This is a genomic window from Streptomyces sp. NPDC041191, assembly GCF_055591945.1.
This window is the reverse complement of sequence record NZ_JBVIZC010000004.1, coordinates 170,053-226,995: the sequence shown is the minus strand read 5'-3', so window position 1 is coordinate 226,995 and position 56,943 is coordinate 170,053. Positions and strand designations below refer to the sequence as shown.

Genomic DNA, 56,943 nt, shown 5'->3' with positions numbered 1-56,943 from the left:
GGCACCCCCGGTCTCTTCCAGCTCTACACGCCCACCGACCGGGCCCTCGCGGAGAGCCTGGTGCACCGCGCCGAGGCGGCCGGCTTCCGGGGCATCGTCGTCACGCTCGACACCTGGGTCACCGGCTGGCGCCCGCGCGACCTCGCCACCGGGAACTTCCCCCAGCTCCGCGGGCACTGCCTGGCCAACTACACCTCCGACCCGGTCTTCCGCGCCCGCCTCGCCAAGCCCCCCGAGGAGGACCCGCGCGCCGCCGTCATGGAGTGGGCGGGCGTCTTCGGCAAACCGCTCGTCTGGGACGACCTCGCGTGGCTGCGCTCCCTCACCGACCTGCCGCTCCTCCTCAAGGGACTCTGCCACCCCGAGGACGTCCGCCGGGCCAGGGACGGCGGGATCGACGGCGTCTACTGCTCCAACCACGGCGGACGCCAGGCCGACGGCGGGCTGCCCGCCCTCGACGCCCTGCCCGGGGTGGTCGCCGCCGCCGACGGCCTGCCGGTCCTCTTCGACTCCGGCGTCCGCACCGGGGCCGACGTCGTCAAGGCCCTCGCCCTCGGCGCCACGGCGGTCGGCGTCGGCCGCCCGTACGCGTACGGACTCGCCCTCGGCGGTACGGACGGCGTCGTCCACGTCCTGCGCTCGCTCCTCGCCGAGGCCGACCTGATCATGGCCGTCGACGGCTATCCCACCCTCGCCGACCTGCGTGCGGACGGGGCCCTGCGCCCCGTCCGTCCCGTTCCCCCGGAGGCCGGTACGGACGGCCGGGGCGGTCAGGACGGGCGGCGCGCGCGTGCCGCGAGGGAGACGACCTTCTGACGGCGCTCCTGGCGCTCGCGCGTGTGCCGGTCCAGTTCCTCCATGAGCCGGCGACCGCGATGGTCCGGATCGAGTTCGTTCAGGACGCGGTCGATCTCGGTCAGCAGCGCCCCGTACAGCTGCCAGCGCTCCGGATCGCCGACCGCGTCCGCCTTCAGGAGCCCGGCGGCGTGGTCACGGGCGGCACGGGCCGCGTCGAGCTCCTCGGCGAGCCGGTGCTCCGCCGTCTCCGCGCCGGAACTGGAGTGCGAGGTGACGAGGACCGCGAAGCTGACGAGGGTGTCCCCGAGGTACCGCACCGTCTCCTGGAGGGAGAGGGCCGTCTCCCGGCGGAAGAGCACCGCTCCGTTCCGCTCGCGGGCCAGGTCCGTCAGGGTACGGGTGAGCACGCGCAGCACCACGGCGGAGATCTCCAGGGTGTCCAGCCCCGTCCGCAGCACGATCCGGTGCAGCACCCCCTCCTTCACGCGCGGGTTCAGGCGCAGGCTGTCCTCCGCCTGCCGCAGGGCCGCGTCCACGTCGGCGACGTCGTTGTCCAGACGCCGCGCCTCGTAGAGCCGGGCCGCCGCCAGGTCCACGGACGACGGCGCGTCCGGGTCGGCGAGCGGGTCGGGCTCGGCGGGCACGTCCGGGTCCGTCAGCTCCTCGCCGATGCCGAGGAGGAGCTGCCGCATCCGCCGGGCCAGGTCCACGATCGACTCCCCGGCGGTGTCCACCCAGACCGGCGGCACCAGCACCACGTTGAACAGCATGCCGACGACCGCGCCGATCAGGGTCTCCAGGACGCGGTCCCAGGCGGTGTCGGCGACCTGGGTGACCCCGAGGACCAGCATCGCGCTGATCGCCACCTCGACGAGGAACTCCTCCGCCCGGACGATCCGTCCCACCACCAGCGCCGCCAGGATGATCAGCGCGAGGCTCCACCAGGTCAGACCGACGAGCACGCTGAACGCGATGGCGATGAGGACGCCGACCACGACGGCGTTCACCCGCCGCAGGCTCATCACCAGTGTCGAGTACAGCGTCACCTGCACCACGAGCAGCGCCGTCAGCGGGGCGGTCAGCGGGGCCGGCTCGGAACTGAGGTGGAGGGCGACGACGTACGAGATCGTCGCCGCCACGGTGGAACGCAGGGTCTGGACCACGAAGGGGTCCCGCCGCTGGCGCTCCCACCACTGCCACGGGCGCGAGGCGCGCAGCGCGGCGAGCGGAACGGAGCGGTGGGGCATGACGTACTCCTCCTCCGGTGTGCGGGGGACGCGTCCCGGACCGGACGCGATCGTGCGCCGCCTACCCGCCCCGACGGCTTCGCACCGCGATGCTCCGTGGTGCCGGCCCGGGAAGGCGCGCCGACGCGCCGACGGGGCCCGAGAATCCTGGGAGCGGACCGGACGACTGAACGGGACCGTTCCGGGTAGCCGCCGGGAGCCCGTGGCGTCCGCCGGACGCCTCCGACCCGTACCCCGCGCGCCCGTACCCCGTACTCCGCGCCGTTCCGTGCCCCGTGAGGAGAACCGACCATGGACCGCGACCGCGCAGCGCTCTTCGACGTCGACGGCACCCTTGCCGACACCAACCACCTGCACGCCGTCGCCTGGTGGGAGGCGCTCCGCCAGAGCGGTCACCGGGTGACCACGCACGCCGTGCACCGGGCCATCGGCCTGCCGGGCGGGCGGCTCCTCGACCATCTGCTCGGGCAGGAGCGCGACCGGTCGGGCGACGAGGACCTCAGCACCGCGCACGACGTTCTCTACGGGACGTACTTCGAACGGCTCCAGGCCTTCGACGGCGCCGCCGACCTGCTGCGGAAGCTCGCGGGCGACGGCTGGAAGGTGGTCCTGGTGACCTCGGCCAAGAGCCGCGAGCTGGCGGCGCTGCGCCGGGCGATCGACGCGGACGACGCCATCACGGACACGGCCACCTCCGACGACGTGGACGAGGGCAAGCCCGCCCCCGATCCCGTCGAGCACGCCCTCTCCCTGGTGGACGTGCCGGCCGAGCGGGCCGTGTTCGTCGGGGACAGCGTCTGGGACATGAAGGCCGCGGGCCGCGCCGGAGTGGTGGCCGCCGGAGTGCTGTGCGGCGGCATCCCGGAGGCCGACCTCACCGGGGCGGGCGCCGCCGCCGTCTACGAGGGCCCGGCCGACCTCCTCGCCCGGCTCGGCACCAGCCCCTTCGCCTCCGTGGCGGCCGGCTGAGACCGGGCGCGGCGGGAAGGGCGTCAGCGGCCCACGAGTACGCGCTCCTCGGCCGCCGCCGTGCCGGCCGCGGGCGCCCGGCGCTCCAGCGCGGCGGACCAGAGGGCGAGGCCGAGGGCTCCGGTGGCGAGGGCGGCGCCGACCCAGTTCGGGGCGGTGTAGCCGAAGCCGGCGGCGATGACGAGGCCGCCGAGCCAGGCGGCGAGCGCGTTGCCGAGGTTGAAGGCGCCGATGTTGACGGCGGAGGCGAGGGTGGGCGCGCCGTGCGCCTGGTCGAGGACGCGCTTCTGCAGCGGCGGCACCGTGGCGAAGCCGAGCGCCCCGACGAGGAGGACGGTGATCGCGGTGAGGACCTTGTGGTGGGCGGTCACGGTGAACAGCGCGAGGACGACCGCGAGCCCCCCGAGGGTGGTGTGGAGGAGGGGCATGGGCGCGCGGTCCGCGTACCGGCCGCCGAGCAGGTTGCCGAGGAACATGCCGACGCCGAAGAGGACGAGCAGCCAGGTGACCGCGCCGTCGGAGTAGCCGGCGACCCCGGTCGTCATCGGCGCGATGTAGGTGATCGCGGCGAAGACCCCGCCGAAGCCGAGGACGGTCATCGCCATCGCGAGCAGCACCTGCGGGTTGCGGAACGCCTTCAGCTCCCCGCGCAGCCGGACGCCCTCGGGGCGGGGCAGGGCGGGTACGAGCTTGAGGATGCCGAGCAGGCCGGCCACGCCGAGCGCGGCGACGAGCGCGAAGGTGGCGCGCCAGCCGATCGTCTGTCCGACGAAGGTGCCGAGCGGGACGCCGACGACGTTGGCGACCGTCAGGCCCGTGAACATGGTGGCGATGGCGCCGGCCTTCTTGTCCGGGGCGACCAGGCCCGCGGCGACGACGGACCCGATGCCGAAGAACGAGCCGTGGGCGAGGGAGGCGATCACGCGGCCGGTCAGCATCACCCCGAAGTCCGGGGCGAGGGCGGAGAGCGTGTTGCCGACCACGAAGAGGCCCATCAGCAGCATGAGCATCCGCTTGCGGCTCACCTTGTTGCCGAGCGTGGTCAGCAGGGGCGCGCCGACCACGACACCGAGCGCGTAACCGGTGACGAGGAGGCCCGCGGTGGGGATGGAGACGCCGTAGTCGGCGGCGATCTCCGGCAGCAGGCCCATGATCACGAACTCGGTCGTGCCGATGCCGAAGGCCCCGACCGCGAGGGCGAGGAGCGCGAGCGACGTGGCCCGCCCGCTTCCGGAATTGCTTGAACGATCCCTTTGCATGCCTTCACAATAATTGCATGCGCGCTATATCTGCAAACGCGGGTAGGTGGTGCGGTCTGCGTGACGTCGGCCGCGGGACGCACGGAAGCCGCGACCGGGGAACGGCCGCGGCTTCCGGATCCGGGGTACTACCTCAGCGCGTACGCCCGCTGGATCTCCTGCGTCACCTCGTTGCCCGCGTCGTCCCAGGCGCGGACCCGCAGCGTGACGTACCCGCTGGTGCGGGCGGTCGGAGGGTGGACGACCTGGACGCGGTAGGCGCCGTCACCCCGGCGGGACGTCCTCGCCGCCTGCCAGTGCCCGCCGTCGTCGTACGAGACGGACACCTCCACGCCCTTCACGGAACGGCCCGTCAGGCCGTCCTGGTGGCGGGCGCTCACTCCGAAGGCGAAGGACCCGGGGCCGGGGGCGGCGCCCCGGAGGTCGGTCGCCACGTCGTAGTCGAGCTGGAGGAGGGGGAGCGGGATCTCCTTGCCCTCGGCCGGACGGGGGGCGGTGAAGGACCAGCGGGTGCTGGTGGCCCGCGAGAGGGTGCCCTCGGGGCCGGTGCGCTTCACGTCCAGGTCCAGCTGGTAGCGGCCGTCGTCCCCGCCGGCGGGGAAGAGGCCCCAGGCCCGGGAGCCCTCGGCGAGGACCCGGCCGTCGCGGCGCAGCACGGCGCGGGTCTCGTCGGGATAGGGGGTGGCGTCGTCCTTGCGGGGCAGGGCGAAGCCGTAGTGGTCGGACGCGCTGTCGGCGAACTCCGGTATGCCGATGTTCAGCTGGTCGCCCTTGCGGTGGGCGAGCCCTTCGACGCCCCGGGGGATCGCCGGGCGGACCACGGGGGCGTACCAGCTCTCCGTGGTGTGCTCACCGGCCCCGTAGGTGCGCAGGCTGCCGAGCATGCCGGCTCCCACGGCCTGGAACGCCCAGGTGTTGCGGGGGTTGACCCAGTGCAGCCACCGGGTGTCGGCGGGACCGCTCAGGTACTCCGTCCGTGCCTGCCCGGTGCGGACGTACCGGGACATCATGGGGACGCCGATGTCCTGCCACGGGCGGTAGGCCAGACGGTTCTCCGCGACGTGGCTCGCTCCGCCCGTGGCCGGGTAGCGCGAGACCACGGTGGCCGTGTTCTCCGGCCCCACCCGGTGGACCACGCGCTCGGGAACGCGCTGTTCCGAGACCTGCAGGACGTCGTAGAGGTAGGGGCTGTCGGGGGTGCCCCTCAGTTCCAGGACGGTGCCCTGCGCGCGCAGCCGCTGTGCGGCGGCGCGGGGGGCGAACAGCGCGATCGCCGGCAGTCGCGTGCTCACCGGCTGCCAGGTCGCGGGCTGGTACATGTCACCGGTGGCGCTGCTGATGACGACGGCCGCCGCTCCCGCACGGGCGGCCTCGGCCACCGCCTCGTCGTAGAACGGCTCCTCCAGCGTCACGAGCACCGCGGCTCCGCGGACGTCCGTCCCCCGCGCGCGCAGCGCCGCGTAGTCCTCGGGACGCCCCGGACCGGCGTCGACCACCCGCAGGCGCCGCACGCCCTGCACGGCGGGGGAGTTGTGGAGCAGGCGGACGGGAACATCGGTCGCGGCGGAGCCGGAGACCGCCCGGGTGCGGAGCATGGGTGCGGCCAGCTGCCAGCGGGAGGTGAACTCGAAGGCCGTTCCCTCGGGAGCCTTCTCGGTGGGCGTGACGTAGAGGGACTGCCCGCCGCTGAATTCCCTCACGAAGGAGTTGACGACCTCGTGGTCGCCGCTCTTCCAGTGGGTGAAGAACTGCAGCGGGCCCCGCTGCACGGCCGGCTCGGGGGTCCGGATCTCCACGGGGACCGCCTTGCGCGCGTCGAGCACCAGGTCCGTGTCTCCGCTCACCTGCACACGGGGGTCGATCACCATGCTGTAGGTGGCGTTCTCCTCCGTGTACTGCGAGATGAGGCCCTGCAGGGAGTACGTGCCTTCCGGCAGGTTCAGCGTCCGGCTCTGCCCGGCCGCCACCTCCTCGTAGACGTCGGAGCCGCCCGTCGAACTCTGCATGATCAGCGGCGAGATCGCGGCCGGCTTCCCGTCGCGACCGATGCCGCGCAGCGTGACCTTGTGCGTGACCGGGGTCTTCGACGCGGAGAGGACGGTGTGGGCGACGGCCTGCCCGTCGGCCGAGGTGGCGGTGAGGCGGCCGCCGTAGGCGCCTTCCGTGAGCACGGGCGTGTCGAGGGTCACGGTCACGTCGGCGGTGCCGTGGGCGGGCACGGTGACCTGCGCGGGGAAGTCCAGGACGCCGGCCGGGGCCGGGGAGCCGTAGAGCTTGTCGAAGGTGGCGCCCAGGGTGAGCGTGACGGGCGCGTCGCCGTCGTTGGTGTAGGTGACGCCCACCTTCCGCGGGCCCGCGTCCGGCTCCAGGGAGCCGAAGCCGGTGGTGCCGGTGGCGCGCACCCGCTGGCGCACCGAGCGGGCCACGTCCACCCGGCCGGTGCCCTGCTCGTAGACCGTCCGGTCGGGGGCGGTGCGCGTCGTGCTCATCAACGCGTCCTTGAGCTGCCGGCCGTTCCAGTCGGGGTGCTGCCCGGCCAGGATCGCCGCCGCGCCCGCCACGTGCGGGGTCGCCATCGACGTGCCCGACGCGGCGGTGTAGGACGCGTCCACCGGACGGCCCATGGAGGTGCCGGCGGCACGGGCGGCGACGATGCCGACGCCGGGAGCGGTGAGGTCGGGCTTGACGCCGTTGTCCCCGGCGCGCGGGCCGCGGCTGGAGAAGGGGGCCAGCGTGTCGTCGCGGTCGACGGCGCCCACGGTCAGGGCCTTCTCCGCGGCGCCCGGGGCGCCCACGGTGTAGTCGCCGCCCGCGTTGCCCGCCGCGACGACGAAGAGGGTGCCGGTCTCCTCGCTCAGGTCGTTGAGGGTGAGGCTGAGGGGGTCCGTGCCGTCGGTGGGCTGGCCGCCCAGGCTCATGCTGACGACGTCGGCGCCCGAGCGGGCGGCCCATTCCATGCCGCCCAGGATGGCGGAGTACGAGCCGGAGCCGTTGTCCTGGAGCACCTTGCCGATCAGCAGCCGTGCCCCCGGTGCCACGCCCTTGTGCGAGCCGCCCGAGGCGGCGCCGCTGCCCGCGACGGTGGAGGCGACGTGGGTGCCGTGGCCGTGGCCGTCGTTCGCGGTGGGGTCGGCGGTGAAGTTGCGCACTTCACCGAGCTTCCCGGCCAGGTCGGGGTGGGTGGCGTCGACGCCGGTGTCCAGGACGGCGACGGTCGCGCCCTTCCCGTCGTACCCGGCCCGCCACGCCTCGGGCGCGCCGATCTGCGCGGTGCTGCGGTCGAGGGAGGCGTGGACCTTCGCGTCCAGCCACAGCTTCTCGACGCCGCCCTCGAAGGCGGCGTTCTTGAGGGAAGACGCCTTGGGGGCGTTCCGCGCGCCGTTCCCGGCGAGCGCGTCGTCGTCGATGGCCTCCCAGAAGCGCCCGGCCTGCTTCTTGTCCGCCTTCAGCGCCGAGCCGCGCAGACTCTTGAAGACCAGGCCCTTGCGCGAACCGGTGGGTGCCGCCTTGGCCGCGGGGTCCGTACCGCCGGTGTAGCGGGCGATCAGCGGGATGGCGGAGCTGTGGGCGTCGTCGTAACCCTGCTCGATCAGGGAGGTGATGTTGAACAGCTGCCGGTCCAGCTTGCCGGAGGAGACGTACGGGAGCGCGGCGCGGGGCAGCACGTACAGCTGCTTGTCGATCTCCAGCTGGGTGAAGTCGGCTTCCGGAGTGCCCGGGGCCGGCTCGACGGAGACGTTCTTCCGGCCGTCGGGGAAGGTCTCCAGGCGTACCCGGTCACCGGTCACGAGCGTGACGGAGGAGACCTGGGGGCGGCCGATGAAATCCGTGCCGGGGGAAGCGGGCGCCGGGGCGGCGCTCGCGCTGAAGGGAACGGGGGCCAGGGTGGTGATGAGTACCCCTGCCGCCAGAACGGCGGCAGGGCGAAGCCGTATGTGCATCGGAACCTTTCCAGGGGGCAAGGAAACGGACACGCGGTGCGGCTCCAGACTCGGGACCCCATGATCGCCGCACCAGCCTTTTCGGTGTCGCGCTTATGACATGTCGCTTCTACGACAGGCGACTTGTCCCGCCTCGCCCCAGGTGCCCGACAAGCGGCCCCGCCCTTTCCGCCGCTCCGCCCGCCCACCGGGCCGACGGGCCCGGCATCGGCCGGCGGGCCGGGAGTCCCCGCCGAAAGCCCAGGACCGGCCCCACCGGTACCGGCCGTTCCGCCGGCCCCGGGGCCGGTGCGGAAGGCGGCGGTCCCCGCCGTCCGGGCCGGGACCGCCGGTGGCGGGGCTATCGGGTCCGTCCGCGTCCGGTGCCGGGTCCGTCGGGCCGGTGCGGCTGCGGCTGCTGCCGGAAGGCGGGGTCCTGGGCGGGGCCGCGCTTCGGCACGTCCGGGCCCCGGGTGGTGGTGCTGCGGGACCGGGCGGCCGCGGCGGAGGGGCGCGCCGGCGGCGCGAGGCGCCGGACGTCGGCGGGGCGCAGGATCGGGACCGCGCTCCGCTCGATCCGGGCCAGCCGCTGCGGCCACTCCGGTCCGAGGCCGCCGGTGGCCTCGCGCAGCCGGAGCTGGGTGTCGACGAAGCCCTTGCTCTCGGCCGCCGCGAGGGGGCGGGAGCGTTCGGCCTCGACGCCCTCGCGCAGGGCCGGGGGCGCGGTCCACCGCCCGGAGCCGTCGAGGGCGTTGGTGTAGCGGGGTTCGCCCTCGCCGCGGCGGTAGACGCTCGCCAGGTCGACCAGGGCGCCGCGGTCGACGCGGTCGGCCAGGTCGAGGATGCCCGCGAAGGACTCGTCGGCGTTGGCCTGGACGGTGAGACGTCCCTGTCCCCGGTCGGCGAGCTGCTCGACGTACCGGTTGACGATCCCCTGGTCGCTCAGGGCCTTCGGCACGCCCATGAACAGGCCCTCGATCCGGGCGCCGGACTGCCGGTAGGCCCGCATCTTGTCCTCCACGGCCCGCGCGTTCTGCGAGGTCTCCTGGATGATCGCGTGGAGTCCGTGGGCGCGGACGTACTCCTCGGCCTGCGCCATCCACGCCCGGCCGTCGGCCCGGGTGTAGGCGGCCATGAGGGTGTCGTCCCGGGCCATCAGCTCGTCGTAGGCGGGGTGGTAGGGCTTGTAGAGGTCGCTGTCGATGTCCGCGAACCCGCCGTGCCGGTCGAGGACGGCCGCGACCGTCTCGGTCACCCGGCTCTTGCCGGCGCCGGGCTGGCCGACCAGGAAGACCACGGTGGGCGTCCGCTGCGGCTCGCGTCCCGCCAGGAGGTCGGGGACGATCCGCTCGCGGAAGATCCGCCGGTTCTCGGCCTCGGATAACCGGTGGCGCCCGACTTCGGCCGGGTCGATCACGCGGTGCCTCCCCGGACCTGCCGGGCCAGCCGCGCGTAGCGCCGCCGGGCGTCGGCGATCTGCTCCCGGTCGCCGGAGCGCAGCGCCTCGCGCTCGCGGGCGAGCCGGGCCTGCGCCGCGCGCGCCTCCTCGACGACCGCCCGGTCCGGGTGCGGCTTGGCCTCCTCGGCGGCGATACGGGCGCTGTAGGCGCCGACCGCGCCGTTCACCGCCTCGATCGCGGCCTCGTACGCGGCCGTCTCCTCGTTGGACCAGGAGTGCGGCTCCAGGGCGTGGGTGACGGAGATCCCGCGGTCGGGCGTGGACATGGTGGCCCCCTTCTCGAAGGTCTTGATCACCAGGGTGGACGAGGCGTACGCCGGAACGGTTCTCTCCGGTCCTCCCGGCGCCGCGCCGCCCGCGCGGGCCCGGGTCCGTCGCGGCCGGGCAGCGGGTTCCGGAAGGCGCCGCACGCCCCGGGGGAGGAGCCCGGTCTCAGAGGCGGCCGTCCAGGAGTTCCCGGATCTCGGCGCCGGTGGCGGGCCCCGTGCCGTGCGCCACCGCCGTCCCCTCCTCCAGGAGGACGTAGGACGGGGCCGACGCGATCCCGTACCGCCCGGTCGCGGCCGGACAGCGCGTCATGTCGGTGCGGACGGTCGTCAGACGGCCCGCGTACGCGTCGGCGATGCCGCCCATGACGAGGTCCATCGCCCGGCAGGGCTCGATCGCCCTGGGCCACGTCCCGACGAAGTACGCGAGGACCGGGACCTCGCTCATCCCGAGGACGAAATCGAACTCCGCGTCCTCGCGGGGCTGGTGAACCCGCTTCGCCATGGAAGCTCCTGACCTCGTGTGCCGTCTTTCCGTCCCCATCATCCCCCGCGTGGAGGACGCCGCCGCCCGTGGTGGCCGGGCCCGGGGCGGGGCCTCCGCCCCGCGTGCGGACGCGGCCCGGCGGCCCCGCCCCGGGCCCGGCGGTCCTCAGGGGCGGAGTCCGACGTGGGCGAGCGCGGCCGCGCCGAGGTCGCTGATGGCCTGCCGGTCCCCCCGGCGCCACGCGTCGGCCCACCCGCCGGCCGGGACCGGCAGCCCGGCGAGTACGGACGGAGGACCGGTGAGGGCGCGCAGCGCGAGCAGGTCGTCGCCGCCGGGGACCGCGGCGAGGCGGCGCAGGGCGCTGCTGCGCCTGACCCAGAGCAGACGCGGCGGGAGCCACAGCAGCAGGACGAAGAGGACGGGAACGACGACGAGGACCGCCGTGACCACGTCGGCGACCTGACCGACGGCCTCCTGGAGCGACACCCCCGCGTCGGCGAAGCCCGAGCCGGCGTCGGCCGCGGACTGGAGCGGCTTCTTCAGGACGCCGCCGACGAGCGGCACGTCCGACACCGCTTCTCCCGCCTTCCCGAGCTCCCGGGCGAGGCTGTTGCCGGAGCTTTCCACCTTGCGTCCGGGTTCGGCCAGCCGCACGACCGTCTCGCGGACGGCGAGGGCCGCCCACACGGCGGCGGCGATCAGGGCCACGGCGATCAGGTCCGCGAGCGCCTGGCGGTTCCGGCGTGCGGGTGTCTGGGCGTAGAAGCGCAACGGGGGCTCCTGTTCGAGTCATGGCGTCGAGGAGGACCGGCCGCCCCGGCCGCGTCGCGGCCGGCCGGTCGTCGGATTCAACTCTTCCACCGGACCCCGGGAACAAACGTGCGGGACACCGGGCGCGCGGGAGCCGCCCCGCCGGCCGCCCGCGCCGCACCCGGGCCGCGCCATCCGCCGCCGGGGCCGCGCCGGCCGCTCGCGCGCCGGTCCGTCACAGATAACGCCCGAGCTCGTCCCGGTGCTCCTGGAGGGCGGGGGACAGGGCGACCCGGTGCTCCTGGAGCAGGTTGCGCGCCATGGCGGCGGCCGCCTTCTCGCCCTTGCCGAAAGCCCGGGCGATGTGCTCCGCGTGGACGGGTTTGAGGGTTTCGCCGAACGGCGCCTCGTACGGGTCGGTGATCACCTCGACCAGGCACGGGCCCTCGTGGGCCATGGCCTCGGCGAAGACCTGCCCGACCCGCGCCGGGTCGTCGACGCGGAAGGCGCGCAGACCGCACGCCTCCGCCACGGCCCGGAAGTCGACGGGATGCAGCGCGCACCCGTACTGGGGGTTGCCCAGCAGGGCGGTCTGCTCCCACACCTCCAGGGCCAGGGAGTTGTTGTGGAGCACGACGACCTTGACCGGCAGGTCGTACTGGGCGAGGGTGGCCAGCTCGCCCATGCCCATGGACAGCGAACCGTCGCCGGTGAAGGCGATCACCGGGCGGTCGGGGTGCGCGAGCTGCGCTCCGATGGCGTAGGGCAGGGCGGCGCCCATGGTGCACAGGGTGCCGGAGAAGGAGTAGTTCATGCCCTCGCGCAGCCGCAGCCGCCCTCCCCACGCGGTGACGGTGCCCGCGTCGCCGGTGACCACCGCGCGGTCGGGCAGGGCCTTGGACAGCTCCCAGGTGACCACCTGCGGCCGCATCGGGGTGCCCGAGGAGGCGGCCTGCTCGCCGATCAGGTCCCACCACGCCCGGTAGCTGTTCCGGGCCCGCTCCAGGAACGCGCGGTCGTCCTTGCGCTCCAGGTGCGGCAGCAGGGCCCGGAGCACCTCCCCGGCGTGGCCCACGAGACCGACCTCGACCGGGTAGCGCATGCCGATGCGGTCGGCGTTCAGGTCGATCTGCACCCCGCGCGCCCGACCGGGCCGGGGCCAGAAGTCGTAGTACGGGGTGGAGGAGCCCACGATCAGGAACCCGTCGCAGTCCTCGAACGCCTCGTGCGAGGCGCGGGTGCCGATCAGGCCCATGCCGCCGGTGGTGTAGGGGCTGTCGTCCGGGACGCAGTCCTTGCCCAGGCCGGCCTTGACGATCGGCGCTCCCAGGACGTCCGCGACCCGCTCCAGCACGTCTCCCGAACCCCGGGCGCCCGCGCCCGCGCAGATCGCCACCCGGCGGCAGGAGTTCAGGACCTCCGCGGCGGCCGCGATCCGTTCCGGCGGCGGCATCACCCCGAACGGCTGCCCCGCCGTCGAGGTGTGCCCGGGGACGTTCTTGTCCGAGACGGTGTCCTGGTCCGCGGTCCAGGACTGCACGTCGATGGGGATCGCCAGATGCGACGGGGTGCGGTTCATCAGCGCGCTGCGCACCGCCAGGTCGGTGGCGGTGATCGCGTGGGCCGGGCCCATCACCCGCTCCGAGAACATGCACGCATGCTCCAGGAGCCGGTCGGAGGGGATGTCCTGGAGGAAGTGCGCGCCCACGGTGTCGTGGTAGGCGAGGCCGGTGACGGCGATGACCGGGGCCCCGTCGACGCGGGCGTCGTACAGGCCGTTCAGCAGGTGGATCGCGCCCGGTCCCGCGGTCGCCACGCACAGGGCGGGCCGCCCGGTGAACTTCGCGTACCCCACGCACGCCAGCGCCGCGTTCTCCTCGTGCCGCACGTGCACGAACCTCATCTCCGGGTGGGTACGCAGCGCTTCGAAGAACCCGTTGACCTGGTCGCCGCAGATGCCGAAGCAGGTGTCGACGCCCCATGCCAGCAGACGCTCGACGATCAGGTCGGAGGTGGTCTTCTTCGCGTCCGTCCGTGCCACGGCGTGCCCTTCCCTCGTCGTCGGCGCCCGCCGCGGCGGGCACCCCTCCGCTTCCACGGCCAGCCAAGCCGACCGCGGTGGCGGCCGCACTCCCGCCGCGCCCGTTCGGGCCGGCCACCGGGAGCGGGGAGAGGGGGCGTGGAGCGCGGCCCGGGGCCGCCGTGCCGGTCCCGGGCCGCGCGGACCTCCGGCGGCCTCGCGGACCGGGCGGTTTCGCGGACCTCCGGCGGCCTCGCGGGCCCGGCAGATTCGCGGGCCCGGCAGATTCACGGGCCGGGTCGGCCGGGAGCGCGCCCGTCCCTCCCGCCGGTGGTTCCGGGACCCGGCGCGGCCTCGCCCGGACGGCCCAAGTCCCGTCGCCCCGCGCGCTTATCATGCACGCGGAGAAGCGGCACGCCTCCGGGCGGGCACCGGACCGTTCCTCCGAGGAGCGCGACTCGCCCGTACGCGCGTCACGGCGGACCCGCCCGGCACCGCCCGGAGGCGTGCCGGGCGGCTCCGCGCCGATCGCCCCGGGACCGGCATCCGGCACCCGGGGGCCGGCGGCCCCCGCCGCACCCCTCCTCCCGTCCCGCCTCCTCCCACGACCCCCTGGAGACACCCGAGATGGCATCGCCCCTGCGCGTCCTGATCCACGGCGGAGGCATCGGCGGCCTCACGCTCGCCACCGCCCTCGCCCGACGCGGCCACACCGTGGAGGTGGCCGAACTGCGCGACCGGTTCGACGCCCTCGGCGTGGGCATCATCCAGCCCACCAACGCCCTGCACGTCATGCGGGAGATCGGCGTGCTCGACGAGTGCCTCGCGGCGGGGTTCGCGTGGGAGGTCCTGACGATCGCCGACCCCTCGGGGAAGCCGCTGGCCCGCATACCGCAGCCGCGCATGGACGGGGCGCCCGCGGGCAACGGCATACCCCGGCCGGCCCTCGCCCGGATCCTCGGCGACGCCGCCGTCGCCGCGGGCGCGAAGATCCGCTTCGCCACGACCCTCACCGGACTCGACGACGACGGCACGGGCGTCACCGCGACGCTCTCCGACGGCTCCTCCGGCCGCTGGGACCTGGTCGTCGGCTTCGACGGCATCGGCTCCCCGCTGCGCACCCGCCTCCACGGCGACCGGTACGCCCCCGAGTACACCGGCTTCGCCAACTGGCGGGTCACCGTGCCCCGCCACCCCGACGTGCGGGGCGTGGTGATGGCCACGGCGGGCCGGGACGCCAAGGCCCTGCTCACCCCCATGACGGACGGTCTGATGTACCTGGGCGCCGTGTTCGCCGAGGCCGAGGACTTCCGGCCGGACCCGGAGCGCGCCCACGAGGAACTGGCGGAGCGGCTGGCCGGCTTCTCCGGACCCGTCGCCGAGGCACTCGCCGCCGTCACCGACCCCTCGGCCGTGGTGTACTCCCGGATCTCCCAGGTGACGGTCGCGGGACCGTGGCACGCGGGCCGGGTGGTGCTGGCCGGCGACGCGGCCCACGCCTCCACCCCGCACCTCGCGCAGGGCGCGGCGATGGCCGTCGAGGACGCCCTCGTCCTCGCCGGGGCCCTGGACGCGGCCGCCTCGGTGCCGGAAGCCCTGGAGTCCTGGGAGGCCCGGCGCCGCCCCCGCGCCCTGTGGGTGCAGGCCCTGTCGCGCGCCGTCCTCAGGCAGGAGACGGGCGCGCCCACGACGCCCGAGGAGGACGAACTCCTGAAGACCGGCATCCCCGGCGCCGCCCACGTCCTGGCGGAGCCGTACTAGGTGTATTGGCCCGCAGCGTTACGGAGCGGCCGGAGGCCGGGCCGACTCCGTCCGGTGGGGAGCGGGGCCGGGCCCGCGACGGACCGGAGTCGGGCGCCGAAGGACTCCCCGTCCCCGCCGCGCCCCCGTCCCGGGGCCTGCGGGCCGGGCGGTCCGGAGACCGGGCGGGCCCCGGGAGAGCGGGGACGGGGAGCGCGTCGGCTCCGGGACCCGGGCCGCTTCCTCATCCGGCCAGGAAGTCCGCGCACCGGAAGGGGCCCATCGCCGGTTCCCCGACCGGACGCAGGGTCACCCGGACGTCCTCGGCGCGGACCGCCGGTTCCAGGACGGACTGGGCCCGTGCCAGGGTGCACACCAGCTGCCCCGTGGCCTGGCCGCGTCCGTCCGCCGAGTAGGAGTTCTCCAGCCGCACCGTGACCCGGGTCCCCGCGCCCGTCACCGTGTAGCCGCCCAGCTCCTGCAGCAGGGAGGTGAGGCCGTCGCGCCGCTCGGCGGGCGGCGGCCCCTGCGCGAGCAGCTTCACCGCCGCGTTGAGACTCGTGATCTCCCGGTCGAGCAGGGGCACCGCGCGCAGGCCGCCGTCGGACGCGAAGTACAGGCGCATCCCGCGCGTCAGCCCGCCCGCGGGACCGCCCGCCTCCACCGGCCCGGTCGGCTGGACGCCGCATCCCGCGAGCGCGAGCCCCAGCGCGCCGAGCGCCCATCCCCGCCGTACCCTCACCCGTCCTCCTCCTCTTTCTCTTCCTCTTCCTCCTCCGTACGCCGCAGGGGCAGCCGCAGCGTGAACACCGCGCCCCCCTCCGGCCCGGCGGCCACGTCGATCGTGCCGCCGTGCAGCCGCGCGTTCTCCAGCGCGATCGCGGTACCGAGACCGCTGCCCCGCCCGCTGCCGTCGGCCGTGTCCCGCGTACGGGCCGCGTCCGCCTTGTAGAACCGGTCGAAGACCCGTTCCCGGACCTCCGGGGGGAGCCCCGGGCCGTGGTCGGCCACCTCCAGGACCACCCACGCGCCGTCCGCCCCGGTCCGGGTCCCGAGGGTCACGGTGACCGGCGGGGCGCCGTGCCGCAGCGCGTTGCCCACCAGGTTCGCCACGATCACGTCGACGCGCCGCCGGTCGACCACCGCCCGTACGTCCCCGTCCGTCCGGGTCCGCACCCGGTCCGTCCAGCCGCGCAGCGCCAGCGAGGCCCGCACGGTGGCGGCGAGGTCGGTCTCGGCGGCGTTCAGCCGCGCCGCCCCCGCGTCGAAGCGGGAGATCTCCATCAGGTCCTCGACCAGCCGGGCGAGCCGTGCCGTCTCCGCGCCGACGGTACGGGCCGCCCGCGCCGCGTCCGGCGGCATCCGGTCGGCGTCCTCCTCCAGGACGGTCGCCACCATCGTCATCGCGGCGAGCGGCGTGCGCAGCTCGTGCGACACGTCCGCCACGAAACGCCGTGCCTTCGCCTCCTGGGCGCGCAGATCCGCGTCGGAGACCTGGAGCGCGTCCGCGGTCTCGTTGAACGTCCTCGCGAGGTCGGCCAGTTCGTCGTGGCCGGTGACGACGACGCGGCTGCCGAGGTCCCCGGCCGCGAGTCCGCGCGTCGCCCGGCCGAGCTTCCGCACCGGGCGCAGGACCGTCCCCGCGGCGAGCAGCGCCAGGACGGCGGCGAGGAGCACCACCGGCAGGACGCCCGCCCGCACGGAGTCGAGCAGCGCGGCGGTGTCGTCGCGCTCCGCCCGCAGGTCGGAGATCGCGAAGACCTCCAGGCCGGACTCCCGGCGGTCCCCGTCCGCGTAGCGCACGGGCATCCCGACGACCAGGTACGGCTCGCCCCGCCACGTCACCCGCTGGAACAGCGCCCCGTCCCCGTTCCGCACGGCGGCGCGCAGCTCGGGCGTGATCCGGCCCTCCGTGTCGGCGTACGCGTCGGAGGTCGCGACGAGGTCGTGGTGGCGGGCGACCACGACGCGGGCCCCGAGGCCGTCCGAGATCTTCGCCGCGAACCGGGACAGCGTCCTCCGGTCGGGCGGGAGGTCGAAGTCGGCGGCGACCGCCGTGGTCCGCTCCCGCAGGTCGTCCACGGCGGCGTTCTGGGTGCGCCGGAGAATGGCGGTGCGCGCGTCCCGGTAGGCGAGGGCGGTCGAGGTCACCGCGCTGACCAGCGCGACGAGGACGAAGGTGGTCACGAGCCGGATGCGCAGCCCGCCGGCGATCCGCCGGGGGGGCCTTCCCCGTCCGGAACCGCGCCGGGACCGGCCGCCCCCCTCCGTCCGGCTCACAGCGGTCCGAAGCGGTAGCCGAAGCCCCGTACCGTCTGGACGAACCTCGGTTTCGCCGGCACGTCCTCCAGCTTCGCGCGCAGCCGCCCGACCGCCGCGTCCACCAGCCGGGAGTCCCCCAGGAAATGGTGGTCCCAGACCGATTCGAGGAGCTGTTCGCGGCTGAAGACCCGGCCCGGCGACGCCGACAGCTCCAGGAGCAGCCGCAGTTCGGTGGGGGGCAGCGCCACCGGTACGCCGTGCTTGGTGACGGTCAGTCCGAGGCGGTCGACGACGAGCCCGGCCCGCTCGGCGGCGTCCGACCGCACCTGCCCGGACGGTTCGGCGCGCCGGAGCGCCGCCCGGATGCGGGCCTCCAGGACGGGGGCGGTGACCGGCTTGACCACGTAGTCGTCGGCCCCCGCTTCGAGGCCGTTCACGATGTCGTGGTCGTCGCCGCGCGCGGTCAGCATGATGACCGGCAGGACGGTGCTCCTGGCGCGGATGCGGCGGCACACCTCGAAGCCGTCCATGCCGGGCAGCATCAGGTCGAGGACGGCCAGCTCGACGCTCCCGCCGGCCGGTCCGGAGAGCAGGGCGAGGGCCTCCTCGCCGGTGGCCGCCGTGGCCACGTCGTATCCGTGCCGGCGCAGCACGAGTTCCGTCCCGTCCCGTACGGAGACGTCGTCCTCGATCAGCAGTACGTGGGGCATGTGCTCGATTATGACCATCGCGACGAGCGGCCGGCCGCCGGTGAGCAGGGGAAACGCACGGGACGGAGGCATTGTTACGTTCTCATCATGTGGCCGTGCAGGGGCCATCACGCGGCGCCGCGAAGGTTGCGGCCATGATCTTCACGACCCCCTCCCGCCCATCCGCCCGGCTGCGCTTCACCGCCCTGGCCGTCCTTCCCGCCCTGGCCCTCCCGGTGGCCTGCGACAGCGGCGGTGCCGGGGGCGTCCGGGGGAGCGACGAGGTCGTCTCGGTCCCCGAGACCCCCGCCGCCGGGGGCGCCACGACGACCGCCGGGAGCGGCACGGCCGCCCCGTCCGGGGGCCGGACCGCCTTCTACGACGCCCAGCTGCAGTACGTCCGGTGCATGCGCGCCAAGGGCGGCCACAAGGACTTCCCCGATCCGAAGCTCAGCGGCCACCTCGACTGGGACAGGATCGGGGCGCTCGTGGACAGGACCGGCCGGCACGAGGCGTACAAGGGAGGGAAGGACGGCGTCTGCGTCACCGAGTTCCGCAACGCCCTGGCGGCCGAGCCGCGGCGCGACCAGCAGAAGGACTACGAATCGATGCTCGCGCACGCCACGTGCATGCGGGACAACGGCGTCTCCCGCTTCGCCAACCCCACCATGAGCGACGGCAACGCCCAGCCGGGCGGCGACCCGAACCCGGCGTCCCCCTCCATCGGGCGGGACTCGCCGGTGTACAAGAAGGCCCGCGAAGCCTGCAGGACGAAGCTGCTCGACGGTCTGGACGGCATGCAGTGAGGCGCCGCACCACCCTCCTCGTCCTCGGCGCGGCGACCGTCGCGGCCGCGGCCGCGGGAGGCGTCCTGCTCCTCGGCGGTCCCGTCGCGGACCCTGCCGGGAAGGGCGACGGCCTGCCGCCCGCGACCGCGACCGTCGTCCGCACCGACCTCGTCCGGTCCAAGACCGTCGACGGCCGGCTCGACTTCGCGCAGCGCCGCGCCGTCAAGTCCGCCGTCGAGGGCACCGTCACCGTGGCCGCCCCCGAGGGGAAGATCCTGGCCAGGGGAGAGGCGCTGTACGAACTGAACGACAAGCCGGTCACCCTCCTCTACGGCCCCGTCCCGATGTTCCGCGAGATGAAGGCCGGCGACCGGGGCAGCGACGTGCTCCAGCTGGAGCGCAACCTGCGCGCACTGGGGTACGGAGCCGGCCTGTACGTCGACACGCGCTACGACGAGGACACCGAGGCCGCCGTCAAGCGGTGGCAGAAGTCCCTCAACCGCGAGACCACGGGCCGGGTCGGCAAGGGCGACGTCGTCTTCCAGCCCGGCCGGGTCAAGGTGGTCTCCGCCGACGCGGCCCTCGCCGACCAGGTCGCACCGGGCGGACCCGTCCTGACGATCGCCTCGGTCAGACCCGTCGTACGGGCCGGACTCGACCAGGACGACGGGCCGCTCACCTCGCGCGGCACCAGGGTCGAGGTCACGCTGCCGAGCGGGAGGACCGTGCCCGGCCGGGTCGACGGCACCGTGCGCCCCGAGGAGGACTCCTCCGGGGACGACGCGGCGGCCCGGGAGGGCATCGTGGTCGAAGTCGTCCTGGACGGCGGGGCGGGCGCCGCCTCCGGCGAGGACACCGAGGCGCCGGTGAGCGTGAAGTTCGTCAGCGAGGCGCGCAAGGGGGTCCTCGTGGTCCCCGTCGAGGCGGTCCTCGCCCTGCGCGGCGAGAACGGCGGCTACGGCCTCCAGATCGTCCAGGGCACGACGTCCAGGACGGTCCGGGTGGAGACCGGCATGACCGCGGACGGACGGATCGAGGTCGGCGGCCCCGACCTCCGCGAGGGCATGAAGGTCGGGGTGGCCGCGTCATGACCCCCGACCGGCCGCGCACGACCGCGGCCGCGCCCCGGGACCCGGCGGACGGGACCCCGGCCCCGCCCCCGGCCCCCGTGGTCGAACTGCGCGGCGCCACCAGGTCGTACCCCGGCGGCGTCCACGCGCTGCGCGGCGTGGACCTCACCGTCGACGCGGGCGAACTGCTCGCCGTCGTCGGCCCGTCCGGCTCCGGCAAGTCCACGATGCTCCACGTCATGGGCACCCTCGACAGGCCGACGGCGGGCACCGTGCGAATCGCCGGGTACGACGTGGCCCGGCTCTCCGACGCACGGCTCTCCGCCCTGCGCGCCCGTCACATCGGCTTCGTCTTCCAGCACTTCCACCTGGCGGACGGACGCGACGCCGTGGACAACGTCGCCGACGGCCTGCTCTACGCGGGCGTACCGCCCAGGGAGCGCACCGAACGCGCACGCGAGGCGCTCGCCAAGGTGCGCCTCGACCACCGTCGCGCGCACCTGCCCGACGAGCTGTCCGGCGGCGAGAAGCAGCGCGTGGCCATCGCCCGCGCCCTGGTGGGGAACCCCACGCTGCTCCTCGCGGACGAACCGACCGGGGCGCTGGACACCGCGTCCGGCGCGATCGTCATGGAGCTGCTGCACGAGCTGAACGAGGCCGGCACCACCGTCTGCGTCATCACCCACGACCACGAGATCGCGGCCTCGCTGCCGCGCCGGGTCCGCTTCAGGGACGGGGAGATCGTCTCGGACACGCGCACCGGCCCCCGCACGGAGGTGTCCCGCCCATGAGGAACGATCCCGGCCCCTCCCGCGAGGACGGCCTCAGGCCCTCCCGGCTCTCGTTCGGCGACGTCCTCCGGCTCGGCGCGGTCGGCCTCCGCGCCCGGCGCACCCGCGTGGTGCTCTCGGCGCTCGGCATCGCCCTCGGCATCGCGACCATGGTCGCGGTCGTCGGCCTGTCCGAGTCGAGCCGGGCCGACCTGATGGACCGGCTCGACCGGCTCGGCACCAACCTCCTCACGGCGGAGGCGGGCAAGGACGCCACGGGAAGAACGGTCGAGCTGCCCAGGAACGCGGTCGCGATGGTCGAACGCATCGGCCCGGTGCGGCACGCCACGGCCACGGCCGACCTCGACGTCCGCATCCGTCGCAGCGACGTGGTCCCCGAGGAGCGCACCGCGGGCGTCACCGCCCAGGCGGCCCGTACCGACCTGCTGAACGCGCTCGGCGGCGAGGTCGCCCGGGGCGTCTGGCTGGACGGCGCCCGCGAACGCCTTCCCGTCACGGTCCTCGGCGCGGTGGCGGCGGACCGCCTCGGCGTCACCCGCCCCGGCGAGACGATCATGATGAACGACACGCGCGTGGTCGTCGTCGGTCTCCTCCGCCCCCTCGAACTGGTCCCCGCCCTGGACCGGACGGCCCTGGTCGGATTCCCCGCCGCCGAACGCCACTTCGGCTTCGACGGCCGGCCCACCACCGTCTTCGAGCGTTCCACGGACGCGTCGGTGGAGGACGTGCGGGCGGTCCTGGCCCGCACCCTCCGCCCCGGTGACGCGGCGGGCGTCGAGGTCTCCCGCCCCTCGGACGCGCTCGCCGCCAAGGCCGCGACCGACAAGGGCCTGACGGCCCTGATGCTCGGGCTGGGCGCGGTCGCCCTCCTGGTCGGCGGCGTGGGCGTCGCCAACACCATGGTCGTCTCGGTCCTGGAGAGGCGCCGGGAGATCGGCCTGCGCCGCGCGCTGGGCGCGACCCGGAACGCGATCCGGCTCCAGTTCCTCACCGAGTCGCTGCTGCTCTCCGCGCTCGGCGGGGTGGCGGGGGCGCTCCTGGGCGCCGCGGTCACGTACGGCTTCGCCCGCGTCCAGGGGTGGACGGCGGTGGTCCCGCCCTGGACCCTCCTGGGAGGACCGGCCGTCACCCTCCTCATCGGCGCGGCCGCCGGCCTCTACCCGGCGGTCCGCGCCTCCCGCCTCCACCCGACGGCGGCCCTGAACGCGACGTGAGCGGCCGGGCCGGGAGAAGGGAGGAAGCGGGGGGCACGGGGAAGGGGGCGGCTCCGCCGTCCGTGCTCCCGGGCCCGCCCGTCCCCGTCCACCGTCCGGCCCGGTTCACCCGTCACGGTGGACACGGGCCGTACGGCCCCGCCGCCCGTACGCACTCGGGCACCGTGACCCCATGCACGTCCGCCGCACCCCGTACCTCCTGCTCGCCGCGTTCCTCGCGGCCGGCTGCGTGGCCGTCCCGCCCGGCCCCGGCCCGTCCTCCCCGCCGGTCCGGTCCGGAGCCCTCGCCCCGGCCGCCGACCGCGCCCCCTCACCGCTGCCCGCCCGGCCCGCCCCCGTTCAGGCGGCTCCGCGCGAGGAACTCGCCACGGCGGAACCCGGGGCCGGTCCCCGGCCCGGGGCCGCCCGCGCACCGGCCTCCCCCCGGCCGCCGGGGCGCGGGGGAGCCCCGGACCGCCCGCGCCCGACGGCGGACCGGCCCGGAAGACCGGTGGTGGCGAAGACCGGGAGACCGGGGACGGGGAAGACCGGGACGAGAGCCGTTCCCCGGCCCCCGGAGAAGAGGGTCCCCGCCCGGCTCCGCCCCCGTACCCGTCCGCCGGCCGACGGACGGCGGCCCGAACTGCGCCGGCTCTGCCGGCAGGCCGAACGGGTCCGGGCCCCCCTGGGCGCTGCCGACCTCTGCCGCCGCATGTACGGCCGCTGACCCCGCCGTTCCCGACGGCGCACGCGTGCGCTCCGGGCCTCCCCGAAGGGCCTGCCGCTCGCCCGGGAACCCGGTCGCCCGGTCGTACCGGCGGACCCTCAGACCTCGTCGGAGGGCCCGCCGAAGGCCCAGGACTCGATGTCGCGGTAGCGGATCGGCCCCGGGCCGCGCCCGAAGTCGCTGCCGACCAGGTGCAGGCGCCCGGCCCGCCAGCGGCGCCCGGCGAAGCCGGCGAGCCCGGCGGCGGCCTCCACCACGGAGGCGGGGTCGGAGCGGCGGGCGCGCGCCAGCGTCAGGTGCGGGCGCAAGGGCCGCCCCTCGAAGGGGATGCCGCACTCCCCGATCACGGCGCGCACCCGGGACGCCAGCGCGTGCAGCCCTTCGAGGTCGCCGTCGATCCCGCTCCACAGCACCCGCCCGTCGAAGTGCCCGCCCTCGCGCAGCGCCAGTTCGACCGGCCGGACCGAGGCCGCGAGGTCCGCGAGCGGTGGCCGCAGGGGCGGGACGGCCGCGGCCGGGAGCTCTCCGAGGAACGCCAGGGTGATGTGCCAGTCCTCGACGCGGTTCCACCGCAGGTCCGGATACGCGGCGTAGGCGGGACGCAGCGCGCCGGCCAGTTCGTCCTTCGCGTCGTCGGGCGGCGCGAGGGCGACGAACGCCCGCACCGTCGCGGGCCGGGCCCGCTCGTCCCCGCCGGGTCGGGCGTCCGGCCCGGACCTCTCGCTCATCTTCCGTTCCCCGCTCCGCGTGCGTCCGGCCGCCGTCCCCGCCGGCCGGAACCGTCCGCCCGGTCCCGTGGCCGGAAACGCCCGGGTGGGCGCGCCACCCGGAGGCGAGGGTACGCGGTCGCCCCGCCGCGCCCGGCACCGGGGACGCCCCGGCCGCCGCCCCCGGCGGGCGCGGCGCTCCCGGACCGGCCCCGGTGCCGGGCGTGTCCGCCGGGACGGGGCCGGGGCGGCCCGGAACGTCACCCGTCGGAGCCGCCGAGGACGATCGCCTGTACGGGGCAGGCGCGGGCGGCCTCGCGGACCAGCGTCCCGCGGCCGTCCTCCCGGCCCGGTACGACCGTCCCGAACCCGTCGTCGTCCTGGGTGAAGACGTCCGGGGAGGTCAGGGCGCACTGTCCGGCGCCGATGCAGACGTCCCTGTCGATCGAGACACGCACGCGCATCGCTCCTCTCACCAGGTCACGGGGAGTTCGAGCATCCCCTGGATCGTGTCGCCCGGCTTGAACGGGATCTCCTCGGCGGGGGCGGCGAGCCGCAGCCCCGGCAGCCGGCGCAGCAGCGTCCCCAGCGCGATCTCCAGCTCGGCGCGGGCCAGGTTCTGTCCCAGGCACTGGTGGATGCCGAAGCCGAACGCCACGTGGTGGCGGGCCGAGCGGTCCCAGTCGAGGGCGTCCGGATCGCCGTAGACGGCGGTGTCCCGGTTGATGACGGACGTGGAGAACACCACGCCCTCGCCCGCCCGGATCACCGTCCCGGCGACGTCGATGTCCTCGCGGGCGACCCGGAGCAGCCCGTCCGCGATGGACAGGAAGCGCAGCAGCTCCTCCACGGCGGCGGGCACGAGCCCGGGGTCGGCCCGCAGTTCGGCCAGCCGTTCGGGGTGGCGCAGCAGCGTGTACGTGCCGAGGGAGATCATGTTCGCCGTGGTCTCGTGCCCCGCGATCAGCAGGATCGTCGCCAGCTGCACCAGCTCCTGCCGGTCGGGTCCGCCGTCCCCGGACGTTCCGCGCGCCACCAGGTCGTCGAGGACGCCCTCGCCGGGCTCCTCGCGCTTCCGGTCGATCAGGTCGCCGAGGTAGCCCTCCAGGAGGGCGAGCGCCTCCTCGGTGTCCGCGCCGGTCGGTCCGCGCAGCAGCCGCCGCGACTGCTCCTCGAAGAAGTCGTGGTCCGCGTACGGCACGCCGAGCAGGTCGCAGATGACGATCGAGGGCACCGGCAGGGCGAACGCGCCGACCAGTTCGGCCGGCGGCCCCTGGGCCTCCATCGCGTCGAGCAGCCCGTCCACGACCTCCTGGATGCGGGGCCGCAGGCGTTCGGCGCGCTTGAGGGTGAAGCTGGGGATCAGCATCCGGCGCTGGGCGTTGTGCTCGGGGTCGTCCCAGCCGAGCAGCGCCGCGCGGCGGTTCCTGCGCAGGGCCGCGGCCCGTTCGGTCGGCAGCGGGAAGTCGCTCCGGGTGGAGTCGGTGGACAGCCGCTGGTCCGCGAGCAGCGCCCGTGCGGCGGCGTGGCCGGAGACGAACCACACCTCCCGCCCGTCCCAGAGGGTGACCCGCGACAGCGGGCCCCCGTCCCCGGACCGGGGGTAGGCGGCGGGCGGCCGATAGGGACAGGTACGGCTCTGGGGGAACGCCACGGGTTTCGTCACGGGGGCCTCGCTCGGGGCATCGGGGGCGCTGACGTCGGTTCCGTCTCCACTACATGCCTCAGGCACCTATCCGGTCTACGCACAGTTCGGCCAATCCACCGGAACGGCCCCGATCGCCCGGAACACGGAGAAGGGCCGGACCCGCGGACGGGAAAGCCGTCCGCGGGCCCGGCCCTCCGGGTCACCGGGTCAGTGCCGGCCGAGGGCCCGGCGGCGACGGGTGAGCACGAGGATCCCGGCACCGACGGCGCCCAGGACCGCCGCGGCGATCGCGTACGGGGTGAACTGCGCGCCCGTGGTCGCGAGCGAACCGTCGCCGGCCCCGGTGGCGGACGGCGAGGGCGCCGTCGTGCCGGGCACGGCGGGGGCCGACGCGTCCTCCGTGGAAGGAGCCGAGGGCGCGGGGGAACCGGGCGCCGTCGTCTCCGGGGCGGAGGGGGCGGGGCTCTCGCCCGCGGGCGTCGTGACGGACGGGGCCGGCGAGGAGGGCTCGGTGCCGGGCGTCGTCGCCGTGGGCGTGGGGACGGGCTCGGTTCCCGGGCTGTCCGGCGTCGGCTTGCAGGAGAACTTCGAGGAGCCGTTCCACGGGTAGTTGTGGCTCTCGTTGCCCGTGCCGTGGGTCCGCAGGTCGCCGCCCACGTACACGCGGCCGTTGGTGCTGGCCGTCAGGTCCGCGGACGCCTTGGGCGCGAGGATGGAGCCCATGAAGTTGCCGCCGCCGCCGAGGGTGATCGACGGGGACGCCTCGAAGTTGTAGAGGATCCGGGACGCGGCCTCGCCGAAGCGCGCGGAGTCGTACACGTCCACGCGGTCGCCGTTGAACCCGACGGACAGGGGGGAGATGCCGACCGGCTGCCCGCCCGTCACGTTCACCACGACGGAGGAGTTCCCGGGGATGTTCTCGAAGCCGAAGGACGAGGTGCCGTCGAGGTCCTTGGCGGAGATCTCGAACACCTGCGGGCCGGAGGAGCCGTTCCCGCCCTTGAAGGTGACGGTCCCGCCCGAACGGACGGCCGTGCCGGTGGGCTTCAGCGCGCCGAGGGCCGCGGACTCCCCCCGGATGGTGTCGCCGAACGTGTCGTACGGGGTGAGGGCCTTCTGCGCGCCCAGGCCGGACGAGCGTTCGCCGCCGTTCGTCTCCAGGTCGCCCTTCTCGTCGATCGTGCCGCCGACCTTGACGGAACCGCCGTAGCGGGGGCCGGCGGTGAGGCCGTGGCCCACGTCGACCCGCGTGCCCTTGGCGATCGTCAGGTTCCCGCCGACGGAGAGCATGACCGAGCCCGAGGCGGGCAGGATGCCGGAACCGGCGCCGACGCGGCCCACGTTGAAGACGCCGCCGGACCCCTTGGCGAAGGTGGCGTTCCCCCCGATGACGAGCAGGCCCTCGGCCTCGGCGGTCGCGCCGTCCGCGGTGTAGTCGCCGCCGGCGAAGAGGGCCACGTTGGCGTCGAGGAAACGCGGCTCGTGCCCGATGCGGGGCTCCTTGCCGGGGGCGGGGCAGGACCGGGTGTCGCCCGCGGCGGGGGCGAGGGGCGCGGCCAGGGCGTTGCCCGCGGTGGTGAGACCGAGGACGACGCCGATCGCCACGGCCCCGCTCAGCCGTATGCGTGCTCTTCCGGTGTTGCGCATGTACGTGAACCTTTCTGGATTCCTGCGGGGGGTGAGGTGGTTCGGGGAGGGACGCGCCGGACGGATCAGGAGGTCTCGGCCGTCAGGACGGCGCGGGTGAGGGGGCCGTAGACCCCGTTCTCCTGCGGGATGTACCGGGACGTCTGGTAGCGGCGCAGGGCGCCTTCCACGGACTCGGTGAACACCCCGTCGACCGGGCCGAGGTAGAGGTGGAGCCGCCGGAGGCGCCGCTGGAGGTCGGAGACGTCGGGGCCGGTGCTGCCCAGGGCCGGGTCGGTCCGCTCGGCGGGCGGCGTCCGGTGGCGGTCGTGCGGCGTCGGCGTGGGGGACGGCGTGCTCCGGTGGGAGGGCGGGGCGGAGGTCGCGGGGGCGGAGGAGGCGGTGATTGGAACCGGTGCCGGTGCCAGTGCCGGTGCCGACGACGCCGACGACGGTGCCGTGGGCGTGATCGTGGCGGTGGGGGCCGGGGCGGCGGTGGTGGCGGCGGGGGACGGGGGCGGGGCGTGCCGGATCGCCCGGGTGGCGCTCGCCCCGGGGGAGGAGGGCGCCCCGTTGGCGTCCTGGGCCGGGACCGGGGCCTGCGTCACGAGGTCGGGAAGGGAGAAGGACCGGTCGGACGGCGGCGCGGGGTCGGGTTCGGCGGAGAACCACACCGTCAGGCCGGCGCCCAGCCCCGTGGAGAGGGCGCCCGCGAGCATCAGGGGAAGCGGCACGGACCGCCACGCCGCGGCCGCCGTACGGGCGTGCCGCGACTTCCGCGGCGGGTGGGCGGGCGCGGAGGTCCGGGAGGGGACCTTCGGCAGCCGGGCGGTCACGTCGAAGAGTTCGATGTCCTGGCCCCGCGCCCCGGTGCCGTCGAGGCCGGGTCCGGCGACCTTCCCGAAGACGCGGTCGCCCCGGTGTTCCGTTCCTGCTGTTCCACGAGTGGCGGAAGTGACTGCTGTGGTCAGGGCAGCCCTGTTGCGCATCGAGTGCTCCAGGTGAGGCGACGCCGGGGGGAGGTGTGGTGAAGTCGTGGAGATATTGATCGCTGTTCAAAGCAAGCGTCAACTGTGAGCGAAACGGGCGGAAACGGAAACACCGCGACTTTGCTCCTTAAAGGACTTTTAACATGTGGCGCACCTCACACGGAAAGGAGGAGTCGAAGCCGCTTCGGGAGCCCCGTGCCCCGCGAGCGCTCCCGGTGCGGGGCACGACGAAATCCGCGGCCGACCCGGAGGCCGGCCGCGGAACGAGGGGGAAGGGGGAGGGGAGCGGGGGAGGGGGAAGGGGGGGCCGGGCGGACCGGGTCCGGTGGCGTTCGCTCAGGCGGGGTCGGCGGGGTCGGCGAGAGCGGCGGGGCCCGCCCCGGGACCCGCGCCCGTGCGCGTGTCCGGCGCGGCTCCGGCCGCCGTCAGCCACGCCTCCGCGATGAGGCGGTGACCGAGCGGGCTCGGGTGCACCCCGTCCGGGGCGAGGGCCGCCGGGCCGTGCTCCGCGGCGGCGCGGAGCAGTGCCAGGTCCGTACGGACGACCGTCGCGCCACGGGACCCGGCGGCGCGCAGAACGGCCTCGGTGCGCGGCGCCAGGTCCTCGAACCAGGTCTTCTGCCCGGGGTCGGCCGGGAGCAGGAACGGCGTCATGACGAACAGGCGCGGGGCGCACCGCTCCTCGGCGAGGGCGAGCACGCGCCCCAGCGCGGCCTCGAACTCCGGTACCGGGCTGGGCAGTCCCCGGTCGTAGCGACGCCACGTGTCGTTGATGCCGATGAGGACGGTGACCACGGAGGGGGCGGGGGCGAGGACATCGGTCTCCCAGCGCGCCTCCAGGTCCCGGAGGCGGTTGCCGTTCACCCCCCTGTTGAGGACCGTCGGGGGCGTCCGGTCCGCCGGGGTCCCGGCGCGGAGCGCCTCGGCGACGAGCCGGACGTAGCCGTCGCCGAGGGAGGCGGGGTCCTCGCGGTCGCGGCCGGTGTCGGTGACGGAGTCGCCGACGAAGAGCAGCCGGTCGTCCTGGGTGAACCGCACGGGTGTGTTCTCCGTTCGTCTCCGGGCCGGGCGGGATCGGCCGACCCCGCCCGGCCCGTGGTCGGTTGTCGTCGTGCCGGGGGCGCCCCCGGGGCGTGCTCCGGGAGCGGCGTCGTCCGTCCGGAGGGCGGGACCGGCGGGACGTCCGGAACGTACCCCGGGTCCCGCGTCGCGCCCCCTCCGTCTCAGGCCTGCCGGAACGTGTGGCGCATCGTGCCGAGTCCGTCGATCCCGCACTCGACGACATCGCCGTCGCGCAGGTAGGGGCGGGGTTCGGGCCGGCCGAGGGCGACGCCGGCGGGGGTGCCGGTGTTGATGACGTCCCCCGGGTGGAGCACCATGAACCGGCTCAGGTAACGGATGAGCCCGGCGACCGGGACCACCATGTCCGCGGTGGAGCCGTGCTGCCGCCCGGTCCCGTTCACCGACAGCCGGAGGGTGAGCCCCTGCGGGTCGGGGACCTCGTCCGGGGTGACGAGCCACGGTCCCAGCGGGTTGAACGTCTCGCAGCTCTTTCCCTTGTCCCACTGACCGCCGCGTTCCAGCTGGAACGCCCGCTCGGAGACGTCGTGGGAGACCGCGTACCCGGCGACGCACGCGAGCGCCTCCTCCTCGCTGTCCAGGTAGCGCGCCGTCCTGCCGATCACGACGGCCAGTTCGACCTCGTAGTCGGTCTTGCGGCTGTCCCGGGGGATCAGGACCTCGTCGTACGGGCCGCCGACCGTCCAGGGGTCCTTCATGAACACCACCGGTTCGGCCGGGAGCGCGGCGCCCGTCTCCTCCGCGTGGTCGCGGTAGTTCAGGCCGATGCACACGACCTTCCCCGGCCGTGCCACCGGCGCCCCGATCCGTACGCGGCCGCCGGGCACCTCCAGGGCGGGCAGGGCCCCTTCGGACACGGCCCCGGCGAGGCGGCCGAGCACGCCGTCGGCGAGGGAGCGGTGGTCGATGTCGCCGGCGACGCCGGAGGCGTCGAGGAAGCCGCCGGACCCGTCCAGGACCACGGGCCGTTCCGCTCCGGCCTCGCCGACCCTCAACACGCGCATGCTCATCACTCCCGAAGAGACATCGGATGTATCGATCCGGGAATGCAACCAATCATTCGTCGTCCTGTCCAGCGGTCCGGCACGTCCCCGGAGGGCCGGCCCGGTAGGAGTGCCCTGCCGATCCGCCGGATTGGCCGGGTCGCGGGAGGGGGAGGCGACCGTGCGCCCCGGAGTCCGCAAGGAAGGCGTGCTTCTCCATCGCCGGGAAGTGTCATCCGATGTATCGTGTGGCGCGCCGACCGGCGCCGACACCCTCACGCCCCAGGAGGCCCGAACCGATGGCGGATTCGACAGGGACGCCCATCACCGAGGAAGCCGTCACGGAGGAACCCGTCGCGGGGGTGTCCGTCCCGGAGGCGCGCGGCACGAGGAGACCCGCCGCCCTCCTGGTCATGGAGGAGGAGCGCAGGGACGACGTCTACCCGGCGGACGTCCTGGAGGACATCGGGCGCCTGGTGCGGTGGCGGGCCCCCGCGCTCACCCGGGACGCCCTGCGCCGTGACCCCGGTGTGCTGGAGGAGGTCGACGTCCTGCTCACCGGGTGGGGGGCGCCGGTCCTCGACGCGGACCTGCTCGCGCACGCGCCGGGCCTGGAGGCGGTGTTCGTGGCCGCCGGTTCGGTGCGGCACCTGACGACGCCGGACTTCTGGGCCCGCGGCATCCCCGTCGTCTCCGCCGCGGCCGCCAACGCCGTGCCGGTCGCCGAGTTCAGCCTGGCCCACGTCCTGCTCGGCCTCAAACAGGCCCACCGCCTCGGCCGGGAGACGACCACCGGCCGCCGGTACCCCCGCAACCCTCCGGTGCCCGGGGGGTACGGCTCCCGGGTGGGGCTCTTCGGGCTCGGCCGGATCGGCCTGCTCGTCGCGGAACACCTGAGCCGCTTCGACATCGAGGTGCTGGCCTGCGACCCCGTGGTCGAACCGGCCGTCGCCCGGGGGGCGGGCGTCCGCCTGACCGGCATCGAGGAACTGTTCGAGACGTGCGACGTCGTCAGCGTCCACGCCCCCCTGCTGCCCGAGACCGAAGGGGTCGTGGACGGGCGGCTGGTGGCGCTGCTTCCCGAGGGCGCCACCCTGATCAACACGGCCCGCGGCGCCGTGCTGGACGAGCCGGGGGTGATCGGTGTCCTCCGGGCCCGGCCCGACCTCACCGCCGTCCTCGACGTGACCCGGTCCGAGCCGCCCGCCCCCGACTCGCCGCTCTTCACCCTGCCGAACGTCCTGCTCACCCCGCACCTCGCCGGCGCCATGGGCCGGGAGCGCGCCCGCCTGGGCGAACTGGTCCGCGACGAACTGGGCCGCCTGGTGCGCGGCGAGCCCCTGCGGCACGCCGTCGAGCCCTCCCGGGCCGCGACCCAGGCGTAGCGGGCTCGCCGCGCACCAGGCGGAGAGTCCCCCGCGGTCCGGTCCCTCCCCGTCGCGGACGCCCCGGCCCGGGGCTTCGCGGCCCGCCGGCACACCGGCCCCGCGCGGCCGGCGGAATCCTCCCTCCGCCGGCCGCGCCGTCCTGCCCGCACGCCCTCCCTTCCGCACGCCCTCCCTTTCCGTACGCCGTCCTGCCCGTACGCCGTCCTTTCCGCACGCCGGAACGGCGCGCCGTCGCGCGGGGAACCGCGCGAGCCCGTACCGGGGTCCGCCTCCTGGCTCGTTCTCCGGTGTCCGGAACCCCGAGAGCCGATCATTCATCGGACCTATGCGTGAAGACCAGGCGGCGAACCCCGGAAATTCCGCCCAATTCTTTTGAGTCATCGGAGTATTGACCCCCGATCGGACCGCGCGTTAGCGTCCCCGGCAAGCGCTTACAGGCCAGCTGCCGAGGCGGCGAACAGGAGTTGTCATGCAGAGAACGCGGTGGATCGGTGCGGGACTTCTCGCCTCGGCGTTGGCCCTCACGAGCTGTACGACCGGCCCCGCGGGGGCGGACGCCACACAGGACTCCACGGCGGAACTGGAACTGTGGACCAGGACCACACCGGGCGGCCCCGGCGAGAAGGCGACGCTGAGGCTCGTCGAGGGGTTCGAGAAGGCCACCGGCTTCAAGGTGAAGGTCACGGCGATCTTCGACGACTTCGAGACGAAGCTCCAGCAGCGCGCCGCCCAGCGGAACCTGCCCGACATCGTCATGAACGACGTCACCCAGCTCGGAGCCATGCACAGCCAGGGCCTCCTGCGGGAGATCGACCTGAGCCGGATCGAGCACAGCGGCGACCTGGTCCAGCAGGGCCGGGACTCCGGCAAGGGCGTCGACGGCAAGCAGTACGGCATCCCGTACTCCGCCCAGGCCGGAGCCCTGCTGATCCGCAAGGACTGGCGCGAGAAGCTCAAGCTCGAACCCCCGAGGAACTGGGACGAGTTCGCGGCCATGGCCGACGCGTTCACCACCGGCGACCCCGACGGCAACGGCAAGCGGGACACCTACGGCCTCGCCGCCCCGCTCTCGACCAAGCGCGGCTACGCCTCCTGGTACTTCTCCAACTTCCTCTGGGCCGCCGGGGGCGACTTCATCACCGCGACCGGCAAGGGCACGTACAAGCCGGCGATGACCGGCGCGAAGTCGGTGGAGGCCGTGCGCTGGTTCCGCGCCCTCGGCTGCGGGCGGAAGGCCGTCCAGCCCGGCGCCGTCACCATGGACACCCCGCCGACCAACGAGACCTTCGAGTCGGGCAGGGCCGGCATGTACGTCGTCGGCCCCTACCTGATGTCCCGTTTCGACAAGTCGCTCGGCAAGGACAAGTACGAGGTCGTCCCCATGCCCAAGGGCCCCGAGGACTCCACCGTGCTCGCCGAGGGCGGCACCCTCTACCTCATGGCCGGTTCGGAGAACCGCGCCGGACAGGACGCCTTCGCCGGCTACACCATCTCCGCGGAGGGACAGAGGCTCGGCATGCGGGGCGAGGACGGCTCCAGCGTCCAGCTCCCCGTGAACAGGACCGTGGACGTCACCGAGGTGCGCCCCGACCCGCGCTGGAAGACGTACGCGGAGGCGTACCGGACCTCCGGGCGCTACGCCCCGTCCATCCCGAACTGGACCCCGGTGCGGCAGGCCACGGCCGAGACCCTCAACGCGCTCATGGCCGACTGCTCCCTCGACGCCGGCGAGAAGCTGCGCGAGCTGGACGAGAAGCTCGCCGGCATCCTCCGGGAGCAGGGAATCGCCGGATGACGAGCGCCGACCGGGCGGAACCGGCCACCCGCACGGTGACCGCCCCCGCCCCCCGGACGGAGGACCGGCCCGTCCCCGGCCCCGTACCCCTCCCGGCGGGGACCGGCGCTCCCGGCCGCGCCGGAGGCCGCCGCGTCGGGAGCCGCAGGGCGGGCCGCTGGTGGACGCCGTGGCTCTTCCTCGCCCCGGCCCTGGTCCTCTTCCTGTACTTCAAGTTCATCCCCATGGCCGGCGCGCTGACCATGTCCTTCCAGGAGGTGCGGCCCTACCTGGGCAACCAGTGGGTCGGCGGCGCGAACTACACCGCGGTCCTCACCTCCGACGGCTTCCGCGAGGCCGCCTGGCACACCGTCGTCCTCGCGGTCGGCCAGACCGCCGGATCGATGGCGCTCGGCCTCGCCCTCGCCCTGCTGATGGAGGGGCAGGGCCGCAGGCTCGGCTTCGTGCGCTCGGCGGCCTTCCTGCCGGTCGTCGTGCCGATCGCGGTCGTCGCCGAACTGTGGCGGATCATGTACCACCCCACCGGGGACGGCATGCTCAACTCCCTCCTCGGTCTGGTGGGGTTCGGGCCCTCGGGGTTCATCAACGACCCCGACACCTCCCTGGTCTCCCTCGTGCTCACCGGCGTCTGGAGGGGCGCCCCCTACGACATGATGATCTTCCTCGCCGGTCTGGCCGGCGTGGACCGGGGACTGTACGAGGCGGCCAAGGTCGACGGCGCGTCACGGTTCCAGCGCGTCCGCCACGTCGCGATCCCCGGCCTGCGGTCGGTGCTGACCATCCTGTTCGTCCTCGCCGCCATCCGGGGCCTGCGCGTCTTCACCGAGGTCTTCCTGCTCACCAACGGCGGCCCCGACGGTTCGACCGAAGTCGTCATGACACTGATCTACAAGCTGGGCCTGGAGCAGAACAAGCTCGGGGTCGGCGCGGCCGGAGCGGTCCTGCTGTTCCTGGCGACGCTGGTCCTGACCCTCTGCGTCCACCTGTTCCGGCGGAGGGACGACGCATGAGCGCACCGACCGAGACCGCCCTCGGCCTGACCGAGAACCGCAGCGCGGGCGGCCGGGTGGCGAAGGCCGTGATCCACCTCCTGGTCCTGGTGGTGTTCGCGGGGCCGCTCCTGGCCCTGCTCGTGAGCGCCTTCAACCACGTCAAGGACCCGACCCAGCTCGGTGTGGTCCCCTCCGACCCCACCCTGGACAACTTCGCGGTCGCGTTCGACCAGGGGGTCCTGACGTACCTGCTCAACTCGTTCTTCGTCGTCGGCTTCGGGCTGCTGCTCCAGGTCGCCGTCTCCGTCCTGGCCGGCTACGCCCTGGCCAGGAAGCGGTTCCGGGGGATGACCCTCGTCTTCGTCGCCATCCTGGCGACGCTGATGCTGCCCGAGGAGATCCTGGCCATTCCGCTGTCCGTGCTCCTCGCCGACCTGCCCGTGATCCACGTCAACCTGATCGGTTCCCTGGCCGGCATGATCGTCCCCCTGGGGGCCTGGGCGTTCTCCATCCTGGTCATGACCGAGTTCATGAAGGACGTGCCCCGGGAGCTGGAGGAGGCCGCCCGGATCGACGGCGCCGGCGACCTGCGGATCTTCGCGCAGATCATCCTCCCGATGTGCAGGCCCGCGCTCGGCGTGATCGGCGTCTTCGGCTTCACGATGATCTGGGACCAGTACCTGCTGCCCCTGCTCGTGGCCACGGAGTCCTCCTCCTACACGCTGCCGCTGGCCCTGCGCACCCTGCGCGTCGACCCCCTCGTCACCCCCGGCGTCGTCCTGGCCGCGTCCCTGCTGGCCCTGCTGCCGTCCGTCGTCGTCTTCCTCCTCTTCCAGCGCTCCTTCGTCCACGGCCTGTCCAGCGGAGCCCTCAAGGGCTGACCCCCGGGGCCCCGGGCCGCCCGCCGCCCGCGCCCCGGGGCCCGCTCCGCGCCCGCCGTCCGCACCCCGAAAGGACCACCCCGTGCCCCCGTCCGGCCCGCCGCCCCGCCCGCCCGCACCGTCCGCCGCCCGTGTCCCCGCCGCCGGGCACGTCCCGGGGGCCCGCCGCGCCGCGCGTGCCGTCACCGGTGCCGCCCCCGTGGCGGTGGCACCGTGAAGGTCACCTCCGTCGTCGTCACCCCCGTCGCCTTCGCCGACCCGCCCCTGCTCAACGCCGTCGGCGTCCACGAGCCGTACGCCCTGCGCGCGGTGGTGGAGGTCAGGACCGACACCGGCGCGTACGGCCTGGGCGAGAGCTACGGCGACGCCGCCCACCTCGACCTGCTGCGCGGCGTCGCCGGCGAACTGACCGGCCTCGACCCCTTCGACCTCAACGAACTGTCCCGGCGGGCCGCCGGAACCGTCGGCGGGCGCGTCGCGGGCGACGCGCACGGACTGATCGGCGGGGGAGGGGCCGCCAAGACGGTCGCGAGCGTCACCTCCCCGTTCGAGGTCGCCTGCCACGACCTCCAGGGCAAGCACCTCGGCAGGCCCGTCTCCGACCTCCTCGGCGGAGCCGTGCGCGACCGGGTCGACTTCTGCGGCTACCTGTTCGCGAAGTGGGCCGCCCATCCCGGCCGGGAACCGGACGCCTGGGGAGCCGCCCTCGACCCCGCCGGCCTCGTGGCCCAGGCCCGGCGCATGGCGGACCTGTACGGCTTCCGGTCCTTCAAGCTCAAGGGCGGCGTGCTCCCCCCGGACGAGGAGGTCGCCGCGATCAGGGCCCTGCGCGAGGCGTTCCCGGACCATCCGCTGCGGCTCGACCCCAACGCCTCCTGGTCCCCGGCCACCGCGGCCCGGGTCGCCCGCGAACTGGCCGGCGTACTGGAGTACCTGGAGGACCCGGTCGAGGGGGCGCCCGCCATGGCGGCCCTGGCCCGGACCGCCCCGATGCCGCTGGCCACCAACATGTGCGTGGTCACCTGGGAACAGCTCACCGAGGCCGTCGTCTCCCGGCCCGTCGGCGTCCTCCTCGGCGACCACCACTACTGGGGCGGCCTGAAGGCGTCCCAGCACCTGGCCGCCTGCTGCCGCCACTTCGGCATCGGCCTGTCCATGCACTCCAACTCCCACCTGGGGATCAGCCTCGCCGCGATGGTCCACCTCGCCGCCGCGACCCCCGCCATCGACCACGTACTGGACACCCACTGGCCCTGGAAGCGGCCCGAGGACGACGTCGTCACCTTCCCCTGGCGCCTCGTCGACGGCGCCGTCACCGTGCCGCGCGGCCCCGGCCTCGGCGTGGAACTGGACCGCGACGCGCTGGCCCGGCTGCACGAGCGGTACCTCGCCTGCGGCCTGACCCGCCGCGACGACGCCGCCTACCTGGCCCGGACGGCCCCCGGCGTACGGCTGCGCGAGAACGTCCACGAACCGGCCCGACCGCCCGTCGCCCCACGGACCCCCACGCCGAGGAAGGACGCCCCATGACCGCCACCCCGGCCGGCCCCGTGCCGGCGGCACCGGACACGACCTGGTTCACCACCGACCGCTTCGGCATGTTCGTGCACTGGGGCCTGTACTCCCTCGCCGCCCGCCACGAATGGGTCATGACCCGCGAGCGGATGACGGACGAGCAGTACCGGGTGTACTTCGACCACTTCGACCCCGACCGTTACGACCCCGTCCGGTGGGCCAGGACGGCGAAGGCCGCCGGCATGCGGTACGTCGTGCTCACCACCAAGCACCACGACGGCTTCTGCCTCTGGGACAGCCGCCTCACCGACCACAAGGTCACCCGCACCCCCTACGGCCGCGACCTGGTCGGGCCCTTCGTCGAGGCGTGCCGCGCCGAGGGTCTCAAGATCGGCTTCTACCACTCCCTGATCGACTGGCACCACCCCTCGTTCCCCGTCGACGGCACCCACCCCCGGCGCGACGACGAGGAGTTCAGGGCGGCCCACGCCGACCGCGACATCCGCGCGTACCAGCGGTACCTGCACGGCCAGGTCCGCGAACTCCTCACCGACTACGGACGGATCGACTACCTCTTCTTCGACTTCTCCTACGAGGGCCGCGAGTGGTGGGGCGGCAAGGGCCCCGACGACTGGGACGCCCCCCGGCTCATGGAGACGGTCCGCGAACTCCAGCCCCACATCCTGGTCAACGACCGGGCCGGCCTCCCCGGCGACTTCGTCACCCCCGAGCAGTACCAGCCCTCCGCCCCGATGACCTCGGAGGGCCGGCCCGTGCTGTGGGAGGCGTGCCAGACGCTCAACGGAAGCTGGGGCTACGACCGCGACAACCTCGACCGCAAGAGCCCCGACCTCATCGTCCGGATGCTCGTCGACGGCGTCTCCAAGGGCGGGAACCTCCTGCTCAACGTCGGCCCCACCGGCCGCGGCGACCTCGACCCGCGCGACACCGCCGTCCTCGCGGAGGTGGGCCGCTGGTTCGACCTGCACGAGCGGTCCGTGCGCGGTTGCGGTCCCTCGCCGTTCACCCCGCCCGCCGACTGCCGCTACACCCAGCGGGGCGACCGCCTCTACGTCCACCTCCTCGCCTGGCCGCTGCGCCATCTGCACCTGCCCGGCCTCGAAGGCCGGGTGCGCTACGCCCAGCTCCTCAACGACGCCTCCGAGATCGTCCGGGTCCACGTCGACCCGGACCGCCCGGCGGTCAACACGCGGATGGGCGGGCAGCCGGCGGGCACCCTCACCCTCCGGCTCCCGGTCCAGCGCCCCGACACGCCCGTACCCGTCATCGAACTCTTCCTGACGGACCCGGCGGGCGACCCTTCGTAATCCCACGTCCGTCCGCCCCACCCCGACCCCACGGAGGCACCATGCACAGGCGCACGTTCCTCACCGGCACCGCGATCGGGGCGGCAGCCGCCCTGTCCCCGATCGGCCCGGCGCACGCGGGTGCCGCCGGGCACGGGCACCCGCGCCGCCGCGGCCGCACCGTTTCCGTCACCTCCCTCGACGCGCTCCGGAAGGCGATCGACGCGGCCGTGCCCGGCACCCGCATCGTCGTCGCCGACGGCGACTACACCGTCCCCGCGGCCGAACCCCTCGCCGTCCGGGGCAAGCACGGCTCCGAGGCCGCCCCCGTCACGATCGTCGCCGAGTCCCGGGGCGGCGTCGTCCTGCGCGGCGAACGCAGCTTCGTCCTCACGGACTCCTCCCACATCACCGTCAGCGGCTTCTCCTTCCGCCAGAGCACCACCCTGGACATCCCGCCGACCTGCACGCACGTCCGGCTGACCCGCAACGACTTCCGGCTCGCCGACATCGAGGGCCTGCACTGGGTCATGGTGCGCGGCGACGACAGCGTGATCGACCGCAACCACTTCCACGGCAAGACCACGCTCGGCATCTACCTCGGCATCGAGGGCGCGGGCGGCGAGGCCATGGCCCAGCGCGTCCACGTGCACCGGAACCACTTCTCCGACCACACCTTCCCCGGCGCCAACGGCGGCGAGCCGATCCGCCTCGGCGTCAGCCCCCGCGCCCTCTCCAGCGCGCACGCGATCGTGGAGTACAACCTGTTCGAGCGGGCCGACGGCGATCCCGAGGCCATCTCCGTGAAGAGCTCCGACAACGTCATCCGGTACAACACCGTCCGGAACAGCGCCGGCGGCATCGTCCTGCGCCACGGCAACGGCACCCGCGTCGAGGGCAACTACCTGGTCGACGGCGAGGAGGGCATCCGGATCTACGGCAACGACCACGTCGTCGTCAACAACTACCTCGCCGGACTGTCCGGCCGGGCCATGGTGATCGGCAGCGGCTCGGCACGCGACCACCTCCCCGGCGAACCGGCCGCCGACCGCCGGGGCAACGACGCGCCCGACCGCGTCCTCGTCGCCCACAACACGTTCCTCGACAACGCGAGGACCCTCTCGGGCGAGGCCCAGCGCCCGCACGAGCCCCGGGACGTCACCGTCGCCGACAACCTCCTCGTCGGCCGGTCCGGCGACCTCGTGGAGATGGCGAACACGACGCGCTTCACCTGGCAGGGCAACATCCTGTTCGGAGCGGCGAACGACGGGAACATTCCCGCCGGCGGCTTCCACCGGGCCGACCCCCGGCTCGTGCGGGGTTCCGACGGGGTGTACCGCCTGTCCCGCACGAGCCGCGCGATCGGGGCGGCCACCCTCGAGAACCCGCCCGTCACCCACGACATCGACGGCGACCCGCGCGGAAACCGGCGGGACGTCGGCGCCGACGAGTACGCCACCGCCACGCCGAGGCGCCGGCCCCTGACCCCGGCGGACGTGGGCCCCCACGCGCCCTGAGCCGCGCCCCGGTGAGGGGCGGCGGGCGGGCCGGTCCCTTCCGGCCCGCCCACCGCCCCTTCCCCACCCGTCCTTCCCCTTTGCCCGGTCCTGTCCTCTTCCTTCGCCCCTCCCGCCCTCCCCCTTCGCCCCCTCCCGTCTTTCCGCTCCCCGTCCGCACTCCGACCGGAAGGTGCCCCCGCCCGTGCCCGAAGTCCCGCCCCCCGCCCCGCCGGCCGGGACGGCCGCCGTCCCCTTCCGGCCCGGCCTCTGCTCCGTCACCTTCCGGCACCTGCCCGTCGCCGAGGTCGCCCGGCGGGCGGCGGAGGCGGGCCTGGAGGCGATCGAGTGGGGAGCCGACGTGCACGCCCCGCCCGGCGATTCCGGGGCCCTCCGGGCGGCCCGGGACGCCGCCGGGCGGTACGGTCTGGCCGTCTGCTCGTACGGTTCGTACTTCCGCTGCCTCCCCGGCGAGGCGCCGGGTTTCGCGGAGGTCGCCCGCGCCGCGGTGGCCCTCGGGGCGCCCCGCGTCCGGGTCTGGGCGGGGGCCGCCGGATCGGCGTCCGTCACGGAGGAGGACCGCGCCCGGACCACCGCGTGCCTGCGGGAGACCGCGCTGATCGCCCGGGACCACGGCCTGGACGTCTCCCTGGAGTTCCACGCCGGGACGCTGACCGACTCGGCGCCCTCCACGCTCCGTCTCCTGGAGGAGGCGGCCGCCGTCAACCTCACCCCCTCCTGGCAGCCGCCCCAGGACGCCCCCGACGAGGACGCGCTCGCCGGACTCGCCGCCCTGGCCGGCCGGGTCGCCACCGTCCACGTCTTCTCCTGGTGGCCGGGCAACCACCGGCTGCCCCTGGCCGCCCGCGAGGAGCTGTGGACGCGTGCGTTCCGGCTGCTCGCCGGCCGGCCCCGGGCGCGGGACGCCCTGCTGGAGTTCGTACCGGGCGACGATCCCGCCGTCCTGGCGCGGGAGGCGGCGACACTGCGGCGCGCGGCCTCCGCCGTCGGCCCGGAGCAGGACCCGCCCGGACCTGGAGTAGGCTGACGGACGACCCACACATCCGATGAATTTCGCCGCGCAGAGGAGGACGCCGTGGCCGTGACCGACGAGGCGATCGGGAAGATCAAGGAGATGATCGTCTCCGGCGCGCTGCGTCCGGGCGACCGCCTGCCGAAGGAGGCCGATCTCGCCGCCGAGCTGGGCCTCTCGCGCAACTCCCTGCGGGAGGCGGTGAAGGCGCTCTCCCTGCTGAACATCCTCGACGTGCGGCAGGGCGACGGCACGTACGTCTCCAGCCTCGAACCGCCCCTGCTGCTCGAAGCCGTGTCGTTCGTCCTGGACTTCCACCAGGACGACCAGGCGCTCCAGGCGCTGAAGGTGCGGGGCATCCTGGAACCGGCGGCGACCGCCCTGGCGGCGGAGCGGATCGGCGAGGACGAGATCCGGGACCTCGGCGCGCTCCTCGACCGCCTCGGCGACGCGCCGAGCCTGGACCAACTCGTCGCCAGCGACCTGGAGTTCCACCGCCGGATCGCGGCGGCTTCCGGGATCCCCCTGCTGTGCTCGCTCCTCGACAGCATCTCCGGGGCCACCGTGCGGGCCCGGCTGTGGCGGGGCATCACCGAGGACACGGCCGTGGCCAGGACGGTGGCGGAGCACCGGGCGATCCTGGACGCGCTCGCCGCGCGCGACGCGCGCACGGCGGAGGCGTGGGCGACCATCCACATCTCCAACGTGGTCCGCTGGCTCGACGGCGCGCTCTGAGGCGACACCGCCGGCGGCGCGCGGCGCGGGGCGGGTCCCGGGGCGGGACGTCTCGTTCGGGACGCCCGTTCCCGCCGGGGGCATCCCGGGGCCGGGCGTCCGTCCGGCGCGCCCCCCCCGCGCGGAACCGGGCCGCCGGGGCCCGTCGCCGCCCGTGTGACCACCGCGCTCCCCGGAAGAAACATCCGATGTCTACTTGCCCCGTCTCTCCGGAGCGCCGTATCGTTCTCGCTCGACAGGCCAATCACCCGATCTGTGTCGGCGGTTGGGGCTGCCCCGCGTCGACCGGGCGGACGAGCCGGACACCGAGCAGACAGCCCAGGTGTGAAAGGAACCCCGTTGACCACTGGCATCACGCGGGTCGTCGCGATGGACACCTACGACATCCGTTTCCCGACCTCCCGCGAACTCGACGGGTCCGACGCGATGAACCCGGACCCCGACTACTCCGCGGCCTACCTCGTCCTGCGCACCGACGAGCCCGAAGGGCCCACGGGACACGGCTTCACCTTCACCATCGGACGCGGCAACGACGTCCAGGTCGCGGCGATCGAAGCCCTGCGCCCGTACGTCGTCGGCCGCCCCGTCGGGGAACTCTGCGCCGACCCCGGCCTGATCAGCCGCGCCCTCACCGGCGACAGCCAGCTCCGCTGGCTCGGCCCCGAGAAGGGGGTCATGCACATGGCCGTCGGCGCCGTGGTCAACGCCGTCTGGGACCTGGCCGCCAAACGACGGGGCCTGCCGCTGTGGAAACTCCTCGCCGACGCCGACCCCGAGTGGCTGGTCTCACAGGTGGACTTCCGCTACCTCACCGACGCGCTCACCCCCGGGGAGGCGCTCGACCTGCTGCGGCGCGGCAAGGAGGGACGGGAGGAGCGCGAGGACGTCCTGCGGGCCCGGGGCTACCCCGCCTACACCACGTCGCCCGGCTGGCTCGGCTACTCCGACGAGAAGCTGACGCGGCTCGCCGAGGAAGCGGTCGCCGCCGGCTTCACCCAGATCAAGCTGAAGGTCGGCGCCGACCTGGCGGACGACGTCCGCCGCTGCCGCGCCGCCCGCGCCGCCGTCGGCACGGACATCCGCCTGGCCGTCGACGCCAACCAGCGGTGGAACGTGGCCGAGGCGATCGAATGGACCCGCGCGCTCGCCGAGTTCGACCCGTACTGGGTCGAGGAGCCCACCAGCCCGGACGACATCCTCGGCCACGCCCGCGTCCGCGAGGCCGTCGCCCCCGTCAAGGTCGCCACCGGCGAACACGCCCAGAACCGCGTCGTCTTCAAACAGCTCCTCCAGGCCGGCGCGGTGGACATCGTCCAGCTGGACGCGGCCCGGGTGGGAGGGGTGAACGAGAACCTCGCCATCCTGCTGCTCGCCGCCAAGTTCGGCGTCCCCGTCTGCCCGCACGCCGGCGGGGTGGGACTGTGCGAACTGGTCCAGCACCTGGCGATGTTCGACTACGTCGCGCTCAGCGGAACCACCGAGGACCGGGTCATCGAGTTCGTCGACCACCTGCACGAACACTTCGCCCACCCGGCCGTCGTCCGTGACGGCCACTACGCGGCGCCCCTCGCGCCCGGCTTCTCCGCCGACATGCACGCGGCCTCGCTGGCCACCTTCACCTACCCCGGCGGCGCCTTCTGGGCCGCCGACCTGGCGGGTGCCGTGGCCGCCGTCCCCCCGCCGGACGGCGCCGGGACCCTTCGCGACGCCGCGGAGGTGACGGCATGAGCGCCCGGTCCCTCGCCGGCCTGCGGGCCGTCGTCACGGGCGGCGCCTCCGGCATCGGACTCGCCGTCGCGCGGGCCCTGGACGCCCGGGGCACCGCCGTCGCCGTCCTCGACCTGAACCCCGGCGCGGTCCCCGCACCGCTTCGCGCCTTCCCGGCGGACGTCGGCGACGACGCGTCGGTGCGCGCGGCGGTCGGGGCGGCCGCCACCGCGCTCGGCGGCATCGACATCCTGGTCAACAACGCGGGCGTCGGCGCCACCGGAACGGTCGAGGACAACCCCGACGACCAGTGGCACGCCGTCCTCGACGTCAACCTCCTCGGCGTCGTCCGCACCACCCGGGCCGCCCTGCCCCACCTCCGCCGCTCGCCGCACGCCTCCGTCGTCAACACCTGCTCCATCGCCGCCACCGCCGGCCTGCCCCAGCGGGCGCTGTACTCGGCGAGCAAGGGAGCCGTCCTCTCGCTCACCCTCGCCATGGCCGCCGACCACGTCCGGGAGGGCATCCGGGTCAACTGCGTCAACCCCGGCACCGTGGACACCCCGTGGGTCGCCCGCCTCCTCGACGCGGCCGACGACCCGGAGGCCGAACGCGCGGCCCTCGGCGCCCGCCAGCCCACCGGACGGCTCGTGAGCGCCGACGAGGTCGCGGCCGCCGTCGTGTACCTGGCCTCCCCGGCCGCCGGCTCCGTGACCGGCACCACCCTCGCCGTCGACGGCGGCATGGCGGGCCTCCGACCGCGCCCGGCCGGCCCGTGAACGCGGGAGCGGAAGGCGGAGCCCCGGACCGCACCGGTTCCGGCCGCGTGTCCCCCGGCCGTCCCGGCCCCGACCGCGTCCCCCTCGGCCGCACCGGCGCCTGGACCACCCGTCTCGGGTTCGGCGCGGCGGGCATCGGCAACCTCTACGGCCCCGTCACCGACGAGGACGCCGAACAGGCCCTCGCGACCGCCTGGGACCGGGGCGTCCGGTCCTTCGACACCGCTCCGCACTACGGCCTTGGCCTGTCCGAACGGCGGCTCGGCGCGTTCCTCCGGGGCCGGCCCCGCGACGCGTACAGCCTCTCGACGAAGGCCGGCCGCCTCCTCGTCCCCGCCCCCGGCGCGACCGGTGACGACCTCGCCCACGGCTTCGCGGTCCCCGCCGCGTACCGCAGGGAGTGGGACTTCAGCGCGGACGGCGTCCGGCGGAGCCTCGAACAGAGCCTGGAACGGCTCGGCCTCGACCGCGTCGACACCGTGTACCTGCACGACCCCGACGACCACGCGGACCAGGCCCTGCGCGAGGCGTACCCGGCCCTGGAACGCCTGCGCGCCGAGGGCGTCGTCCGGGCCGTCGGGGTGGGCATGAACCAGACGGCGGTCCCGGCCCGCTTCGTCACCGAGACCGACATCGACGTCGTCCTCCTCGCCGGCCGCTACACCCTGCTCGACCAGAGCGGCCTGTCCGAGCTGCTGCCGGCCGCCCTCGACCGGGGCGTGTCGGTCGTCGCCGGCGGGGTGTTCAACTCGGGACTCCTCGCGGACCCCCGCCCCGGCTCCCCCTACGACTACGCCGCCGCGCCGCCCGAGACCCTGCGGCGGGCCGTACGCCTCCAGGAGATCTGCCGGCGCCACGGCGTGCCCCTGAGGGCCGCGGCGGTCCGCTTCCCGCTGGCGCACCCGGCCGTGGCGGGGGTCCTGCTGGGGCTGCGCGGCGCGGCGGAGGCGTCGGACGCCGCCGACCTGCTGGACCTCGACGTTCCCGCCGCCCTCTGGGACGAGCTGCGCCGCGAGGGCCACCTGCCCGGACACGCCCCCGTCCCCGGCCCGGACGGACGGGTCCGGTGACGGCCGTCCCCTCCGCCGCGTCCCCCCACCCCACCCCTGGAGCGGAAGACCGATGAGAATCGCCCTGCACACCCGGGTCCGGGCGGACCGCGTCGCCGCCTACGAGCGGGCGCACCGCGAGGTGCCCGCCGCACTGACCCGTGCGATCCGGGAGGCCGGCTGCACCTCCTGGACCATCTGGCGCAGCGGCACGGACCTCTTCCACCTCCTCGAGTGCGAGGACTACGCCCGGCTCCTGGCCGAACTGGAGGGGCTGCCGGTCAACGTCGAGTGGCAGGCGCGCATGGCCGGACTCCTCGACGTCGCGCACGACTACTCCGAAGCGGGCGCGGACGCCGGCCTGCCCGTGGTGTGGGAGCTGTGAGCGTGCCCCTCGTCGATGCCCACCACCACCTCTGGGACCTCGCCGTACGCGACCAGGACTGGATCACCGGGCCCGCCCTCGCCCCGCTGCGCCGCACCTTCTCGGAGAGCGACCTGCGGGCCGAGACCGACGCGGCGGGGGTGACGGCGACCGTCCTCGTCCAGACGGTGACCGCGGCCGAGGAGACCCCCGAGATGCTGGCCGTGGCCCGCGCCGGTGACCTCGTCGCCGGGGTGGTGGGCTGGACGGACCTGACGGCGCCCGGCGTCGCGGACACCCTGGCCGCGCTGCGCGAACGTCCGGGCGGCGAACACCTGGTGGGCATCCGCCACCAGGTGCAGTCGGAGCCGGACCCCGACTGGCTGCTGCGCCCCGACGTCCTGCGCGGCCTGCGGGCGGTGGCCGACGCCGGCCTCGCCTACGACCTGGTGGTCCTCCCGCACCAGCTCCCCGCCGCGACCTCGGCGGCGGCGGCGCTCCCCGGCCTCACCCTCGTCCTGGACCACGCGGCGAAACCACCCGTCGCCACCGGGGAGCTCGAACCGTGGGCGACCCGCCTGCGGGCCTTCGCCGCCCTGCCCCGCACCTTCTGCAAGCTCTCGGGACTGCTCACCGAGGCCGACTGGCGGACCTGGACGGTGCGGGACCTCCGTCCGTACGCCGGTGTCCTGCTCGACGCCTTCGGCCCGGACCGGCTGATGTTCGGCTCCGACTGGCCCGTCTGCACCCTCGCTGCCCCGTACGGGAAGACCCTGGCGACGGCGAGGGACCTCACACGGGAACTCGGCCCGGCCGAACGGGAGGCGGTGTTCGGGGGCACCGCCGTCGCCGCCTACCGCCTGCCGGTGCCGGCCCCGGGAGGAGCGGAACGGCCCGGGAGGGGCCCGGACGGCGCCGGAGGGTTCAGAGCGGCACGACCGTGACCTCCGTCGCCTTCACGCTCGTCCAGACGGACACCCCTTCCGCCAGGCCGAGTTCGGCGGCGGCCTGCGGGGTGATCTCGGCGACGAGGTCGGGCACCTGCTCCGAGCCGACGAGGACCCGCAGCCGGCTGCCGCCGGCCGTGATCTCGCGCACCGTGCCGGGCCAGGCGTTGCGGGGGCTGCCGCCGGGCCTCTCGCGGTGGACGGACACGGCCTCGGGCGGGACGACCGCGAGCGCCTCGGTGCCCGCGGGCAGGGTCTCGGCGGCGACCAGGACGCCCCCTCCGGCCGGCGCCAGGCCCTCGGCGGTCGCGGTGCCGGGCCAGGCGTTGCGGCCGAGCATCCGGGCCACCCAGGGCGAGCGGGGATGCCGGGTGACCTCGGCGGGGGAGGCGTCCTGGAGCGCGCGCCCCTCCTCCAGGACGAGGACGCGACCGGCGAGGGAGACGGCCTCCACCGGATCGTGGGTGACGATCAGGCAGACGCCGCCGAACCCGGCGAGGTGCGTGCGGAGGGTGTGCCGGACACGGGCCCTGGTCGTCTGGTCGAGGGCGGCCAGGGGCTCGTCGAGGAGGAGGAGCCGGGGCCGCGCGGCCAGCGCGCGCGCGAGGGCGACCCGCTGGGCCTGACCGCCCGAGAGCTGGGCCGGACGCCGGTGGGCGAGGTGGCCGACCCCGAGCCGGTCGAGCCAGGCCCGCGCCGCCCGGCGCGCCTCCGTCCGTGCGACGCCCTGGGCCCGCAGCCCGTACGCGGTGTTGGCGAGGGCGTTCAGGTGGGGGAAGAGGGCGCCGTCCTGCGGCACCCAGGCGACCCGCCTGCGGTGCGGGGGCAGGGCGGTGACGTCGGTGGCGCCGAGACGGAGCACGGCGTGCGCCCTCGGCGTGAGGCCGAGGAGGGCGCGCAGGAGCGTGGTCTTCCCGGCGCCGTTGGGCCCGACCACGGCGATGGTGGTGCCCGCCGCCGCGTCCAGGGTGAGCCGGGTGAAGCCGGTGACCTCGGCGTGCAGGGGCCAGTGCCCGCCCTCCTCCTGCGGTGCCGGGGCCCCGGACGGGGCGGTCTCCTCGTCCGGGAGCCCGGGGACCCGCCGGACGCGCTTCTCCGCGGGCGTCCCCGTCCAGCGGCCGCGCAGGGCGACGAGGACGCCCATGGCGACGGCGAGCAGGAGGAGCGAGACGGAGGTGGCGGCCGCCGGATCGTCCTGGAGCAGCAGATAGACCTGGAGGGGCAGGGTCTGGGTGGTGCCGGGCAGGTTGCCCGCGAAGGTGATGGTGGCGCCGAACTCGCCCAGCGCCCGCGCCCAGGTCAGCGCCGCGCCCGCGACCAGACCGGGGGCGACCATGGGCAGCGTGACGGTGAGGAAGACCCGCACCGGCGACGCGCCGAGCGAGGCGGCCGTCTCCTCGTACCGGGGCCGGAGCCCCCGCAGGGCCCCTTCGAGGCTGACGACCAGGAACGGCATGGCGACGAACGTGGCCGCGAGGACGGCGCCGGAGGTGTGGAAGGGGAGCGTGACGCCGAAGGCGTCCTCGAGCCACGGGCCCAGGAGCCCGCGCCGCCCGAAGGCGAGCAGCAGCGCCACCCCGCCGACGGTGGGCGGCAGCACCATCGGCAGCAGGACGAGCGACCGGACGAACGTCCTGCCGGGGAAGGGCACCCGGGCGAGCAGCCAGGCGAGCGGGACGCCGAACACCAGCGAGAGGCCGAGCGCCCAGAACGACACGACGAGGGAGAGCCGCAGCGCCCGGACCGTGCCCGGCGCGCCGAGGTGCCCGGCCAGCTCGCCCCACTCCGTCCGCGCCAGGACGCCGATCAGGGGGAGGGTCAGGAACGCCACGGCCAGGAGGGCGGGCACGGCCAGCACGGCGGGCGTGCGGGCTCCGGCCGTACGGGCGGCTGGTCGTCTCATCGGGCGTCCCGGGGAGGTGAGGAGGGCGCGGGCCGCCCGTCTCCCTCCGGTACGGGCGGCCGCCGGGCGGCGGGAGCGGTCACGGCTTCGTGAACCCCGCGTCCCGGAGGATCTTCTGCGCCTCCGGCGAACTCAGCCACGCGACGAACGCCGCGGCGGCCCCGGCGTTCTCCGACGCCTTGAGGGTAGCGGCCGGGTACGCGACGACGGCGTTCTGCGCGTCGGGGATCCGGACGGCGTCGACCTCGTCCCGGGCGCTCTCGGCGTCGGTCGCGTAGACGAGTCCGGCGTCGGCCTCGCCGAGTCCGACCTTGCCGAGCACGGCCCGGACGTTCGGCTCCCGGGAGACCGGCCTCACCGTGATCCCCCGGGCGTCGAGGATCTTCGCGCCGTACGTGCCGGCCGGCACTCCGGGTGCGGCGAGGACGACCTTGAGCCGGGTGTCCGCGAGGTCCTCCAGCGCGTCGATCTTGAACGGGTTGCCCTTCCCGACGGCGATGACCAGCCGGTTCCTGGCGATGACCACCGGGGTCCCGGTGTCGGCCCGCACCTTCTCCATGCTCCCGGTGTCGGCGGTGACCAGGGCGTCGGCCGGGGCCCCCTGGGCGACCTGGGCGACGAGCTCCTGCGAGCCGGCGAAGGAGAAGGTGACCCTCGTTCCCGGGTGGCTCCTCTCGTACGCCGCGCCGGCCGTCCCGAACACGTCGGTCAGCGACGCGGCGGCCAGCACGGTCAGGCGCGTCCGGGGCGCGGAACCGGCCCCCGCGGACCCGCCGGTGTCCTGCGCGCCGCCCGAACAGGCCGAGAGCGGGACGAGCAGGGCCGTGACGAGGGCGGCGAGGGCGGTCCGGCGCCGCGCCGCACCGGAACGCGTGCCCGGCGGATGCGCCGTGAGAACGGAGGTGTGGGGTCGCATGTGCGACACGTTAGGGCCGTTGCGCTCTCAGGTGCAACAAGTTCGTGTCTCCGTCCAGCGCGGACGCGAGGAGGCGGGAGGAAGGGACGAGGGGAGTGCGCCGGACCGGACCGCCCCGGCGGTCGCGGGCGCGCGGACCGCGACGGAGGGCGCGCCGCGCCGACCGGCCGGCCGCGCGGACGACGGCGGACACCACGGCACCGGCCTCCTTCACCGCAACCGCCGCCGTGTCGGGAGCCGTTCATGTTTCGGACACCTGAAACCGGCCAAAGGGCCGTCCGGATCGCGTACCCATGGCGGAACCAGCTGGAAGAGCGGTGCCCGGACGCGCGTGCGCGACACCCGGGCGGGGCCCGGTACCGGGACCCGCCGGCGGCACCGCCGCAACCGAGAGGAACTCCCCGTGGATCGCAGGTTTCTGCTCACCGCCGCGACGGGCGCGGTGGGCATGGCCGCCGTCTCCCGGACCCCGGCGGGCGCGGCAACCCCCGCCCATGCCGGACCGGAACGCCCGGTCAGCGTGTTCAACGTCATCAGCGACATCCAGGGCGACCTGCGGGACCTCGGCGTGGCACTGGAGGACATGAACCGGACCAACCCCCGGAGTGCGGGCCTCGCCGTCGCCGGCGACATCACGCCGCGCGGATACGACGCCGAGTACGCGGAGGTCTCCGCCGAACTCGCCCGCCACACCCACGCGCGGACGGTCGCCTGGGCCATCGGCAACCACGAGTTCTACGTCCCCAAGTGGCGCGACCCGGCGACCCTCTCCCAGGACACCTGGCCCAACGGCACCACGGAGGACTCCCTCTTCCGGAGCTTCTACCGCTTCGCCGGCCGCAACACGGTGCACGCGGAGCACTCGTTCGGCGGGATCCCGGTGCTGAGCCTCGGCACCGAGAAGTACATGCACTACCACGACCCGAAGCTCTGGGACGAGGTGTGGCTCAGCGACGCGCAGTTCGCCTGGCTCGAACAGCGCCTCGCGTACTGGGCGCGCCGGCGCAAGCCCGTCATGGTCGTCACGCACCACCCGCTCCCCAACACCGTCTCCGGCAGCCACAACCGCCTGTACGCGCGGGACTACCTCCAGGCGGACCGGCTGCTCGGCGTCCTCGGCCGTCACCGCGACGTCTTCCTCTTCTGCGGGCACACCCACTGGGACCTCGGCCTGTCGGACTGGTACGTCCGCAGGGTCGTCCCCGGCACCGCCAACCTGGACGGCTTCTCCGTCGTCAACACGGGCGCCGTGCAGACCGGTTACACGGACGACGGCAAGGGCGGCGAGGTCTCCGTGCCCGGCACGTTCAACCAGGGGCTCCAGGTCGAGGTCTTCCACGACCGGGTCGTCGTCAAGGCGCGCGACTTCGCCAAGGGCAGCTGGCTGAAGCAGATCACGGTCCCGCTCTCGACCCGGATCTGACCCCCTCCGGACGCGCCCGGCGTCCCCGGGGCCGCCGTCCGGCCCCGGGGACTGTGGGCGGTACGGGTGACCGGGACCCGCCGGCGGTGACCGCCGGACGGGCCGGTCGTTACTGCCGGACGTGAAGAAGACGATCCTGGCGGCCCTCGTGGCCGCGTCCGTGACGGCCCTGATCGCCCCGGCCGCCGCCACCGCGGCCCCCGCCGCCGACCGGTCCGCCGCCCTGTCCGCCGCCGCCCTGTCCGACGTCCGTACGCGGGAGCCCGCCGGGGCGAAGACGCGGTGGCCCGAGACGGTCGGCCTGCCGAGGGCCTGGGCCAGGAGGGTGATCCTGCGGGACCGGCCCGGTCTGCGGGTCGTGTACCTCCCGGAAGGGGCCCTGGTCACCATGGAGTACGACGAGAACCGCGTCCGCGTCTTCCACGACCCGTACGGGATCGTCACCCAGGCCCCCACGATCGGCTAGCACCCTCCCGGTCCCGTGCCTCCCGGCCCCGGCCCCGTACCTCCCGGGGCCGGGGCACGGCCTCCCCCCCCGTACGGCGGCCCGCCCTTCACCCGATCGCCCGCACAGATGTCGTCACCGCCCCCGGACGGTGACGATGGCCGCATCGGCCATCGAGAAGACAAGGGCATCGCATGGTTCAGGGATTTTCCAGAGAACCGGGGACCCACGGCCCGCTGACCGAGGTCGGGCCGGAGGGAACCAGGAAGATCACCCTCTGGGCGGTCGCGATCGCACTGGGCGGCTTCCTGTTCGGCTTCGACACGGGAGTCGTCTCCGGAGCGCTGCTGTACATCAAGGAGGACTTCGACCTCAACTCCTTCGAACAGGGCAGCGTGGTCAGCGTCCTGCTCATCGGCGCGGTGATCGGCGCCAGCTCGGCGGGCGGCCTCGCCGACCGGTTCGGCCGGCGCAAGGCGCTGCGCCTCATCGGCCTCGTGTTCCTCGTCGGCACCGCGATCGCGGCCCTGGCGAACGGGTACCCGCTGCTCATGGTGGGCCGGGTCGTCCTCGGCCTCTCCGTCGGCGCCGCGTCCGCGACGGTCCCCGTCTACCTCTCGGAGATCTCGCCGACGAAGATCCGCGGCCGGATGCTCACCATGAACCAGCTCATGATCACGGTGGGCATCCTCGTCGCCTACCTCGTCAACCTCGCCTTCGCGAGCAGCGAGATGTGGCGGGCGATGTTCGCCGTCGGCGCGGTCCCCGCCCTCCTCATGGTCGCGGCCACGCTGTGGCTGCTGCCCGAGTCGCCCCAGTGGCTGGTCGCCCACGGTCAGGAGGACGTGGCGCGCCGGGGGATCGCCGCGCTGACGGACGGGCCGACGGCGGACGAGCTGATCCGGCGGGCCCGGCAGCGCATGGACGCGGAGCGCGAGAAGCAGTCGCGGAAGGAGGCGACGGGCGGGCAGGGAATCCGGCGGCTGCTGGCCCCCGACGTGCGGCCCGCCCTGATCGTCGGCCTCACCCTGGCGGCCGTCCAGCAGTTCGCCGGCATCAACACGATCATCTACTACGCGCCGACCATCATCCAGCAGACCGGCCTCAACGCGTCGAACGCCATCTTCTACTCGGTGTTCATCGGCCTGATCAACCTCATCATGACGCTGGTGGCGATCAAGCTGGTGGACCGGGTGGGACGGCGTCCCATGGTCCTCGTCTCGCTCGGCCTGATGGCGGTCTCGATCTTCCTGCTGGGCCTCGCGTTCGTCACGGACATGAGCTCGGGGCTGACCCTGATGTTCATGGTGATCTACATCGCCGCCTTCGCGGGCGGCCTCGGCCCCGTCTTCTGGACGCTGATCGGAGAGATCTTCCCGCCGTCCGTCCGGGCCGAGGGATCGAGCCTGTCCACCGCCGTGAACTGGGTGTCCAACTTCGTCGTCAGCCTCGCCTTCCTGCCGCTGGCCAACCTCATCGGCCAGGGCGAGACCTTCTGGATCTTCGCGGGGATCTGCCTGCTCGCGTTCCTCTTCGTCGGCCGGTACCTGCCCGAGACCAGGGGCCGGGACGCCGAGCAGATCGAGAAGGCCCTCGACGCCCGCTTCAAGCACGCCCCGGACCGGTCGGACGGCTCCCGGGAGACGACCCCGCAGAAAGGACGCTCGCGATGAGCGACACCCTCCTCGGCCCCGCCGACCTCGAACGCGCCGACGCCCTCGTGCTTTTCGGGATCACCGGAGACCTCACCAAGAAGATGCTGTTCCCCGCGCTGTACCGCCTCGCGGAGGACGGCAGGCTCACCGTCCCCGTCATCGGCGTGGCCGCCGGCGACTGGGACGACGACGCGCTGCGCCGGCACGCCCGGGAGTCGATCGCCGCGGCCGTCCCCGACTTCGACCAGGCCGTCTTCGACCGGTTCGCCAGGGGCCTCTCCATCGTCACCGGCGACTTCACCGACCGGGCCACCTTCGCCCGGCTGCGCGAGGCCGTCGCCGGACACGGCTTCGTGGTCCACTACCTGGCCATCCCGCCGACCCTGTTCACCACCGTCGCCCACGCCCTGGCCGAAGCGGGCCTGAACCGCAACGCCCGCCTGGTGGTCGAGAAGCCGTTCGGCCACGACCTGGCCTCCGCGCGGAAGCTCCAGGAGGACCTGAACACCTGCTTCGACGACCACCACCTGCTGCGGGTGGACCACTTCCTGGGCAACACCGCGGTGGAGAGCCTGATGGTCGCCCGCTTCGCCAACACCCTGCTGGCCCCCATCTGGCACCGCTCCTACGTCGACAACGTCCAGATCACCCTCGCCGAGGACTTCGACGTCGCCGACCGCGGCTCCTTCTACGACTCCGTGGGCTGTCTGCGCGACGTCGTCCAGAACCACATGCTCCAGGTCCTCGCCTTCCTCGCGATGGACCCGCCCAGCGCCTCCGACGCCCGCGCCCAGGGCCTGGAGAAGTGGCGGGTGCTGCACGCCACCCGCACGATGGACCCCGCCGCCACCGTACGCGGCCAGTACGACGGCTACCTCGACGTCGAGGGCGTCGCACCGGGCTCCACCACCGAGACGTACTTCGCCACCCGCCTGTTCATCGACAACTGGCGCTGGTCCGGCGTCCCCTTCTACCTGCGCAGCGGGAAGTCGCTGGCCGTGACCGCGACCGAGGTGATCGTCCAGCTCCGCACGCCCCCGCTGGAACTCTTCGGCGGCGACACCGGGGCGACCCCGCCCAACCTCATCCGCTTCCGCATCGACGGCGACACCGGCATCCGGGCCGACCTGGTCCTCCGCAAGCCCGAGGAGGGCGTGAAGCACCCGATGACCGTGCCCATCGGCGTCGACTTCGCCCGGGTCCTCGGGCGACAGGAACTGCCGTACGAGAACATCCTCCGGGGCGCCGTCGTCGGCGACCCGGAGTGCTTCGCCTTCTTCCCCGCGATCCTGGAGTGCTGGCGGATCGTCGCCCCCGTCCTCGACCCCGCCGAACCGCCCCTGCCGTACGCCCCGGGGAGCTGGGGCCCGGAACGGGCCGACCGGCTCCCCGCCCCGGAGCGGTGGCACCAGCCGGGGCGGCGCCTCTTCGAGGACGTCGCCGGCGGACCGGCGGACCGGACGGGAGCCTGACGGCTCAGCCGGCCACGATCCCCCAGGAGCCGGTGAAGCCCGCACCGGGCTCCAGGCGCACCAGGTCCGTGCCGCTCGCGAAGGCGTTGGGCGGACCGGTCATCGGCTCCGCCGCGAGCCCGCGGCGCCGGTGCGCGGCGGGCACGTCGTCGGCGGTGTAGACCTCCAGCCACGGCTGGGCGGCGTCCAGCCAGAGGGAGGTCGTACGGGTACGGCCGGACAGGTGGACCCAGGCCCGGTCCCGTTCGTCGCGCTCCAGCGCGGTGAAGGCCAGGTCGACGGCCAGCCCGCCCAGCCGGCGCCCCTCGCGCAGGTCGTACGGGGTGCCCGCGACGTCCACCGGCGGCCCCTGGGGGATCATCCGCTCGTCGACGGGGAGGTACTTCCCGCCCGGGGCCCGGACGACACAGTCGTCCAGGGGCTCGCCGACGGTGAGGTACGGATGCGCGCCGTGCGCGTAGGGCGCCGGTACCGAACCCGCGTTCACCGCCGTGACCTGGACGGTCAGTCCGGTGTCGGCGTCGAGGACGTACGCCGCCTCCAGGTCGAGCCGGAAGGGGTACCCGGTCGAACCGAGCAGCCGGCACCCCAGCAGCACCCGGTCACCGGCGCGCCCGACGGGGGACCACGGAACCCACCGGGTCAGCCCGTGGAGGGCGCAGTCGCGCTCCGGCTCGGAGAGGTCGAGCTGATGGGCCGTGCCGTCGAAGACGTAACGGCCGCGGTCGATCCGGTTCGGCCAGGGAATGAGGAGCTGCCCGAAAGCGGCGGGCGCCGGCTCGTCCGTCCCGTAGGACAGCACCAGCGGTTCGCCCCGGTACGTCAGCTCCCGCAGGCCGCCGCCCTGCTCCGTCACCACGGCCCGGTAGTCCCCGGCCCCGAACGCGTACTGCTCGCCACTCGTCTCGTGTGCCACCGCGCCTTCATAGCCCCCGGCCCCGGGGGGCGACGCGTCCCACGGCCGTTCCGCGGGCGCTCCGTGCCGGAACGGAGGAACGCGTTACGGCACTCGGACGCAACCGGGGCACACCGGGCGGGGTCCGCGGTCAGGCTTGCACCGTCCGGCCCCGGAGGCCCGCGGAACCGCGCGGGGCGCCCCGGACGGGAGACCGCGGGGAACGGACGGAAAAGGCGGAAAAGGCGAAAAAGGGGGACGATGGCCACGATCCGAAAACGCGTCGGGGACAACCTGTGGCCGATGGTCCAGCAGGCCGTCGCCGCCGCCCTGTCCTGGTGGATCGCCGACGACCTCATCGACCACCACGTCCCCCTGTTCGCCCCGATCGCCACCCTCGTGGCGCTCAACACCCCCCTGGGCGGACGCGGCACCAACACCGTACGGGTCCTGGTCGGCGTCATCACCGGCGTCGTCGTCGGGGACCTCGCCTACGCCCTCCTCGGCCACGGCAGCGCCGCCTTCGGCCTGGCGGTGTTCTGCGCGCTCCTCGTCGCGCTCGTCCTCGACGGCGAGCGCATCACCATGGCCCAGGCCGCCGTGGGCGCCGTCATCTGCGTCGCCGCCGGCAGCCAGGCCGGCATCGACCGCGTCCTCGACGCCCTCCTCGGCGGCGGCGTCGCCCTCGTCTTCAGCCAGCTTCTCTTCCCCGTGCACCCCCTCGCCCTGCTCAGGAGGGCCGAGTCCGCCACCCTGACGGGCCTGGCGAACGCCCTCGACTTCACGGCGCGCGAACTGGACGCCTCGGACGCCGAGCGGACCTTCCGCACCTGGGACGAGGTGCGCACGGTGTACACGCTCCTCGACGACCTGGACCGGGCGCGCGCCGACAGCCTCGACGTCACCGGCCGCACCCTCCACCGGAGGCGCGGCAGGGACCCCCTGACCCGCGAGACGGCCACCGCACTGCAGCTCGACATGCTCGGTCACAGCTGCTTCAGCCTCATCCGCCGCGCCCTCGCCCTGGACACGCACGGCCGGCAGGAGTTCGCCCCGACGCTGCGGGCCCTGTCGGGCGTCCTGGGCGCCCTCGCGGCCGCCCCCGGAAGCCGCGCGGTGCGCCGGCACGCGACCCGCTGGGCCCTGGACGTCGTCCGCGACGCCCCCGACGAGGGACCCGCGCCCACGGTCGCCGTGTGGGAGAGCGCACGGCTGGTCGCCCAGGACGTCCTGATCTTCGCGGGCGTCGACGCCGGGACCGCCGGGCGGGCCGTCCGCGAGGGCACCCGGGAGGTGCCCGTCCCGGACCCGCCCCGGCAGCCCCGGACCTTCCGCGACTTCCGGCCCGGCCGGCGCGACCGGCCGGACCGGCCCGATCGCCGCGGCCGGTGAACCCGGGGCCGGACGCCCGCGGCCCCGCGCCGCCGCTACCGCGCGGGGAGCGTGCCGTCCTCCGGCATCTCCTGCTCCGCCCAGATCGTCTTGCCGTGCCGGGTGTAGCGGCAGCCCCACCGCGTGGTGAGCTGGGCGACCAGATACAGGCCCCGGCCCCCCTCGTCCGTGAGCAGGGCGCGGCGCATCCGCGGCTGGGTGGCGCTCGGGTCGGACACCTCGCAGATCAGACGTCCCGCGCGGATCAGGCGCACCTCGACCGGCCCGCCCGCGTAGCGGATGGCGTTGGTGACCAGCTCGCTCAGGACGAGTTCGGTGGTGAAGGCCAGCTCCGCCATCCCCCAGGCGTCCAGCTGCCGGGTCGCCGCCTCGCGCACCTCGCCCACGGCGGCCGGGTCGGAGGCCACCGGCCAGACCACGTGGTCCCGGGACGGCAGCGCGCGGGTACGGGCGAGCAGGAGGGTGACGTCGTCGGTGAGGTGGCGGGAGGGGCGGTCGGCGACGATCTCGCGGCCGAGGTCCCGCAGCGGCGTGTCGAAGACGCCCGGCGCCGACAGGCGGCGCGCCAGCTCGGCCATGCCCTCGTCGACGTCGCGCTCGCGGGTCTCGATCAGCCCGTCGGTGTAGAGGGCGAGGATGCTCCCCGGCGCCACGTCGATCTCGGCCGTCTCGAAGGGCAGCCCGCTCACGCCCAGGGGCGGGCCCGGACTCACGGGGACGAAGGCGACGGTCCCGTCCGGGACGGCCACGGCCGGCGGGGGGTGCCCGGCGGAGGCCGCGGCGAGCCGACGGGAGACCGGGTCGTAGACGGCGTACAGACAGGTGGCGCCGATGGGGTCGGTCCGGGGGCGGGCGGACTCCGGCGCGTCGTCGGACGCGTCGCCCCCGTCGGTCTCCACGCCCAGCTGGGAGACCAGGTCGTCCAGGTGCACCAGCAGTTCGTCCGGCTCCAGGTCGAGGTCGGCGAGGGTGCGCACCGCGGTGCGCAGGCGCCCCATCATGGCCGTGGCCGCGAGGCCGTGCCCGACGACATCGCCGGTGACCAGGGCGACCCGGGCGGAGGAGAGCGGGATCACGTCGAACCAGTCGCCGCCGACACCGGTGGCCGTGTCGGCGGGCAGATAGACGCCGGCGGTGGTCACGGCGACGGTCTCGGCCTGCGACGGCGGGAGCAGACTGCGCTGGAGCCCCACGGACGCGCGGTGTTCGCGGGTGTAGCGGCGGGCGTTGTCCAGGGCCAGGGCGGCGTGCCCGGCGATCTCGTGCAGCAGGTGCAGGTCGGCCGCCTCGTAGGGCGGTCCGTCGGCGTCGCGGTGGACGGTCACGCGCCCCAGCACCCCGCCCCGGGCGCGCAGCGCGACGGCCATCGAGGTGAGCGGGTCGAGG

At 74.7% G+C, this 56,943-nt stretch carries 49 protein-coding genes (2 of these 49 cut by a window edge); 27 read left to right on the top strand and 22 right to left on the bottom strand.

All coding sequences use genetic code 11. The annotated features are described in order from the left end of the window. Positions 1 to 816, top strand: the 3' portion of a protein-coding gene (locus ACZ6AQ_RS09790) for an alpha-hydroxy-acid oxidizing protein (protein ID WP_468758828.1). Its footprint begins 435 nt before the window's first position; 816 of the gene's 1,251 nt are visible here — the last part of the coding sequence; its start codon lies off the left edge, out of view; the stop codon is at positions 814 to 816. Here the strand turns inward: ACZ6AQ_RS09790 and ACZ6AQ_RS09785 are convergent. Next, positions 771 to 2,045, bottom strand: coding sequence for an FUSC family protein (locus ACZ6AQ_RS09785; RefSeq protein WP_388689534.1), 1,275 nt, complete (start codon positions 2,043 to 2,045; stop codon positions 771 to 773). The two genes, ACZ6AQ_RS09790 and ACZ6AQ_RS09785, sit on opposite strands and share 46 nt — an antisense overlap. Before the next feature lie 291 nt (positions 2,046 to 2,336). Between ACZ6AQ_RS09785 and ACZ6AQ_RS09780 the strand changes: the two genes are divergently transcribed. Further along, positions 2,337 to 3,014, top strand: a complete 678-nt coding sequence (locus ACZ6AQ_RS09780) for an HAD family hydrolase (RefSeq protein WP_468758826.1) — start codon at positions 2,337 to 2,339, stop codon at positions 3,012 to 3,014. A gap of 23 nt (positions 3,015 to 3,037) precedes the next feature. On the opposite strand, the gene ACZ6AQ_RS09775 is transcribed toward ACZ6AQ_RS09780, so the two are convergent. From ACZ6AQ_RS09775 to ACZ6AQ_RS09745, 7 genes are all read right to left on the bottom strand, one after another. Then, a complete protein-coding gene (locus ACZ6AQ_RS09775; RefSeq protein ID WP_468758825.1) occupies positions 3,038 to 4,273 on the bottom strand; it encodes an MFS transporter in 1,236 nt (411 codons plus the stop codon). A gap of 128 nt (positions 4,274 to 4,401) precedes the next feature. Continuing rightward, entirely contained in the window at positions 4,402 to 8,214 is a 3,813-nt protein-coding gene (locus ACZ6AQ_RS09770; RefSeq protein ID WP_468758824.1) for a S8 family serine peptidase, read from the bottom strand. 340 nt (positions 8,215 to 8,554) lie between these two features. Then, positions 8,555 to 9,610, bottom strand: a complete 1,056-nt coding sequence (locus tag ACZ6AQ_RS09765) for a zeta toxin family protein (RefSeq protein ID WP_468758823.1) — start codon at positions 9,608 to 9,610, stop codon at positions 8,555 to 8,557. Next, entirely contained in the window at positions 9,607 to 9,918 is a 312-nt protein-coding gene (locus ACZ6AQ_RS09760; protein WP_468758821.1) for a hypothetical protein, read from the bottom strand. Before ACZ6AQ_RS09760 ends, ACZ6AQ_RS09765 begins: the two co-directional genes overlap by 4 nt. Positions 9,919 to 10,084: 166 nt before the next feature. Then, positions 10,085 to 10,423, bottom strand: coding sequence for a thioredoxin family protein (locus ACZ6AQ_RS09755; RefSeq protein ID WP_468758819.1), 339 nt, complete (start codon positions 10,421 to 10,423; stop codon positions 10,085 to 10,087). A gap of 147 nt (positions 10,424 to 10,570) precedes the next feature. Beyond that, positions 10,571 to 11,176, bottom strand: a complete 606-nt coding sequence (locus ACZ6AQ_RS09750; protein WP_468758817.1) for a hypothetical protein — start codon at positions 11,174 to 11,176, stop codon at positions 10,571 to 10,573. A gap of 214 nt (positions 11,177 to 11,390) precedes the next feature. Continuing rightward, positions 11,391 to 13,196: a thiamine pyrophosphate-dependent enzyme gene (locus tag ACZ6AQ_RS09745; RefSeq protein ID WP_468758815.1), complete on the bottom strand. Its 1,806-nt coding sequence runs from the start codon at positions 13,194 to 13,196 to the stop codon at positions 11,391 to 11,393. A 606-nt stretch (positions 13,197 to 13,802) separates the two neighbouring features. Here ACZ6AQ_RS09745 and ACZ6AQ_RS09740 point away from each other — a divergent pair. Continuing rightward, positions 13,803 to 14,936 carry an FAD-dependent monooxygenase gene (locus ACZ6AQ_RS09740; protein WP_468758813.1) on the top strand — a complete coding sequence of 378 codons (1,134 nt, stop codon included), beginning with the start codon at positions 13,803 to 13,805 and terminating at the stop codon, positions 14,934 to 14,936. 223 nt (positions 14,937 to 15,159) lie between these two features. On the opposite strand, the gene ACZ6AQ_RS09735 is transcribed toward ACZ6AQ_RS09740, so the two are convergent. The 3 genes from ACZ6AQ_RS09735 to ACZ6AQ_RS09725 form a co-directional block, all read right to left on the bottom strand. Continuing rightward, positions 15,160 to 15,657: a GerMN domain-containing protein gene (locus tag ACZ6AQ_RS09735; protein WP_468758811.1), complete on the bottom strand. Its 498-nt coding sequence runs from the start codon at positions 15,655 to 15,657 to the stop codon at positions 15,160 to 15,162. Continuing rightward, positions 15,654 to 17,111 (bottom strand): ATP-binding protein, encoded by a 1,458-nt coding sequence (locus ACZ6AQ_RS09730; protein ID WP_468759256.1) that lies wholly within the window; start codon positions 17,109 to 17,111, stop codon positions 15,654 to 15,656. The genes ACZ6AQ_RS09735 and ACZ6AQ_RS09730 overlap by 4 nt, the downstream gene beginning before the upstream one ends. Before the next feature lie 80 nt (positions 17,112 to 17,191). Beyond that, complete coding sequence (locus ACZ6AQ_RS09725; protein WP_468758809.1) at positions 17,192 to 17,887, bottom strand: response regulator; 696 nt, start codon at positions 17,885 to 17,887, stop codon at positions 17,192 to 17,194. Between the two features lie 134 nt (positions 17,888 to 18,021). On the opposite strand from ACZ6AQ_RS09725, the gene ACZ6AQ_RS09720 reads away from it, so the two are divergent. The 5 genes from ACZ6AQ_RS09720 (at position 18,022) to ACZ6AQ_RS09700 (ending at position 22,435) form a co-directional block, all read left to right on the top strand. Next, entirely contained in the window at positions 18,022 to 18,672 is a 651-nt protein-coding gene (locus ACZ6AQ_RS09720) for a hypothetical protein (protein WP_468758807.1), read from the top strand. Further along, positions 18,669 to 19,745 (top strand): peptidoglycan-binding protein, encoded by a 1,077-nt coding sequence (locus ACZ6AQ_RS09715; RefSeq protein ID WP_468758805.1) that lies wholly within the window; start codon positions 18,669 to 18,671, stop codon positions 19,743 to 19,745. Before ACZ6AQ_RS09720 ends, ACZ6AQ_RS09715 begins: the two co-directional genes overlap by 4 nt. Further along, positions 19,742 to 20,515, top strand: coding sequence for an ABC transporter ATP-binding protein (locus ACZ6AQ_RS09710; RefSeq protein WP_468758803.1), 774 nt, complete (start codon positions 19,742 to 19,744; stop codon positions 20,513 to 20,515). The genes ACZ6AQ_RS09715 and ACZ6AQ_RS09710 overlap by 4 nt, the downstream gene beginning before the upstream one ends. Continuing rightward, the gene (locus tag ACZ6AQ_RS09705) at positions 20,512 to 21,729 is read left to right on the top strand and encodes an ABC transporter permease (protein WP_468758801.1); all 1,218 of its coding nucleotides are present in this window, start codon (positions 20,512 to 20,514) and stop codon (positions 21,727 to 21,729) included. The genes ACZ6AQ_RS09710 and ACZ6AQ_RS09705 overlap by 4 nt, the downstream gene beginning before the upstream one ends. 172 nt (positions 21,730 to 21,901) lie before the next feature. Further along, positions 21,902 to 22,435 (top strand): hypothetical protein, encoded by a 534-nt coding sequence (locus tag ACZ6AQ_RS09700; protein ID WP_468758799.1) that lies wholly within the window; start codon positions 21,902 to 21,904, stop codon positions 22,433 to 22,435. A gap of 98 nt (positions 22,436 to 22,533) precedes the next feature. Here the strand turns inward: ACZ6AQ_RS09700 and thpR are convergent, their stop codons facing one another. The 7 genes from thpR to ACZ6AQ_RS09665 all read right to left on the bottom strand — a co-directional run bounded on the left by thpR (position 22,534) and on the right by ACZ6AQ_RS09665 (position 29,489). After that, positions 22,534 to 23,163, bottom strand: coding sequence for an RNA 2',3'-cyclic phosphodiesterase (gene thpR, locus ACZ6AQ_RS09695; RefSeq protein ID WP_468758798.1), 630 nt, complete (start codon positions 23,161 to 23,163; stop codon positions 22,534 to 22,536). A 239-nt stretch (positions 23,164 to 23,402) separates the two neighbouring features. Then, a complete protein-coding gene (locus tag ACZ6AQ_RS09690) occupies positions 23,403 to 23,600 on the bottom strand; it encodes a ferredoxin (protein ID WP_388689496.1) in 198 nt (65 codons plus the stop codon). Between the two features lie 14 nt (positions 23,601 to 23,614). Beyond that, positions 23,615 to 24,808, bottom strand: a complete 1,194-nt coding sequence (locus ACZ6AQ_RS09685; protein ID WP_468758796.1) for a cytochrome P450 — start codon at positions 24,806 to 24,808, stop codon at positions 23,615 to 23,617. Positions 24,809 to 24,997: 189 nt separating this feature from the next. Next, on the bottom strand, positions 24,998 to 26,437 hold the full coding sequence (locus ACZ6AQ_RS09680; protein WP_468758794.1) for a choice-of-anchor A family protein: 1,440 nt from the start codon (positions 26,435 to 26,437) through the stop codon (positions 24,998 to 25,000). A 65-nt stretch (positions 26,438 to 26,502) separates the two neighbouring features. Next, on the bottom strand, positions 26,503 to 27,405 hold the full coding sequence (locus ACZ6AQ_RS09675) for a peptidoglycan-binding domain-containing protein (RefSeq protein ID WP_468758793.1): 903 nt from the start codon (positions 27,403 to 27,405) through the stop codon (positions 26,503 to 26,505). A gap of 336 nt (positions 27,406 to 27,741) precedes the next feature. After that, positions 27,742 to 28,443 (bottom strand): SGNH/GDSL hydrolase family protein, encoded by a 702-nt coding sequence (locus tag ACZ6AQ_RS09670; protein ID WP_468758791.1) that lies wholly within the window; start codon positions 28,441 to 28,443, stop codon positions 27,742 to 27,744. Positions 28,444 to 28,628: 185 nt separating this feature from the next. Continuing rightward, complete coding sequence (locus ACZ6AQ_RS09665) at positions 28,629 to 29,489, bottom strand: fumarylacetoacetate hydrolase family protein (protein WP_468758789.1); 861 nt, start codon at positions 29,487 to 29,489, stop codon at positions 28,629 to 28,631. A 278-nt stretch (positions 29,490 to 29,767) separates the two neighbouring features. On the opposite strand from ACZ6AQ_RS09665, the gene ACZ6AQ_RS09660 reads away from it, so the two are divergent. The 14 genes from ACZ6AQ_RS09660 (at position 29,768) to ACZ6AQ_RS09595 (ending at position 45,453) form a co-directional block, all read left to right on the top strand. Next, the gene (locus tag ACZ6AQ_RS09660; protein WP_468758787.1) at positions 29,768 to 30,853 is read left to right on the top strand and encodes a hydroxyacid dehydrogenase; all 1,086 of its coding nucleotides are present in this window, start codon (positions 29,768 to 29,770) and stop codon (positions 30,851 to 30,853) included. A gap of 472 nt (positions 30,854 to 31,325) precedes the next feature. Beyond that, entirely contained in the window at positions 31,326 to 32,651 is a 1,326-nt protein-coding gene (locus ACZ6AQ_RS09655) for a sugar ABC transporter substrate-binding protein (protein ID WP_468758785.1), read from the top strand. Further along, positions 32,648 to 33,661: a carbohydrate ABC transporter permease gene (locus ACZ6AQ_RS09650; RefSeq protein ID WP_468758783.1), complete on the top strand. Its 1,014-nt coding sequence runs from the start codon at positions 32,648 to 32,650 to the stop codon at positions 33,659 to 33,661. Before ACZ6AQ_RS09655 ends, ACZ6AQ_RS09650 begins: the two co-directional genes overlap by 4 nt. Then, a complete protein-coding gene (locus ACZ6AQ_RS09645) occupies positions 33,658 to 34,524 on the top strand; it encodes a carbohydrate ABC transporter permease (RefSeq protein WP_468758781.1) in 867 nt (288 codons plus the stop codon). Before ACZ6AQ_RS09650 ends, ACZ6AQ_RS09645 begins: the two co-directional genes overlap by 4 nt. Before the next feature lie 213 nt (positions 34,525 to 34,737). Further along, entirely contained in the window at positions 34,738 to 36,054 is a 1,317-nt protein-coding gene (locus ACZ6AQ_RS09640; RefSeq protein WP_468758779.1) for an enolase C-terminal domain-like protein, read from the top strand. Next, positions 36,051 to 37,367 carry an alpha-L-fucosidase gene (locus ACZ6AQ_RS09635; protein WP_468758777.1) on the top strand — a complete coding sequence of 439 codons (1,317 nt, stop codon included), beginning with the start codon at positions 36,051 to 36,053 and terminating at the stop codon, positions 37,365 to 37,367. Before ACZ6AQ_RS09640 ends, ACZ6AQ_RS09635 begins: the two co-directional genes overlap by 4 nt. Positions 37,368 to 37,408: 41 nt before the next feature. Then, entirely contained in the window at positions 37,409 to 38,863 is a 1,455-nt protein-coding gene (locus tag ACZ6AQ_RS09630; RefSeq protein WP_468758776.1) for a polysaccharide lyase 6 family protein, read from the top strand. A 184-nt stretch (positions 38,864 to 39,047) separates the two neighbouring features. After that, a complete protein-coding gene (locus ACZ6AQ_RS09625) occupies positions 39,048 to 39,890 on the top strand; it encodes a sugar phosphate isomerase/epimerase family protein (protein ID WP_468758774.1) in 843 nt (280 codons plus the stop codon). A gap of 48 nt (positions 39,891 to 39,938) precedes the next feature. Beyond that, complete coding sequence (locus ACZ6AQ_RS09620; RefSeq protein WP_388689466.1) at positions 39,939 to 40,610, top strand: FadR/GntR family transcriptional regulator; 672 nt, start codon at positions 39,939 to 39,941, stop codon at positions 40,608 to 40,610. 369 nt (positions 40,611 to 40,979) lie between these two features. After that, a complete protein-coding gene (locus ACZ6AQ_RS09615) occupies positions 40,980 to 42,338 on the top strand; it encodes an enolase C-terminal domain-like protein (protein ID WP_468759254.1) in 1,359 nt (452 codons plus the stop codon). Then, positions 42,335 to 43,096 (top strand): SDR family NAD(P)-dependent oxidoreductase, encoded by a 762-nt coding sequence (locus ACZ6AQ_RS09610; RefSeq protein WP_468758772.1) that lies wholly within the window; start codon positions 42,335 to 42,337, stop codon positions 43,094 to 43,096. The genes ACZ6AQ_RS09615 and ACZ6AQ_RS09610 overlap by 4 nt, the downstream gene beginning before the upstream one ends. Positions 43,097 to 43,143: 47 nt before the next feature. Next, on the top strand, positions 43,144 to 44,166 hold the full coding sequence (locus ACZ6AQ_RS09605; protein ID WP_468758770.1) for an aldo/keto reductase: 1,023 nt from the start codon (positions 43,144 to 43,146) through the stop codon (positions 44,164 to 44,166). 52 nt (positions 44,167 to 44,218) lie between these two features. Then, positions 44,219 to 44,530: an L-rhamnose mutarotase gene (locus ACZ6AQ_RS09600; protein WP_388689460.1), complete on the top strand. Its 312-nt coding sequence runs from the start codon at positions 44,219 to 44,221 to the stop codon at positions 44,528 to 44,530. After that, positions 44,527 to 45,453, top strand: a complete 927-nt coding sequence (locus tag ACZ6AQ_RS09595) for an amidohydrolase family protein (RefSeq protein ID WP_468758768.1) — start codon at positions 44,527 to 44,529, stop codon at positions 45,451 to 45,453. The genes ACZ6AQ_RS09600 and ACZ6AQ_RS09595 overlap by 4 nt, the downstream gene beginning before the upstream one ends. Here the strand turns inward: ACZ6AQ_RS09595 and ACZ6AQ_RS09590 are convergent. After that, positions 45,434 to 47,359, bottom strand: a complete 1,926-nt coding sequence (locus ACZ6AQ_RS09590) for an ABC transporter permease (protein WP_468758766.1) — start codon at positions 47,357 to 47,359, stop codon at positions 45,434 to 45,436. The two genes, ACZ6AQ_RS09595 and ACZ6AQ_RS09590, sit on opposite strands and share 20 nt — an antisense overlap. 79 nt (positions 47,360 to 47,438) lie before the next feature. Beyond that, positions 47,439 to 48,275, bottom strand: coding sequence for a molybdate ABC transporter substrate-binding protein (modA, locus tag ACZ6AQ_RS09585; protein WP_468758765.1), 837 nt, complete (start codon positions 48,273 to 48,275; stop codon positions 47,439 to 47,441). Between the two features lie 403 nt (positions 48,276 to 48,678). Here modA and ACZ6AQ_RS09580 point away from each other — a divergent pair, with 403 nt between their 5' ends. The 4 genes from ACZ6AQ_RS09580 to zwf all read left to right on the top strand — a co-directional run bounded on the left by ACZ6AQ_RS09580 (position 48,679) and on the right by zwf (position 53,270). Further along, a complete protein-coding gene (locus ACZ6AQ_RS09580) occupies positions 48,679 to 49,698 on the top strand; it encodes a metallophosphoesterase family protein (RefSeq protein WP_468758763.1) in 1,020 nt (339 codons plus the stop codon). A gap of 121 nt (positions 49,699 to 49,819) precedes the next feature. Then, positions 49,820 to 50,164 (top strand): serine protease inhibitor, encoded by a 345-nt coding sequence (locus tag ACZ6AQ_RS09575; RefSeq protein ID WP_468758761.1) that lies wholly within the window; start codon positions 49,820 to 49,822, stop codon positions 50,162 to 50,164. A gap of 173 nt (positions 50,165 to 50,337) precedes the next feature. Next, positions 50,338 to 51,816 (top strand): sugar porter family MFS transporter, encoded by a 1,479-nt coding sequence (locus ACZ6AQ_RS09570; RefSeq protein WP_468758759.1) that lies wholly within the window; start codon positions 50,338 to 50,340, stop codon positions 51,814 to 51,816. Then, on the top strand, positions 51,813 to 53,270 hold the full coding sequence (zwf, locus tag ACZ6AQ_RS09565) for a glucose-6-phosphate dehydrogenase (RefSeq protein ID WP_468758757.1): 1,458 nt from the start codon (positions 51,813 to 51,815) through the stop codon (positions 53,268 to 53,270). The genes ACZ6AQ_RS09570 and zwf overlap by 4 nt, the downstream gene beginning before the upstream one ends. A 4-nt stretch (positions 53,271 to 53,274) precedes the next feature. On the opposite strand, the gene ACZ6AQ_RS09560 is transcribed toward zwf, so the two are convergent. Continuing rightward, complete coding sequence (locus ACZ6AQ_RS09560; protein ID WP_468758755.1) at positions 53,275 to 54,186, bottom strand: aldose 1-epimerase family protein; 912 nt, start codon at positions 54,184 to 54,186, stop codon at positions 53,275 to 53,277. Between the two features lie 240 nt (positions 54,187 to 54,426). Here ACZ6AQ_RS09560 and ACZ6AQ_RS09555 point away from each other — a divergent pair, with 240 nt between their 5' ends. Then, the gene (locus ACZ6AQ_RS09555) at positions 54,427 to 55,557 is read left to right on the top strand and encodes an FUSC family protein (protein ID WP_468758754.1); all 1,131 of its coding nucleotides are present in this window, start codon (positions 54,427 to 54,429) and stop codon (positions 55,555 to 55,557) included. A 35-nt stretch (positions 55,558 to 55,592) separates the two neighbouring features. On the opposite strand, the gene ACZ6AQ_RS09550 is transcribed toward ACZ6AQ_RS09555, so the two are convergent. Beyond that, positions 55,593 to 56,943: the 3' portion of a SpoIIE family protein phosphatase gene (locus ACZ6AQ_RS09550; protein WP_468758753.1), read on the bottom strand. It continues 995 nt past the right edge of the window; only the last 1,351 of its 2,346 coding nucleotides appear in the window; the start codon falls outside the window, past its right edge — the gene reads right to left on this strand; its stop codon occupies positions 55,593 to 55,595.

Excerpts from the sequence above, each read along its gene's own strand:
- ACZ6AQ_RS09785 (WP_388689534.1), bottom strand. The coding sequence starts at position 2,045 with ATGCCCCACCGCTCCGTTCCGCTCGCCGCGCTGCGCGCCTCGCGCCCG.
- ACZ6AQ_RS09780 (WP_468758826.1), top strand. The coding sequence starts at position 2,337 with ATGGACCGCGACCGCGCAGCGCTCTTCGACGTCGACGGCACCCTTGCC.
- ACZ6AQ_RS09775 (WP_468758825.1), bottom strand. The coding sequence starts at position 4,273 with ATGCAAAGGGATCGTTCAAGCAATTCCGGAAGCGGGCGGGCCACGTCG.
- ACZ6AQ_RS09770 (WP_468758824.1), bottom strand. The coding sequence starts at position 8,214 with ATGCACATACGGCTTCGCCCTGCCGCCGTTCTGGCGGCAGGGGTACTC.
- ACZ6AQ_RS09760 (WP_468758821.1), bottom strand. The coding sequence starts at position 9,918 with ATGTCCACGCCCGACCGCGGGATCTCCGTCACCCACGCCCTGGAGCCG.
- ACZ6AQ_RS09755 (WP_468758819.1), bottom strand. The coding sequence starts at position 10,423 with ATGGCGAAGCGGGTTCACCAGCCCCGCGAGGACGCGGAGTTCGATTTC.
- ACZ6AQ_RS09740 (WP_468758813.1), top strand. The coding sequence starts at position 13,803 with ATGGCATCGCCCCTGCGCGTCCTGATCCACGGCGGAGGCATCGGCGGC.
- ACZ6AQ_RS09725 (WP_468758809.1), bottom strand. The coding sequence starts at position 17,887 with ATGCCCCACGTACTGCTGATCGAGGACGACGTCTCCGTACGGGACGGG.
- ACZ6AQ_RS09720 (WP_468758807.1), top strand. The coding sequence starts at position 18,022 with ATGATCTTCACGACCCCCTCCCGCCCATCCGCCCGGCTGCGCTTCACC.
- ACZ6AQ_RS09710 (WP_468758803.1), top strand. The coding sequence starts at position 19,742 with ATGACCCCCGACCGGCCGCGCACGACCGCGGCCGCGCCCCGGGACCCG.
- ACZ6AQ_RS09705 (WP_468758801.1), top strand. The coding sequence starts at position 20,512 with ATGAGGAACGATCCCGGCCCCTCCCGCGAGGACGGCCTCAGGCCCTCC.
- ACZ6AQ_RS09700 (WP_468758799.1), top strand. The coding sequence starts at position 21,902 with ATGCACGTCCGCCGCACCCCGTACCTCCTGCTCGCCGCGTTCCTCGCG.
- thpR (WP_468758798.1), bottom strand. The coding sequence starts at position 23,163 with ATGAGCGAGAGGTCCGGGCCGGACGCCCGACCCGGCGGGGACGAGCGG.
- ACZ6AQ_RS09680 (WP_468758794.1), bottom strand. The coding sequence starts at position 26,437 with ATGCGCAACACCGGAAGAGCACGCATACGGCTGAGCGGGGCCGTGGCG.
- ACZ6AQ_RS09675 (WP_468758793.1), bottom strand. The coding sequence starts at position 27,405 with ATGCGCAACAGGGCTGCCCTGACCACAGCAGTCACTTCCGCCACTCGT.
- ACZ6AQ_RS09665 (WP_468758789.1), bottom strand. The coding sequence starts at position 29,489 with ATGCGCGTGTTGAGGGTCGGCGAGGCCGGAGCGGAACGGCCCGTGGTC.
- ACZ6AQ_RS09660 (WP_468758787.1), top strand. The coding sequence starts at position 29,768 with ATGGCGGATTCGACAGGGACGCCCATCACCGAGGAAGCCGTCACGGAG.
- ACZ6AQ_RS09655 (WP_468758785.1), top strand. The coding sequence starts at position 31,326 with ATGCAGAGAACGCGGTGGATCGGTGCGGGACTTCTCGCCTCGGCGTTG.
- ACZ6AQ_RS09650 (WP_468758783.1), top strand. The coding sequence starts at position 32,648 with ATGACGAGCGCCGACCGGGCGGAACCGGCCACCCGCACGGTGACCGCC.
- ACZ6AQ_RS09645 (WP_468758781.1), top strand. The coding sequence starts at position 33,658 with ATGAGCGCACCGACCGAGACCGCCCTCGGCCTGACCGAGAACCGCAGC.
- ACZ6AQ_RS09635 (WP_468758777.1), top strand. The coding sequence starts at position 36,051 with ATGACCGCCACCCCGGCCGGCCCCGTGCCGGCGGCACCGGACACGACC.
- ACZ6AQ_RS09630 (WP_468758776.1), top strand. The coding sequence starts at position 37,409 with ATGCACAGGCGCACGTTCCTCACCGGCACCGCGATCGGGGCGGCAGCC.
- ACZ6AQ_RS09615 (WP_468759254.1), top strand. The coding sequence starts at position 40,980 with ATGGACACCTACGACATCCGTTTCCCGACCTCCCGCGAACTCGACGGG.
- ACZ6AQ_RS09610 (WP_468758772.1), top strand. The coding sequence starts at position 42,335 with ATGAGCGCCCGGTCCCTCGCCGGCCTGCGGGCCGTCGTCACGGGCGGC.
- ACZ6AQ_RS09600 (WP_388689460.1), top strand. The coding sequence starts at position 44,219 with ATGAGAATCGCCCTGCACACCCGGGTCCGGGCGGACCGCGTCGCCGCC.
- ACZ6AQ_RS09590 (WP_468758766.1), bottom strand. The coding sequence starts at position 47,359 with ATGAGACGACCAGCCGCCCGTACGGCCGGAGCCCGCACGCCCGCCGTG.
- modA (WP_468758765.1), bottom strand. The coding sequence starts at position 48,275 with ATGCGACCCCACACCTCCGTTCTCACGGCGCATCCGCCGGGCACGCGT.
- ACZ6AQ_RS09570 (WP_468758759.1), top strand. The coding sequence starts at position 50,338 with ATGGTTCAGGGATTTTCCAGAGAACCGGGGACCCACGGCCCGCTGACC.
- zwf (WP_468758757.1), top strand. The coding sequence starts at position 51,813 with ATGAGCGACACCCTCCTCGGCCCCGCCGACCTCGAACGCGCCGACGCC.
- ACZ6AQ_RS09555 (WP_468758754.1), top strand. The coding sequence starts at position 54,427 with ATGGCCACGATCCGAAAACGCGTCGGGGACAACCTGTGGCCGATGGTC.